Origin of the sequence: Natrinema limicola JCM 13563 (assembly GCF_000337475.1) — an archaeon.
GTDB classification, from domain to species: domain Archaea; phylum Halobacteriota; class Halobacteria; order Halobacteriales; family Natrialbaceae; genus Natrinema; species Natrinema limicola.
Window position 1 is genome coordinate 1 of the sequence record NZ_AOIT01000036.1, and the last position, 55,411, is coordinate 55,411.

Below are 55,411 nucleotides of genomic sequence, written 5' to 3' on the forward strand. Positions count from 1 at the left end.
ACTACGACTAGTAGTTCACTCTTCTCCAGTTTCACAGATAGAGGATAAGATTGAGATTGAATCCGGCCAGACGATTCGACAAATGCACCGGAATATTCCAGAGACAGCACCCAGATAGCAATCCTTAATGATGGTCGGCAGAAACGGTTAGATAGCGGGATGGGATAGCCAGGAGATTCCGGCGGGCTCATAACCCGCAGATCAGTAGTTCAAATCTACTTCCCGCTATTTCTTGACTTTGAGTAAACTTCTACGCGACTTGATCGGTAAGTTTCACAGTCATCGGATCAGTCGTATGGATCCAGTTGATGCAGCAGTCTCTACTTAGATCTTGACAGCATGGTCGGTGAACGCTCACTCCTCGCCGGTGAGTTGATACTCTGATTGCCGTCTTTTAGGTAGGCCCATGACTTCGCGGTCAGTTCACGCGCTGAACCATGTCCGGTTTCTCGAGGCTCCAGTTGAGTGCAGTGTCTCGAGTTGCTACGGATAATTTCATTATCGTCTTCGGCCCAACTGAGAGCGCATAAAACAGACTTCGGAGGCTGACGTTTTGCCGGCAGATAATCTCGAGGTGCGTTTTCAGGCGAGCGGCCAGTGACGGATCGCTTGCCCTTCGGACTGAAGATTCAAATACCACGCTCGACAGCTCACTACTGGCAGAAAGGGCGGAAGCCAACAACTGATATTTGACGAAGAGTAATATTACGGCTTCAGTTGTGGAACGCCCGTCACGCCTATTTGTTTGTATCACCCGGTAGCCGTAATCAGTACGACTGGTTATTGGGTCGATAGAAATATACACGGGCGAAAACCCCAATTTGGACGCGAACGGGAGCACGTTTCTACGGCCCTTCGGCCTGGGTATCTCCAGTTCACGAACCTCGCTTACGCGAGATCCGTTACTGAGCCTTCTCACTCGGCCACCATGGTGGTCAAGTTATGGGCCGTGTTGGTCTCCTTGGAGGCGTTCACCTTGTTTCCGTGTTACCGGAGCCTTGGTTATACCTCTAACGCGACTTTTCTTGCCCTGTATGGACATTCGAGTCGAGTCGTCCGGTGAATCCTCGTGGCTTCGCCCGGCATTTCATGGTATGGCGCCCCATGGCATAAGTCTTTGTAAGTACAAGATGGCTACTATGTTCAGACGAATCCATACGTTCGGTCTCACATCTCGTAGTATCCGACGAGAGGATAACTGACTCCGATCCACCAGTGCGCTGCTGCGGTTGGACGTCCACGACCGCGAGAACGTCTGCTTATAGCGCTATCGCACGGAAGATAACCCAGAGAAAGTGACGTGATTCCATGCAGAATACACGAGGTCGCTGCTGACCGGGATGAGTTTCAGTTGTTCGACCTCAACTGATCGTCCCTGATGCTTGAACATCAGTCGGTCGAAGCCACCTATAACGCCATTATATGTGTTTATAGTACATTAATTCCTAATATTTATACGACTGTCGAACGACCAGTAGCATGTATGTACGACATCAAGGGTGGTTCCGATACTGCATCGACATACGAGTGTCTGATTTGTGGTGAGATTATCACCTCCGATACCCGAGCCGAGAAATGCGCTCGTTGTGGGAGTACGAACACCTTCCAAAATCGGGCTCTATCGCTCGAATAACCGCTATCCCCTCAAACGTAAGGGATGTCATCCAATACATCCCCAACGACAGTCGAAAGTACGGTTTCTCAGCCAGACGACGATCGGAAGCCACGTCAGCAGTTGCAACGGCTCGACGATACCTCGAGCACGCTGCAACGCACCTCGATATCGATTCGAACAGTATTGAACGCCTCAAACACCCGGCAGCCATCCACGAGGTAACGGTCCCGGCTGAACGCGATGATAGCACGGTCGGCGTATTCACTGACTATCGCGCGTGCCACGACAGCGTTTGTGGTCCATACAAGGGAGGGTTACGCTATCATCCGAGAATCACTCACAAGGAGTGTATCGACCTCTCGATATGGATAACGTTGAAGTGTGCGGTGAGAGATTCGCCGTTCGACGGCGCAAAAGGCGGTATCGTCGCCGACCCGAAAGAGCTGAGCCCGTCCAAAAAAGAGCGTCTTACCAGGCTATTCACGGACGAAATCCCGGACACGATCGGGCTGAACAAAGACAACCCTGAACCATTGGTGTTGTTTACCGAAGCTCTCCTACGTCGAGTAGTTCCAAGATATCAATCGGCGGTCGTGGTCGCTCGAGGAAGGACAGGACGAACTCGACAAAGAAATGCTGTCCACATGGAATGACGTTCGGTGCAAGGTCGAAACGAGAGATGTGACGTGACGAGGTGCGGCATACATCGTAGCACTCTCGCAGTTGGTTGACGCCCAGCTGATCGGGGTCTCTGGCCGTAATTACAGAGATGCAAAGAAAATCGCTGATCCGGCAGGGGGAGGATGAATCGGACACGCCATTATATAGTCTACTGTCGATTACATGGACAGCTAGCTAGCGGTCGGGTTACAGGATCTCCGATCGACGACGAAAACGAATCGTATCAGCAGCGGCGTAATAGTGCGTGATAGTACGATACCGTACGAACACGCCCGGTAACTCTCTTTTGAATGGCGGGTCGTTTCGGACAGGAAGCCTGATACGGTCTGCGACCACTGTGTACCGGCGCACCCGAATGACGGGTCGCGGGTGCGCCGGTACAGACTGGAAGGTGTCGGTATGAATGGACGCGAACAGTCACTCGGGAGTACGGATCGGAGAAACAGTAGCTCGAGTGGGAGAAACAGTAGCCCGAGTATTTATTGGGGCGGCTGGATTGGTCACGATACCCTACGAGGCAACGCGCTACCGGATCTCCGACCTCGTAGGTGACGATACCATCCAGAGAACCATGTCATACCAACAGCCGCCGCAACAGCAAATAGAACAGCCAACTCAACAGCGAACCCGACGCCAGCGGACTCCACACCAGACCAGGCGGCAGCATCACCAGCAGCAACCGCAGCAACAGACTGGACAACAGTACCAACAGCAGCCCCAGTCGTTCGATCAGGCCGTTCCGCAGCAGGTCTCACAGGCAATCCACCAACTCGAGGAACTCGAATCGGACGCCGAGTGGGCACACGGACAGGCGATGAAAGCCGGTGATCGGTTCACATCCGGGATGCTGGCTGACCTCACCCAGATTATTCACCTGCAGAAGACCCTTCTCCTGCGGCAATCCGACTTCGCACAGACGTTCGGCCAGTGTACTCAGCAAGCACTCCAGCAGAGTACCCAGCAACTCCAGCAGTCCGAGGCTCCGGGTGTCCAACAGGTGATCCAGCAAGCCCAGCAGGTCACTCAGACGATCCAACAGGCGAGCCAGCAGGTCACACAGCAGGACCGGTCACAGCAGATTGGCCAACCGCCGTCACCACAAGGCGGTGGCCAGCCCTTCTAAGAACTGGGTACCCGACACGCCCTTGCAATCCTTGCGAGGGAATTTCATCTCTATCTCTTGACGGTCGTCTCGAGCGCCGCCGTGTCGAAAGCGCCACCGGATCCACCAACCGGAGAGACGGTACCTACCGGAGTTTCCAGAGTAACGAGCGCAGTTTGTACCCGAGCGAACCGTTCTGATAGCCAGTCCACCCGCTCATTCCACCCAACAGCGTCGCTGCATCGTACCCCTCGTCGACGAGTAGACTCGTTGCTCGTTTGGCAACCATACCCATCTTACACACGACGACGACGTCTCGCTCGCGTGGGATTTCTCCGAGTCGATCGCGAAGTGCTGACTCGTCGCCTTGGCGCAACTCCTGATAGACCGGGACGTTATGACTGCCCTCGATCGCGTTCGTCTGATAGTCCGTCCGTGGACGAATATCGAGGATAAACGGTTCGTCTCCCGACTCGAGGCGGGTTGCCAGTTCGGCTGGACGGATGCGACTCATCATTGCTATATTGTGCTGGAAATACAAAACCGTGGTGGTTCAGGCGTCGGTCGGTACGGCGCTGGTAGCTGCTGCGTCGGTTTCGAAATAGCGGAGTGCTCGCGAGAGGCGTGCCGCTTGGTTGCTGAGCTGTTCAGCACTCGTCGAAACCTCGGTCAGGGCCGTAGTCTGTTCTTCGGCTGCAGCGGCGACGCTTTCAGTACCTGTGCTCGTCGATTCGGAGATCGCTGCGACGTCGTCGACCATCGCGACGACCTCCTGGGTCGAGGCCGCCTGCGCTTCGCTGGCTGCCGAAATCTCTTGTATCCCAACGTTGGTCTCCTCGGCGAGGTCGGTGATCGAAGCGAGCGCGGCGACGGCTTCCTGGACCTGCTCGCTGGCGTCTTTGATACCGGCGTTCGTGCGCTCGACTTCGGCAGTGGACGCCTCGGTCCGATCGCGGATCGCCTCGAGGCGGGCCTCGGCCTTCTCGGCTGCCTCTGCGGCGTCTTCGGAGAGCGTTTTGACTTCCGTCGCGACGGCTGAGAACCCGTCGTCGCCGCTGGCACTCGTCGCGCGGGAGACCTCGATGTTCGCGTTCAGCGCTAGCATGTTGGTCTGGTGTGCGATCTCAGAGATCGTGTTGATCAGCTCGTCGATCTGTTGAACCTCGTCCTCGAGACGGTGCATCTCGGCGACGGCGTCGGCGGCCTCGGCTTCGATCTCGTCCATGGCACTGATCGCCGCCTGAGCTGCTTCTTTCCCCTCCTGCCCGGTGTCAACGGTTCGTTCGGCGATCTCGGCGACCTCGTTCGAGGAGACGGCGATCTCCTCGGTCGTCGTCGACAGCGAGTCGAGTTCTGTCGTGACCGAACGGAGGTACTCGTGTTGTTGGTCGGCACCGTCGGCGATTTCCTGGATCGACGTAGAGACCTGCTCGGAGGCCGAGTGGACTTCTTCGGCACTGGACGTCACTGATTCGGATGCGGCGGCAACGTCCTGTGCGAACGCCATGAGGTCCTCGGTGGTCGACTCGAGTTTGGCGAGCATGTCGTTGAACTCGCGTGCGATCTCGGCCATCGCTTCGTTCTCGCTGTCGGGGTCCAGCCGCTGTGTCAGATCGCCGGCCGCACACGCCTGCATGACGGTTGCGTACTCGTCGGCTTGCTGCTCTAAGTGCTGGTTGAGCTGGTCCGTTTCTTCGCGAAGCGTGACTGCCTCCTGGCGCGCTTGTTCGACCTCTTTGATTTTCGTCTGGAGGGACTCGTTTTTATCCTGAAGGTCGTTGACCGTCAGCAGTCCCACGTTGACCACGAACAGGACGAACACAGCGCCAAACAGGAAGACGAACCCTGTCAGCAGCTGGAAGCGGAGTTCCTGACCGCTGAACGCGATCCACAGGGCGGCGACATAGCCCAGCAGGAAAAATACCATCAGCGCGAGGAGCCCCCGCCACCGTCGTCGGTAGCTTTCTTCGTTTAGTCGCAGGAACAGCCGCCGGGCATACAGAATCGAGCCGAACATCACGAGTGTCCCAGCGGCGATCAGCCCGAGTACGATCATCGATACTGCGGCCATCAGCACCCACCTGTGACTGTGCTGTTCGCGTGGCTGAACTGCCGGTTCCAGGTCGCCGAATCCGAGGTTCTACGTGGTTTTCGCGTCATCGGTCTCTGAAGTGGTTCGCTTCGAAAGAACGAATGCGTCTCATCGTTGGCTTCGATCGCTGTCCTGTCTGGAAACCGGAACTGCGTGTCTCGCAGGCTGTCCGTTTCGAAGCCATCGCTTTCTTTCGAATATAGTGACATTCGTCCGGCGAAACTATTTAATGGTAACGCAACCTTCTTGTGTCTCTCGACTCTGGCACGAAATTCACTGAACCGGTACGTAGCCGACAGTATACTTTCGGCTGTTATCCGCCGTATTTCCGATACCAGACTCGAGCCCCAACGGGCGACTCACCAGCGTCGAGATCCAGTCGACGCACGACCAACTCCCGGATCGCAGTCGTGACGACGAGTTCGATCGTGTCGCCCGCATCGGTCTGCACCTCGAAGACGCAGTGTCCGTCCCGATCGCTAATCCGTTCGATCGTTCCGATGGACCACCGCTCGATGTCGTGAGCCGGTTTCCTGGCGTGGATTCGGTCGTGGGTCACGTCCGAAGGGAAGCCAGTCAGGCAATTGAAGATAGCGCCTCCGCAGGTGTCGTTCGAGTCGCTGCCACGGAAATCTCGTTCGCCGCAAGCGCCCGGCTATTCAGAGGCGAGGTCGTCCCCGAGTGAATCCTCGTATTTGTCTTGTGCCTCGTCGGGGAGATACTGACGCTCCCACTCGACGACCTCGGGAAAGCCCGAAAACTCGTGGAGGCTCCCGACGGGCTGGGAATTGAACGCGTCGTCAATGTCTCGCATCGCCGCCACGGGGTCGTCCGCGAAGGCACTAAGATCCGCGTAGACGTTCGCGATCGTCGACAGCGTCGACGTAATGGGGAACAACACGATGTCGAAGCCCCACTCCTCGAGCGACGCGAGGTCGACGTACGGCGAGGAGCCGAGATCGCCGACGAAATTATACACGATCGGCCCGTCGACTTCTCGGCCGATACGCTCGAGTTCCGCCTCGTCGGTCGGTCCTTCAACGAACGCGACGTCGGCACCGGCCGCGAGGAAATCGTTGGCGCGGCCGATCGCCTCGTCGAGCGAGCCGTCACCTGTGCCGCGGGCGTCGGTGCGGGCGATGAGGACGAAGTCCTCGGCGCGATCGTCCCGAACGTCGGCCGCGGCTTCGATCTTGCCGACTGCGTCCTCCCGTGGGATGACCTGTCGCCCTTTCGTGTGGCCACAGCGTTTCGGGAACGTCTGGTCTTCGATGTGGATCGCGCCGACGCCGGCTTTGATGTACTCGCGAACCGTCCGGATGACGGTCGTGGCGTTGCCGTAGCCGTTGTCGGAATCGGCGATCAGCGGCACATCGATTCGCTCCTGGATGTTGCCAGCGTTTTCGATCATCTCCGGCATCGTGATGAAGCCGGCGTCGGGATAGCCGGTCTTCGACAGCGACGTTCCATAGCCGGTCATGTAGATGGCGTCAAAGCCGATGGAATCAGCGACGGCGGCGGTAAGCGGGTCGTGGACGCCGGGACAGACCAGGAGGTCGTCGCGCTCGAGAGACGTGCGGAGCGTGGCACCGGAGTCGGTCATGGCCGATCACACGGTAGTCGTGGCGAAGTCGGTGTCGATGCCGGTCGTCTCGCGTTGGTGTGATTATACATTCTCGGAGCGGTGGTCGAGGACGGTCTCGGTTGTGACAACATCGCCGTATTTCGCGTCGATGTCGAAGCGGTTCGCTCGGTGCGGTCCCTCGGCGCGGTCACCGACCGCGTCGGCGGCGACGATGGTTCGGTAGCCGTGCTGGAGGCTATCGACAGCCGTTGCACGGATACAGCCACTCGTTGTGACGCCGGCGAGCACAAGCGTATCCACACCATGGTATAGCGTAGCATTCTACAGTCCACGGTGGGAGAAGAAGGGCTCCCCCAACAGCTGTTGGTCAGTATATCATGTACACGGACGACCATCGCTGTCGCGTGAGCCGTCCCGTGTCGGCGATTCGACTGCTGCTCGAGTGAGGTCCACCATACATGTAAACCGGCTCGCATCCAATGACGCTTATGTGTGACGTGGCCCGCGTCTCGAACGAGCTCTTTCGAAACGAGGGGGACGATTCCGACTCGCTTCGGCGCTGTCGCACGCTCGTCAACGCCATCGACGACGGGATTTTCCAACTGAACGCCGAGGGTCGATTCGTCGCCATCAACGACGCCGTCGTGTCGCTGACGGGCTCTCCGCGCGCGGACCTCCTCGGCGAGCACGTCTCGACCGTCATCGAGGGACCGGACGCAAAGCGCCTCGAGGAGGCGATCCGGACACGTCTCGAGCACGACACCGATCCCGATACGGCGTTCAATCTGGTCGTTGAGAGCGCTGCTGGCGACCGCGTCCTCTGTGAGCTTCGGTTCAGCCTGCTCATAGACGACGGCGACCTCGAGGGGACGGTCGGCGTCGTTCAGGCGGTCGAAGACCACGACCGGACGAACGAACAACTGCCGTCGACTTGGAAGACGTACGACTCGATCGCGTCCGTTATCAACGAAGCCAATGTCGGCGTGTTCGTCCTCGACAACGACTTCGATATCGTGTGGGCAGATGAAACGGTCGAGGAGTACTTCGGCCTCGTGCGAGCCGAGATTATCGGTCAGGACAAGGCGACGCTGATTCAAGAGACGATCCGAGACCGTCTTGCCGATTCTGAGTCGTTCGCAGAGACAGTGCTAGCCACCTACGAGGATAATACCTACGTCGAACAGTTCGAGTGTCGAGTGACGACCGGTACGGATCGTGAGGGTCGCTGGCTCGAACACCGCAGCAAACCGATCGAGTCCGGACCATATGCCGGTGGGCGTATCGAACTGTACTACGATATTACCGACCGGAAAGAAGCACAGCGAGCCAGAGAGGAGAGCGAACAGCGATTTCAATCGCTCGTTGACGCCGTCGATGAGTACGCGATCTTCATGCTCGATCCTGATGGATACGTCAGGAGCTGGAACAAAGGGGCCGAGCGGATCAAAGGCTACAGCGCATCGGAGATCATCGGTGAGCACTTTTCGACGTTCTACACCGCGGACGATCGGGAAGATGGCGTCCCGGAACGCAATTTGGCGCGCGCACATGAGATGGGGACGTTCGAAGACGAAAGCTGGCGCGTCCGATCGGACGGGTCGCGGTTCTGGGCAAACGTGACGATAACGGCTATTTACGACGAAGGCGAGTTGCAGGGCTACGCGAAGATCACCCGTGATATGACCGACCGCCGAGAACAGGAGCAGCGACTGCGCCGTGAGTACGAACTCAGCGAGCGCATTCTCGAGACGAGCCCCGTCGGAATCGCAGTCGTCAATCCGGATGGATCGGCTGCCAGAGCGAACGAACGGATGGGAGAACTGCTCGATCTCCCGGACGACAGGCCAGCCTATACCACCGCTCAACGAGACATGTACGACGAGAACGGCGACCTCCTCCCGATCGACCACCGGCCCGTTTCCCGCGTCTTCGAAACGGGAGACGCCGTGATCGATCGGGAGATCCGTCTGGATCGACCGGACGGACCACAGTGGCTCTCGATCAACGCCAGACCGATCACCAACGAGCACGGCGAGATCGAGCAAGTCGTCGAGACGGCAACCGACATTACCGATCTCAAAGAGCTGGCTCGACGGCGCAAACGGGAACTCGAGGAACGAGAGAAAAAACTGGCCGCTGTCAGACTCGCGACGGACTTACTCGAGACCGACGAGCAACCGACAACTGACTTGCTACAGGAGTTCGTGACCAACCTCTCGCAGTTCTTCCACTATCCGGAACGAACCGCCGCGCGCGTCTCGGTCGGCGACGACGAAGTGACCACGGACACATACGAACCGCTCGAGCGGCGGATCACCGCGTCCAGCAGCACTGTCAACGGCACACCGATCACGATCGATGTCGTCCTCCACGACGATCCCAGTCTCACGGCCGACGGGACGGCCAACTTCTCCGACGAGGAACGCGAACTGCTCGAGACGCTCGCGACGCTGCTAAAGTTGCACTTCGACCGCCGCGAGTACATCGACGAGTTGCAGGCATCGAACGAGCGCTTAGAGCAGTTCGCCTACGCCGCCTCGCACGATTTGCAGGAACCACTTCGAATGATCTCTAGCTACGTACAACTCATCGAGAGCCGCTATGCCGATGTCCTCGATGAGGACGGCAAGGAGTTTCTCGCGTACGCCATCGACGGGGCCGATCGCATGCGCGAGATGATCGATGGCCTGCTCGAGTACTCACGCGTCGAAACCCGCGGCGATCCCTTCAAACCGGTCGACCTCGACGTGGTGCTGTCGGATGTCCGCGCGGATCTGCAGTTTTCGATCGAAGAACACGACGCCGAGATCACGGCCGAGTCGTTGCCGACCGTGATGGGCGACGCCAGCCAGCTCCGGCAGGTGTTCCAAAACCTGCTCGAGAACGCCCTCGAGTACAGCGGTGACGAACCACCACGGGTCCAGATCGACGCCGAGCGGACGGGAGACGAGTGGACGATCGCGGTCAGCGATTCGGGGATCGGCATCGATGTCGACGACAACGAGCGGGTCTTCGAGGTGTTCCAGCGACTCCACACACGTGAGGAATACACCGGAACTGGGATCGGACTCGCGCTCTGTCGGCGGATCGTCGAGCGCCACGACGGTGAGATCTGGGTCAACTCCGAGCCCGGTGAGGGCGCGACGTTTTCGTTTACGTTGCCAGCCACGGATTCGTGACCACCCCACCCGTACTCGTCGTCGAGGCACGTGACGTGTTCGGCGTGGTCGGCGGCCTCGCGTTTCGATTGGAAGGTATCCGTGAGGGGACCGGCCCGGTGGATGACGGTGACGAACCCGTTTTGGATCTCCTCGATCTCGATTGGGATCGGTTGGGGGACGTCGGCTGTGAGCCGCCGAAAGAGACATCCTCGGTGTTAAATGAAGTAAACTGTCGCGGTGAACATCGCTGTCTGCAGTGGGAAGAACACCCACAGTCAAAAACTACGCCCGGTGTAACTGCCGGACGCTGGTCAGGACCGGCGTGACCTGACCGACGACGCTCACAGTCAAACGACACGAAAGACAGATAAAAGACCCCACGCTGTAAATAGACAAATATGGACGTTCCGTACGACCTCACCTCGTACGTTCGGGTGTTGAAAATGGCGACGACGCCCACTAGCGAGGAGTTCCTTCAGGTATCGAAAATCGCCGGTGCAGGCATCTTGCTGGTCGGTCTCGTCGGGTTCCTCATCGGCGCAGTCATGGTACTGCTGACCAGCGGTGGTGGCATCTAATGGGCATCTTCGCTGTCAAAACGACGGCGAGCCAAGAGCGCACCGTCGCGGACATGATTATCAACCGCGAGGAGCCCGAAATCCACGCCGCGCTCGCGCCCGACTCGTTGACCTCCTACGTGATGGTCGAAGCCGACGGCGACGCGGTTCTCAATCGCGTCCTCGAGGATATCCCTCACGCCCGGAGCATCGTCCCCGGCGAATCGGACATCTCCGAGGTTGAACACTTCCTCTCGCCCAAACCGGACGTCGAAGGGATCGCCGAGGGCGACATCGTCGAACTCATCGCTGGCCCGTTCAAAGGCGAGAAGGCACAGGTCCAGCGCATCGACGAAGGCAAAGATCAGGTGACGGTCGAACTGTACGAGGCGACGGTTCCGATTCCGGTGACGGTGCGTGGCGACCAGATTCGCGTCCTCGATTCCGACGAGCGATAGCGAGTCGGTTCGCTCGCCCGAGCGGAGCGAGGGGCGAGGACGTTTTGTACTATATTTTGCGAGGAGCGGTGACCGAACGGAGTGAGGGAACCCGACGACGTAAAATATAGCCGTGTGACGGTGCGTGGCGACCAGATTCGCGTCCTCGATTCCGACGAGCGCTAGACGAGAGCACTGCTTTCGTTGTGTCGGCGACACGTCCTGCCTCGAGCGCGACTCGCTCGCTGTGCTCCACGGAGACACAACAGGACAGCGCTGCGACTCGACAATTAGCGTTTCAGTTCCGTCGCGATCGCTTGCATATCCACGACTGCGTCGATCTCCTCGAGTAACGCCTCGCGTTTACGGACCGCTTCGGAACTGGCACCGTAGGTGCGGACGTATTCGGCGCGGCTGTGTTCGGTAAACACGTGGCGGATCGCGAGATAGCCGTCCGGCACGATGGTACCACAGACCTGACACTCGCAACGCTGATGGGTGGTCGCCTGATGGACGACGGCAGACTCGGCATCGTCGAACACTGCGCCACAGCCGTCGATTCCGCATTCCCAGGCCATTCGATACTCTCACTCGCACGGCCGTCCTAATGATCCTTTCGCAGCGAAAGCCATCGGCCAGAAGGAACGTACTCGAGACGGATCCAGCCGCCAACGTCGACATCGGTCGAGACACTGCGGACGGCAGTCTGTCGCCTTCCGCCACCGCTAAATCAGAATTCATAACTCGATTGTACCAGAAGTAACCGTCGTGACCGACGGAGTGACGTTCCGAGTAGACTGTCACGTGAAGGTGCTCAACGACCGCGTGGTCGAGCGAGCCAAACGGGCTGGCCTCGACGCACTCGTCTATGCACCGCACTTCACCCGCCTCCCGGAGATTCGCGAGCGCGCTGCGGCCTACTCCGACGATGAGCTGCTGGTCGTTCCCGCCCGTGAGGTGTTTACCGGCACCTGGCGCAACCGCAAACACATCCTCGCAGTCGGTCTCGAGGATCCGATTCCGGATTTCATCCCGCTCGAAACGGCGATGGCCGAATTCGAGCGCCAAGACGCTGCAGTGCTCGTCCCACACCCGACGTTCGCAAACGTCAGCCTCGAACAGTCCGATCTCGGAACGTACGCGGAGACGATCGACGCCCTCGAGATTTTCAATCCGAAACACTTCCCGGTACATAATCGCCGCGCACGGAACCTCGGAGAGGCGTTTTCGTGTCCGCCGATTACCTCCTCGTATGCCCACCTCTCGCGAACCGTTGGCGTCGCCCACACCGCTTTCGACACGCCAATCGAGAGCGAAGGCGACCTCGTGGCAGCGCTGGCGGATGGAGTCGCACGCCGCGTCGTCTACGAAAACGGCCTCAATCGGTGGGCGACGACGGCGACGGAACTCGGCCATCTGGTCTACGAGAACACGTGGAAAAAGGTCGATCGGCTGTTTCTGTCGGGTACCGAACCGACCCATCCAGAGCACATCGCCTACGACGGGCGATTCGACGACGTAGCCGTCTACTGAATCCTCGAAAGCGTCTCTGCGACGCGATCCCAGTGACTCCCGCGCCAGAAGTACTGTCCACAGTCGCGACAGACCCAGACGTCGCCCTCGATCGAATCGGGGACATACTCGGGCATCGACGCCGTCGGATCGACCCGCTCGAGCGGGCCGTTACACCGTCCACAGAACGCGGGTTCGTCGGCCAGCGAGAGGTCGACACCCGCTGCAGCGAGTTCCCCGAGTTGATCCTCGACATCGCGGGACTCGAGAAGGATCGAATCCGTCGCCCGGTTCGCGAGCGTCACGTCCCGCGTGATGAGCGTCCGTCCTTCGTTTTGGGCGACGGCGAGGAGGTCGTCGTCGGCCTCGAGATCTCGATCGGCGGCGTAGACGGTGTCGTGGTTGCACATCCGCAGGTAGGAGACGATCCCACCGCACATGACGTCGACGAGCGAGCGCATGGCGTCAGTGGAGGAACTCGCGGAGCTCCGTGAGGTCCCAGGTGTTGATCACGTCGGTCGGTTCGGCCCAGCCGCGGCGTGCGGTGTGGACGCCCCAGCGCATGTACTCGAGGGTCGCGGGCTGGTGGGAGTCGGTGTCGATCGCGATTTTCGCGCCTTCCTCGAGGGCGGCCTGCACGGCGCTTCCCCAGAGATCCAGTCGACGAGGGTCGCTGTTGACCTCGAGTGCAGTGCCGTGCTCGGCGGCGGCCCGCCCGACCGCTGTGACGTCGTAGTCGAGCCCCGAGCGCTGATTGAGCAGGCGGCCACTGGGATGGCCCACAATATCGATCGCCGGGTTCTCGACGGCGTGGACGAGCCGCTCCGTGGCCGTCTCTGCGTCCTGATCGAGCGCACTGTGCGTCGAGGCGACGATCACGTCCAGCGTGTCGATCACCTCGTCGGAGAGGTCGATCTCGCCGTCAGCGTCGACGTTCGCTTCGATCCCTGCGAAGACTTCGATCTCGGCCTCGTCGCCGACCGCGCGAATTTCCTCGACTTGCTCGAGAATCTCGGCATCCGAGAGGCCCATACCGCCGACGATGCCGGGGCCCTCGGCGTGGTCGGCAATCCCGAAGTAGTCGTAGCCCAACTCGGCGGCGGCCTCGACCATGGCCGCGATCGTGGTGTTGCCGTCTGACCACTCGGTGTGGGTGTGGAAATCGCCACGGATGTCCTCACGAGTGATGAGCTCCGGTAGCTCACCGTTTTCGGCGGCGGCGATCTCACCGCGGTTTTCCCGCAATTCTGGCGGAATCCATGGCAACCCGAGCGCGTCGTACATGCTTTCTTCCGTCTCGCCGGCGACGCGTTCGCCGACGCGCTGCCCGCTGTCGGGGTCGTCGATCTCATTGACATCGAACGCGCCGTACTCGTTCAACTTCATCCCGCGATCGATCGCGTAGTTGCGCAGGCTGACGTTGTGATCCTTGCTCCCCGTAAAATACTGCAGCGCAGAACCGAACTCCTCGGGGACGACGACGCGAAGATCCACTCGAATCTCGCCGACGCGGACGCTTGCCTTCTCTGGACCTGACTCGATCTCATCGTCGACCGACTCCCACGCGACGAACTGGTCGATGACGTCCTCGCGCGCGTCAGTTGCCACGAGTGCATCGACGTCGCCGATCGTCGCACGCCACCGGCGGATCGAGCCGGCTACTTCACACCGCTCGACGGCGTCGATCGACTCGAGGAAGGCGAGCACGTCGTCGGCAAGCGGTCGTGCCTCGCCGAGCAACTGGCGCTGGCCGACGGTGCGGGCGAATTCCAGATTGTCGAGGATGTTCTGTTCGGTTTTCGGGCCGAAGCCTTTGACCTCCTGAACCTCGCCGGCCTCGGCGGCTGCCTCGAGGTCGTCTAACGTTTCGATCCCGAGTTCGCGATAGAGTTTGCCAGCCGTCTTGGGACCGACGCCCTCGATCCGGGTGATGTCGGCCATGTCGATCGGCAACTCGGCACGAAGCTCCTCGAGTTCCTCGATCGACCCGGTTTCGACGTACTCGACGATCTTCGAGGCGATCGCGTCGCCGACGCCTTCGATGCTCTCGACGGCCTCGCGATCGCCGGCGTCGACGCGGTCGGCGATCGGTGACGGATAGGCGCGGACGTTTTCCGCTGCCCGGCGATACGCGCGTGGTTTGTATTCGACGCCGTCAGCCTCGAGCAAGTCGGCGAACTCCTCGAAGCGGGCGGCGAGTTCGGCGTTGGTCGTCATCGACCCCTCCGTGCGCTGGCATCGTCGTCTTGACCGAGTGCCTTCTTCAAGAACGACATCCAGCGCTTTCGATCCTGCGCGTGCTGGAGCTTCTGCTCACGTTCGAGATCGGTCGGCCCCAGACTCTCGAGGGCGTTCAGCGCTCGATCGATGCCGATGATGCTCTTGGCGAGTTCCTCGCCTTTCTCGCGGGTGATGTCGCCCTCCTCGATCTGCTCTAAGCGCTCGAGGCGCTCACGACGCAGGTTCTTTTTTGCCTGCTCGACGCGTTCGCGCTCGCCTGGGGGAACCGTCTCACGGCGCTTGATCTCGAAGACGAACGTCCGGAGGTCGATTTCTTCCCCCTGAACCGTGATCGTCTCCGGGATGTCCGCGCCGACAGTTGCGCCCTCGCGCTCGACACGCTCGAGCAGTTGCTTTCGCTCGTACTCTTGCACGACCGAATGTGGGCGACGGGGAGGCAAAAATGTACAGCCCACGGCGCATATGGTGTTCAGATACGCTGATTCCATGTGAAGCCGAACGATTTGACCTCATCGACGGCTATTTCGACTTCGATGGTGCTGAAAGAACGTGAGAAAGCGACAGTTTGACGTTTTGTCATGCTGAATACGTCGCGTCCCTCGTCGAGCAAGCACCCGGTACGGACGGTCCAAAAAACGAAACGATCTGTCCGCCACACATACTGACCGGGTTGATTACTGTGAAATAATCCGGGCAAACCCCAAATCCCTTAGCTACTCCGCACATACCACCGATCAATGGCCAAATGCGACGTGTGTGGGAAAGACGAAAACATGCCGTATAACTGTCGGCACTGTGGTGGCACCTATTGTGCCGATCACCGGCTCCCCGAGAATCACAACTGTACGGGGCTCGAAAACTGGAACGACCCACAGGGCGTCTTCGACAGCGGTTTCGACGACGACGTCAGCTCGAGTGGGAACACATCACGCGCCTCGAGTCTGACTGACAAACTCCCGATCGATACCGGGCCTGGCGGACCGCTGGCGTACTTCCGGGGGAACGCGACCTACACGTTCCTCGCGTTGATGTGGCTGACGTTTCTCGCACAGTGGCTCGTGCTGTTGGTCGCCGGCTCGGCGCTCCACCAGTCGCTGTTCACGCTGACGTCGTGGAACGTCGAGTACGTCTGGACGTGGGTCACCTCCGTCTTCGCCCATAGCCCGGGTAACTTCATGCACATCGTCGGGAACAGCATCGTGCTGTTCTTCTTCGGGCCGCTCGTCGAGCGCTACATCGGCTCGCGTGACTTCGCGATCCTGTTTCTCGTCAGCGGCGCGCTCGCCGGACTGGGTCAAGTCCTGATTTCGGCTGCACAGGGCGCTCCGACGGCCGTCCTCGGGGCCAGCGGCGCGGCGCTCGCTATCATGGGCGTGCTGACGGTCTTGAACCCCGATCTCAAGGTGTACCTCTACTTTATCCTCCCAGTACCGATCTGGCTGCTGACCGCCGGCTACGCCCTCTTCAGCGTGTTCTTCCTTTCGGTCGGCGGCGGCGGGCCGATCGCTCACGGGGCCCACCTCATCGGCCTCGTGATCGGCCTCGCCTACGGCCAGTACGTCAAGCGAAATCGCAATCTCCGGGCTCCGAGTCGCCTCGAGTTCGGCGGTGGCGGTCCCGGCGGGCCGGGCGGCCCAGGTGGCCCCGGACGCGGCCGGTTCTGACTGTTCCCGAGTTCCACGCTCGCACCGCGACAGCCCGCAACTGATTTTCGCACGGCCACTCTCACCGCAAACGAATGAGTCAGCCCCGGCCAGACCTCGCGCCCGATCCCAGCCTTTCGCGTGCGGAGATGGAAACTCTCCAGCGCGAGATCGCCGATATCGCCGTCTTCGAGGACGACTTCGCGTTCGATCCCAACGCACTCTCGAGCCCACTCGCGGCGGCTGCCAGTGGAGACGAACAGCCGACCGTCGTCGGCGTCGACCAGTCGTTTCTTACGAACGCCGACGGCGAACAGGATCGCGCCCTGAGCGCCGTCGTCGCCACCCGCGGCGGCGAGGTAATCGAGCGCGTCCACGCCGTCACCGGCCTCGATATTCCCTACATTCCCGGTTTGCTCTCATTTCGCGAAGGGGGGCCGATCCTCGCGGCGCTCGAGGAGTTGTCCGTCGATCCTGATCTCATCCTCTTCGATGGCAGCGGTCGCATCCACTTCCGACAGGCTGGCATTGCGACCCACATGGGCGTCGTCAGGGATGTTCCGAGTATCGGCGTCGCAAAAAGCCTGCTCTGTGGCCGCCCGCGCAAGGATACTGACGGCCTCCCGGCTGGCTCTCGAGTCGCCATCGAAGCGAACGGCCGCGTCGACGCCCCTGATGGAACGCTCATCGGCTACGCCGTCCAGACCCGCCAGTACGACTCGCCGAACCGCCATATCAACCCGCTGTACGTCAGCTCCGGCCACCGCGTCGGCCCCGAGACGGCTGCCAACGTCGTCCTCGAGCTAGCCACGTCGTACAAACTCCCCGAGCCAGTGAGACTCGCGGACAAGTATGCTGACGAAGCCAAACGGGAATTCAACCAGTAGGCAGACCCGCGTTCCACCGACGACAGCTCCCTGACCAACCGCTGCGGCGGGTGGGACTGAAAGGGGCTGATCGGGGGCTTTCGGGGTAGTTGCTGTCGCCGAACAGGCAGTCGACCCATACTGACCGTATCCGAATCCGGAACTAACGAGGAGCGCGACAAACCGTCGATACTTAGGTATCGTCTCTCGAACCGGTCACGTATGGCTACCGCTGAGGACGTCGAGGAGACAGCCGATGACGGGCCGGATGGTACCGTCGTCGAGGACGACCGCGAGCACGCGACGGGCGAGACCGACCGCTACACGCGCAAGAAATCGGTGCTGATCACCGGCTGTTCGTCCGGCATCGGCCGCGCAACCGCCCGAGCCTTCCTCGCCAAGGACTGGCAGGTCTTCGCGACGGCACGGGACGTCGACGATATCGAGGACCTCGCGGAGGCGGGCTGTGAAACCATCGCGCTGGACGTCACCGACCCCGAGCAGGTCGCGACGGCCGTCGAGGAGACCGTCGACATCGCCGGCTCGATCGATTGTGTCGTTAACAACGCTGGCTACGCCCAGATGGGGCCGCTCGAGGACGTCGCCACGGTCGACCTCCACCGACAGTTCGACGTCAACGTCTATGGCCCCCATCGGCTCACGCGGGCCGCCCTGCCACATATGCGTGCCCAGGGCGAGGGCCGGATCATCAACGTCTCGAGTGTCATCGGGCGGATCTCACTGCCCGGTGCGGGTGCCTACGCCGGCTCGAAACACGCCCTCGAGGCGATGAGCGACGCCTTACGCGGCGAAGCTGAAGAATTCGGGATCGACGTCGTCGTGGTCGAACCCGGCCCGGTCGAGACGAACTTCTCCGACCGCGTCGACGACGAACTCCCCGAAGACGAGCGAACGCCGGCCTACGAATCGCTGTACGAACTCTACGACGAGGCACAGCTGATCGGCGGGGGAAGCGGCGGTCCGTTCAGGGCTGACCCCGACGACGTCGCCGCGGCGATCCTCGAGGCCGCGACCACCCCCGAGCCGCCGGCCCGGTACCCGGTCGGCCCGATCGCCCAGTACGGCCTCTACGCGCGCCACCTGCCCGACAGGCTGCGCGATGCGGTCTACGGGCTCCTGCGGAAACTCGCATAAGCTCCGTTCTCACTGGAGTCGGCGACACGCTACTCGTCTCGGCCGTATCGCTTCGCCGCCGACTCGAAGCCCAGTTCTGACTGCTCGCGGCTGTGGCGCTCCTCGAGAGTTGCGATCGCCTCGGAATCCGGCGCGGCGTCGTCGGTGATCCGTGCCCACGAATCGTGGACCTTGGCGTGACACCACCGGCAGAGATACACCGTGATCTCGTGAGAGAGGGTGTCGCCGTCGCGTGCGTAGGAGAGGTGGTGTTCCTCGAGCAGCGGACGCTCGTCGTCGTGGGCCAGCCGTTTCTCTTCGAGGCCACAGCGGACGCATTCGCGGTCGCGATTGCGCGAGCGGAAGTGCGGACAGTCGGCCCACGACCACTCGGATTCGGGGTCGACGACAGGACATGCGTACTCCGCCTCCGCGCGCTCGCGGGCGAACGCGGGGTCATGTTCGTAGTGGTCGAAGGCGTAGCGACACGTCCCCTCGCCGGTGAGGTGGTCGCAGACGCCGGCGAACTCGTAGGGATCGTCGACGCCGACCGAGGTACCCTGCGGCGTTTTCTCCATCGCCGGGATGAGTAGGGCTCGAGGGGTGTTGAATCGCCCGGCACACGCGCTCGTGGCGTCGTTCCACACGGTGGGCGTTGTCGATGGGATTTTGCCAGCGGACTGCGTCGACATCGATCATGCTACCGATCGACGACACTGAGACGCTCCTCTCGGCCGAGGACGTGGTCGACGCCATCGACGCGATCGGGGATCGCGACCGACTCGAGGTCGCATACACGGTGTATGACCATCCGGCAGAGGGCGTCACCGTCCCTGAGCTTGCAGCCGAGCTCGGGGCGACGGAAGCCGAAATTCAAGACCGAATCGATGCACTCGTCGACGGCGGCGTCGTCGCCGAACGAATGGCGTGTCTGGTCGACTGTTCGATCGACGGCCCCCAGTACGAACTGACGCAGTTCGGTCGCCTGCTCTTCGAAGAGGGTGTCCTGTCGCTGTTCGATGCTGCCTCTGCGGTTAGCGAGTTATAGGCGAGTCGCTGTCGGTCCCACGGAGCGGTCGGGACTTTTTTCTCGTCGCCATGCAGACTCGAGGCCGTGCGACTCGTCCATGAATCAAGCGGCGACGGGCCGGCCGTTGACGATCCGTCAGCCAATGGGACCAACGGCACCGTTCTGGCAACGACGGTCGACCTCGCGGACTCGCTTGTCAGCCAGACCCGCGGACTGATGTTTCGTCGCTCCGTGCCCAACGACTACGCGCTCGTCTTTCGGTTCGACTCGGCGAGGGTTCGTGACCTCCACATGCTGTTCGTCTTTTTCCCGATCGACGCCGTCTGGGTCGTCGACGGCGTCGTCCAGCGCGTCGAGCGACTCCGGCCGTGGCTCGGATTCGCCCGCGATCGCGCGGATCTAATCGTCGAACTGCCAGCAGGTGCTGCAGCCGACATCGAACCCGGCGATCGGCTGGCCCTCGAGGGCAAAGACGGGCACTGACGGCTCACAGGTGCGGACGTGCCGGCGCTGCGCGACCGGCGGATTTAAGTCGGCAAGATCCGTTAGCCTGCAGTACAATGGCACGCCATACGCCATCTGACGAGGATAGAGGAAGTCGGGGCAACCCGGCTGGGCGTGAAATTCTCCGACGAACGTAATCGCAGTCCTTCAAACTCACCACTCTTGCCTGTAAGTCATTCACCCGAACAGACGATCGCATCGGACCGTACAGTGCGCCTTCTCGACACGACGCTTCGCGACGGCGAGCAAGCCCCGGGCGTCTCGCTGTCGCCGGACGAAAAAGTCGACATCGCTCGAGCCCTCGAGCGAGCCGGCGTCTCGACCATCGAGGCCGGCAGCGCCTGTACCGGCGCGGGTGAACGACAGGCCATCTCGCGGGTGACCGACCTCGACCTCGACGCCCGGATCACCAGCTTCTGTCGCGGACTCAAAGGCGACATCGACCTCGCCCTCGAATGTGACGTCGACGGCGTCCACATCGTCGTTCCCGCAAGCGACCGCCACGTCGAGGACAAGGTCGGTACCTCTCGCGAAGACAACCTCGAGAAAACCGCCGAACTCGTCGATTACGCGAAAGACAACGATCTCTGGGTCGAAGTCATCGGCGAAGACGGCTCGCGGGCCGACCTCGACTACCTCGAGGACCTCGCGGAAGCGTCGCTCGAGGCGGGCGCGGATCGCTTCTGCTTTGCTGATACCGTCGGCCACACCGGACCGGAACACACCTACGAAGCCGTTGCCCGGCTCGCCGAGCTTGGGCCAGTCAGTGCTCACACCCACGACGACCTCGGACTGGGCGTGGCCAACGCGCTCGCGGCGATCTCGGCGGGTGCCGATCTCGTCCACTGTACGGTCAACGGGCTCGGCGAACGCGCCGGCAACGTCGCCTTAGAGGAGGTCGCAATCGCCTTAGCGCACGTCTACGACGTCGAGACCGCCGACCTCGAGGAGCTATACGATCTCGCACAGGTCGTCTCGCGAGCGACCGGCGTCCAGTTGCCGCCGAACAAGGCCGTCATCGGCGAGAACGCCTTTACCCACGAAAGCGGCATCCATACCGACGGGACGCTCAAAGACGACAAGATGTACGAGCCCTACCCGCCCGAAACGGTCGGGCGCGAACGCCGACTCGCACTGGGCAAACACACCGGCCGCGCGGGCGTCAAAGCCACGCTTGAGGAACACGACGTCGACGCCGACGACGGCGAGATCGCCGAGATCGCTACTCGCGTCACCGAACTCGGCGACCGCGGTCGCCGCGTAACCGACGCCGATCTGCTGGCCATCGCCGAGGACGTCACCGGCGAGGACCGCGACCGCGTCGTCGACCTCCTCGATCTCACTGCCACCAGCGGCGGGGCTGTCCCGACCGCCAGCATCCGACTCGAGGTCGACGGCGAGGAACGCGTCGCCAGCGGGACCGGTTCCGGGCCCGTCGACGCCGCCGTCTCGGCCGTCCGCGAGGCGCTGGGCTCGATGGCCGACGCCGAACTCGAGTCTTACCACGTCGACGCAGTCACCGGTGGCACCGACGCCGTCGTTACCGTCGAAGTGACGATGGTCCGCAACGACCGCTCTGTGACCGTCGCTCGCAGCGAGGCAGACATCACGCGCGCGAGCGTCACAGCGATGGTCGACGCGCTCGATCGGTTGCTCGCGGCCGATCAGCAACCGCTCGCACCGGCTGACGACTGACATCACCGGTCGCCGAGCGGAATACTTCGTGTGCTACGATTCGAGACGACGGCATACCTGGCGTCTGCCGAACGGCTCCGCGCTCATTCCTGTCGGAAAGGGTCACTGACGACGTTCCACGGATCGAGCAAGTACACGCTCGCGAGGAACAGCGCGAGTACGACGACGAACAGGCGAGCAGCCCCACTCACCGACGACGGAATCCCGAGGTCGAGCGTCGTGGCCATCACGACCGCAACCGCGATCCAGAGGCCCGCGACGATCAGTCGTTTTTGACTGTCCATAGTCGTCCGTTCGCCTCGAGTCGCTTGAATACGGGTGGTTTCGGACAGATCAGTCCGACGTGTCGACTCGAGAGCAGCGATCCGATAACAGGACCCAACAGCGCCAAGTCGGAGACGCATCTTACGACGAGTCGATCGGGCCGAGGCCGACGGTTTCCTCTTCGAGGACGTTCTGGCGCTTACTGACCATGCCGACATCTTCATAGGAGGTCGGCCCGGGGACCTGGTTGGCGTTCGGTCCCGGTTCCTGTCCGAGGTAGGTGACGTTCGGGTTCGTTCCGATATCCGCGAGGAGTTCGAACTCGTTGCCCGAGGGCGGGATGTACTCCTCGAGTCGCTGTTGGGCGACATCCTCCCGATCGTTCACCACGATGTCTGGGCTATCCTCGCCCGACCCCGCAGGCGGTGTCTGGAACTGGTCGACCGTGAGTCCGAGTTCGCGAAGGACCTCCTCACTCTGGAGGGCGAGTCCGTGGTCCTCGAGGATCGAGACGACCTCGAGGATCGTCGCTTCCTGATCCACAAGCGTATCGCCCGGTGGTGCCTCCTGGTCGTACTCGACGTTCGTGAGCTGGACCGCCGTCGCAAGCATGATCGACTGCTCGTCGAGGCCATCAACGGCTCCGGTGATCGCATCCAGATCGGTGCCGACGCCCTCGAGCATCGACGGGAGGTTGTCGGGCGAGGGAAGCATCGTACTCAGGCGGATGAGGACTCGCGCTCGGGCCGGGTTCTCTTGGTATCGCGACGGGTCGCTGTTCGGGTTGTTCTTGTCACCGAACTGGATAACGCTTGGCGGGCAGGCCACTTCGCAGGCCACGGTGCCGATGTTGCTTTCGCCGAAGTTGCCGTCCTGACGCGCTGGATCGAAGACGCACTTCGACATGACGCCGCGGGGAGCCCGACTGCTGACGCGCCGATCGCGATAGTCATAGACCATGTCCGGACTGAGCTCCTCTTCATCGACGGTCGGTTCCTCCCACTGGAAGTAGTTGACGCCGTACGGACAGGCGACCTGACAGTACCGACAGCCGATACAGACGTCGTAATCGGTCAGCACCATCCCACCCTTCTCGCGAGTGTGGCGGGCCGTCGTCGGACACACCTTCTCACAGGGTGCGTCGGTACAGTGTTGACACGGGCGAACGAGGAAGTTGAAGTCGCGATGGCTCTCGAAGTTGTCGGGATCGGGCGACTCGACGTCGCCGTCTTCGAACGCGAGGACGTACATCCAGTTGGACCCCAGATCCCAGTTGTGCTCTGCGTTGCAGGCAGTCACACAGGAGAGACAGCCATCGCAGTACTCGAGGTCGATCGTCATCCCCCACTGCGTCGCGTCCTCGTCGGGATTGACCTCACTGGGGTCTTCGACTGCCTCCTGTTCGGGCTCTTGTTGATCGACCGCTCCCCAGCCGAGGCTGGCGAAGCCGACGCCAGCACCCGCCTTCTTGAGCATCTCACGACGGGACTCCGTGCCGGCACCGAGTTTCGAGAGCAGCGAGTCGCCTTGCCCTTCGTCCGCGTCGTCCGGACTAGCGATCGGCCGCTCGTCTTCGCCGAACTCCTCCATCACGTCGTCGTGATACCGCTCGTGGAACTCCTCTTCTGAGAGCTCCCCCTTCGTGACCCGCATCGCATCTTTCCCCATCTGCATCCCGAGTTCGGTGTCGTACTCGGTGTCGTCGAGGAGGTCCTCGAGTTCGTCCTGCCACGACTCGCCGAGCGGATGGAACGGTTCGTCGGTTCCATCAGGCCCCTCTCCTGGTGCCGGCTCGTCGGAACTCATCGCTCCCTCCCTGCCGAAGCTGTCGGGTTGTATGGCGTCCCAGCCGGTCGCTGTCGGTTCCACCTTGCAGCCACTGCTCGGACAGATACCAGCGTCGAATACATGGGTTCCTCGTGACAGCGAACCTACGTCAAGAGTTAACATAGTGGCCAGCCTTGCATACGACGGGATACCGCCGGGTTCCTGCGGTTGGCGCAGTCACGTCCCCACAGCCCATACTCGAGGAGTTACGACTGTAACCGAAGAGACAGACTCGCGTCGCTCGTCGGTTGTGGTCGCTGTAAAACGCCGAGCGGGAGATTTGAACCACGGTCGTTCCGCGTTGCCCCACTCCCTGATTCAAATCTCCGTATTCCGTTCCAGCGACACGGACGGATCGCTTCGCTCGCCGTTTTGTGTCGCTGAGAAGCGCCGAGAGGGAGATTTGAACTCCCGAGTCCGTGAGGACAGCAGATTTCGAATCTGCCGCCTTGGCCGGGCTAGGCTATCTCGGCTCACTCACTTCTACTCGAGAGACGTTTTTACCCGTTTCGATTTTCTTGCCCTCTGTGAGTGCGTGCCGTCCAACAGGCGATGTCGGTCCCAGCCGACCTGTCAGACAGCAACACAGCCCGTGTGTCGGCCGGGGAACAACTCGCTCATCCCGTGTTCTTCATGCCGGCCGCGATTCCCTTGACCGTCAGCCGGAGCGTCCGTTCTTCGATGTCCGTCCGGTCGGTTTGGCCGAGCAAGTAGACCTGCAGCATGTTCAGCGGATCGACGTACGGGTTTCGCCGCTCTAAGTTCTCGCCGAGCCAGTCGCGAGTATGGAGCTGGTCTCGTTGGCCGATCTCGGTGATCAGGTCGGCCGCCCGCTCGTACTCGTCGCTTACGCGTGGGAAGAACCGTTCGCGCAGGTCCGGCTCAGCCAGGTCGGCGTAGCGGTCGGCGATCTCGAGTTCAGTACGAGACAGCGAGAGCGCAGCGTTGTCGAGCGTCGTCCGGAAGAACGGCCACTTCTCGTACATCGTCTGTAAGGTATTCATCGACCCGCCGTTCTCGAGATACGCCTCGACACCGGTCGCGAGAGCGTACCAGCCCGGCAGGATACACCGCGACTGGGTCCACGAGAACACCCACGGGATCGCCCGCAAGTCTTCGACGGTTCGCTCGCCGGATCGGGAGGCTGGCCGCGACCCGAGATCGAGGTCTTCGATAACGGTGATCGGCGTCGCCTGCTCGAAGTACTGGACGAAGCCGTCGCTCTCTAAGAGGTCGCGGTACTCCCGACGCGCGGCGTCGGCCATCGTCTCCATGGCCGCAACCCACTCCTCGTGGACCTCCTCTTCGGGCTGATCCAGCGCCTGCTTGCGCGCCCGGAGCTGGGCGTTGAGCATCTGCCCGATATTTCGTTCGGCGATGCGCGGATTGGCGTATTTCTCGGCGATGGCTTCACCCTGTTCAGTGAACTTGACCTGCCCCGTGACCGTCGAGTTCGGCAGCGCCAGCAGCGCTTCGTTCATCGGCCCGCCGCCACGCGAGATCGAGCCACCGCGGCCGTGGAACAGCCGCATCGTCACGTCGTGGTCGTCACAGATCTCTCCGAGTCGGCGTTGGTTCTTATACAGCGACCAGTTCGCCGCCAGAAAGCCGTTTTCCTTGTTCGAGTCGGAGTACCCCAGCATGATCTCCTGGGTCCGCCCGCGGGCTTCCAGCACCTGCGCGTAGGCTTCGTTTTCGAACAGTGTGCCCATGATCCGCCGGGCCCCCGAGAGGGCGTACTCGGTCTCGAGCAACGGGACGATGTCGATCCCCGCGTGTTCGGGCAGGGAAATAACGCCGGCCTGATCGGCCAAGAACAACACCTCGAGGACGTGGCTCGGCTCCTCGGTCATCGAGATGCAGTAGGTGTCGATGGCGTGGACGCCGTACTCGGTCTGCCAGTCGGCGAGGCTGTCGAAGAGTTCGAGGACGCGCGCCGAGTCGTCCGAGAGATCGGCGGTCTCGCTCAGATCGATCACCGGCTCGTCCTGTAAGACGGCGTCGGTCAGCAACTCGACGCGTTCGTCCTCCGAGAGAGTGCGGTAGTCGATGCCCTCATGCTCGAGGGCCTCAGCGATGGCGTCGGTGTGTTTCTGCTGGTGGTCACGCAGGTCGAGACTCGCAAGCGAGAAGCCAAAGGTGGCGACCTGCCGCCGGATCGGATCGACGTGTGCGTCGACGATGCTGTCGGCGTCGTTGGCGCGTAGGCTCTCGGCGATGACCTCGAGATCGGCACCGAGTTCGTCGGCGTCGTCGTAGCCACCCGGCCGCACGTCGCCGACGCGGCGGAGCCGCTCACGCATGAGTTTGAGTTTCTGCCGGTAGGGCTCGTCGGGGTAGCGCTGCTCGGCCGTGCGAGCGCTGCCGGGCAGGCGCCCACGGTCGCGCTCGAGTGAGGCCTGAAACGCGGAGCTGGCGTCGATCCGGCTGCCGTCCTGACTCAAGACACCGGAGAGGCGCTTGAGTTGGTCGCGGTAGCGATCGAGGATCACCGAGCGCTGGCGCTCGAGCGTGTTCGCCGTGACCTCGGGGGTGACGTAGGGGTTGCCGTCGCGGTCGCTGCCCGCCCACGAGCGGAACTCGAAGAGCTTCGGAATCTCGAGGTCGCCGGGCACTTCCGCGTCGATTGTCTCGTCGAGTTCGTCGTAGACGTTGCCCACGACGTCGAACAGCGTGTTCTCTAAGTACCACTGGACGTTGCGCGCCTCGTCTTCGGGCTCGGGCTGGCGGTTGCGCACCTGTGGCGTCTGCCAGAGACTCGTCACCTCGGCATCGATGTCTTGCCAGAGGTGGCGCTCCTCCTTGTCGGTCAACAGTCGCTCGTCGAGCGTCTCGAGCGACGTCGAAATCTCCCGCAGTTTCGACTTGACGGTCTTTCGCCGAGCCTCGGTCGGATGCGCGGTGAAGGTCGGCTCGATCAAAACGTCGTCGAGAATCCGTCGGACGGTCTCGACGTCTTCTTCGCCGAGTTCTTCGGCTGCGGCCTCGAGGCTGTCCTCGAGCGTGCCTTCTTGGGAGTCCGTGCGGATGGTCCGGACCCGCTCGCGTTCTTCGGCGAGGTTGATCAACTCGAAGTAGGTCGCGAACGCACGAGCGACGGTCCGCTGTCGGTGTGGCGACAGTCCCTCGAGTTCCGTGACGAGCGGTTCACGTGACTCGAGGTCACCGGAGCGGTAATCGATCGCGGCCCGCCGACACGACTCGACCGTCTCGAAGGCCCCTCGAGAAGTCTGGCCCTCGAGGACGTCGCCGAGTAATGCACCGAGTTCGCGGACGTCCTGTCTGACGCCCCTGTTATGGAGTTGCATACCGTGTGGATGTGCATGCCACATTAAAAACCCCTCGCAGCGAGACCGCGCTCACGTACATCGTTTTTCCTGATAGTTACTGGCGGTACAACGACCCACCCTGGCAGGGTGACGACGTGCCCAGTCCTCGAGCGATTCGGTATCCGGACCACAACCTACAAAAGGTTATTTACAGCAGATGTAAATCATTCTGAGGAGCGGTGTGGGACATCCCTCCCTGCAACATTCAATTCAAAACGAGTGATAAGTCCGCACTCGGATTATCTCAGTCGTGAATCGCTCGCACGGAAGTCGGCGGCGTTCGGACCGCGACGCTACTGATCCGTATACTGCGCACAGACCCGCCGAATCCCCTCCTCGAAGTCGATCTGAGGCTCCCAGCCGGCCTCCTCACGGATCTTCGAGGCGTCGGCACAGGTATCGTGGACGTACACCGACTCGGGAATCGGGTTCTCGACGTACTCCGGCTCGATATCGGTGCCAAGTTCGTCGTTTAGCATCTCGACGACAGTGTTGAAATCGTAGGCCTCGCCAGTTCCCAGGTTGTAGATGCCATCGAGGTCGTTCGTTGCGGCCAACTCGAGCCCGCGGACGATGTCGGAGACGTGCGTGAAATCGCGCGTCTGGGTGCCGTCGCCGTACAGCACCGGCGGCTCCCCGTTGGCGATGTCGTCGGCGAACTGCGCGATCACGTTGGCGTACTCGCCTTTGTGTTCTTCAGCACCGCCGTAGCCCTGATACACTGAGAAAAATCGCATCCCGGCCATCGACATGTCGTAGTGGTTCGAGAAGTACTCGCCGTAGCGCTCCCGGGCGAGCTTCGACGCCTCGTAGCCGGTGTTGACGCTGACGGCCATGTCCTCCGGCGACGGCTCGGTTCGGCTGCCGTAGATCGACGACGTCGAGGCGTAGACGACGGTTTCACATCCGTCCTGTCGGGCCTGCTCGACGACGTTGACGAAGCCTTCGACGTTGACTCTGGCACCTGTCGTCGGGTCATCCTCGTGCATCGCGTACGATGACAGCGCCGCAAGGTGGAACACGACATCGACATCCGTTGGCAGGTCATCGTCCAAGACGCTCGCGTCAACGAACTCGACGTCGTCTGTGAGGTTTTCCGGCGTCCCCAGATAACAGTCGTCGACGACGGTGACGTCGTTGTCCTCGGCGAGGTGGTTCGCCAAATTCGATCCGATAAAGCCCGCTCCACCGGTAACGAGGACGGCGTGTCCCTCGAGTGTCATACCGAAACGACCACGCCGGCATCGCATAGATGTTTGGAAGTCCGGCAGCGACAGGCGGGGTCGGCCCACAGGTTCTTGGCGATACGTCCCGGATGACGCGCCAATGCGCTACTACGAGGACATCGAGATCGGCGACACCGAGGAATTCGGCGAGTATCACGTGACGAAAGCCGAGATCGTCGAATTCGCCGAGCAATACGATCCCCAGCCGTTTCACACGGACGAGGCGGCCGCCGAGGACTCGGCGTTCGGCCAGCTGGTCGCGTCGGGCTGGCACACCGCGTCGATCTGTATGCGGCTGCTCGTCGACGGTCCGATGCAGGATCGAGCCGGCATGGGTGCCCGCGGCGTCGACGAACTCCGGTGGCACCAGCCCGTGACACCGGGCGATACGCTCTCGGTTCGAACCGAAGTCCTCGAGAAGCGCGTCTCCGAGAGCGACCCCACTCGTGGGTACGTCGATACCAAACTCGAGGGGATCAACCAAAACGGCGAGGTCGTCATCTCCTGGATCGGCCTCGAGATGGTCGCGCGCCGAAATTCGGGAGCCGAGTAGAGAAGTCGGTCGCGGAGCGGTGAGTGAACGTTAGCGTGCCGCTGCTTGCAACAGAGCTGCCGCCGGTGATGCGGTCTGCTGTTACTGTGTCCCGGCGCACCCACATGGCAGGTCGTGGGTGCGCCGGCGCTGACTGACAGGGGTTCGTATGACTACTGTTCCGGAGTCATCGCCGGCGCGCTCTGTTCGTGCTCGAGCGTCTCAAGGTAGTCCTCGGCGTCGAGGGCCGCCATACTGCCGGTTCCGGCAGCGGTGATCGCCTGGCGGTAGCGCGAGTCGGCCACGTCGCCAGCGGCGAAGACGCCGTCGACTGCCGTGTGGGTCGTCGCGCGACCCTCGTCGTCCGATTCGGTCTGGATGTATCCATCCGAATCGAGTTCGACGCCGGTGCCCTCGAGGAACTCGGTGTTCGGCGTGTGGCCGATCCCGTAGAAGACGCCGCCGACGTCGACGGTTTCTCGGTCGACGTCGACCCCGTTGTCGGCTTTTTCTTTGGGGTGGCCGTCGGGATGAGAGATCAGCGTCGCGCCAGTGAGGCCCTCCTCTTTGGAGCCGTGGAGCGCCTCGAGTTCCGTGTTCCAGCGGAACTCGATGTCCTCGTGGTCGCGGGCGCGATCGGCCATGATCTCGGAGGCGCGCAGTTCGTCGCGGCGGTGGACGATCGTCACGCTCTCGGCGAACTTCGCGAGGAAGAGCGCCTCTTCCATCGCGCTGTCGCCGCCGCCGATCACGAGGACGTCGTCGCCGCGGTGGAACGCGCCGTCACAGGTGGCACACGTCGAGAGGCCATAGCCCATGAGTTCGTCCTCGTTTTCCGCGCCGACCCAGCGGGCGCTCGCACCGCTGGCGACGATCAGCGCGCGCGTGCGGAGGGCGTCACCGTTCGAGAGTTCGAGTTCGAACGGGCGCTCCTCGAGCGTCGCGCGCTCGACGGTGCCGTGGGTGAACTCGGCACCGAAGCGTTTGGCCTGCTCTTTGCCGTTCTGGATCAGTTCCATGCCGCCGATCCCGTCGGGAAAGCCCAGGTAGTTCTCGACGTCGGTCGTCAGCGTCAGCTGGCCGCCCGGCTCGGGGCCTTCGAGGACCAGCGGCTCGAGGTCGGCTCGCGCGGCGTAGACGGCCGCCGAAAGGCCGGACACGCCGGAGCCGACGACGATCACGTCGTGGACGGTGTCAGTCATGGCCTCGCTCATTCGGTATAGCCTTCGATCATGCTGCGGAGTCGCTCAGCCGGCAAGACGCCGGTTTGCTGTTCGACCTGCTCGCCGTCCGCGAAGAGGACGAGTGTCGGGACACCGCGGACGCCGAACGAGCCGGCGAGTTGCTGGTGTTGGTCGACGTCGACCTTCGCGATTACGGCATCTGTCTCGCTTGCTAGTCCTTCGAGGACGGGCTCGAGCATCTTACAGGGCCCACACCAGTCGGCGTAGAAATCGACGAGCACGACGTCGTAGCTTGTAGTGACCTCCTCGAAGTGGTCTTCGCTTTCGACGTGGAGTGGTTCGTCGAGTGACTGTCCGGAGCCGCTAGGTGCATCAGTTGCCATCACGACTTTCTATGATCCGGTTACGTTTAAAGGTTTTGTATATATTGCGCAATACCGCCATATCGAGGGAGCGTTAATACAGTACTACCGTGTCATAGCGGCCGGAAACGACCGGTACAGCTGCTACTGGACGGTTTCAGATGACGAGGGTCAGGTCAATTGTGTATGGGATGGCAACAAGCGAGCGGAGCGGTCGGCGGATCGAAATCGGGTCAGTTACCGTTTGTCGATGGCGGAACAGACATCCGTGCGAAGTAGCTCCCTCGCGTGCCGACATCGGTTTCGAATCGGAACCCCTGTTGCTCGGCACGTTCTCGAAGCGTCTCGCGCGTGACGAAGTGGGGATCGGGAAGTGACTCCCCGACGACGAGCCGGCCGCCGGGTTTCAGCACCCGCTCGAGTTCGGCGAGTGCCCGCTCTTCGTCGGGAATTTCGCCGAGGACGAGAACCAGATAGGCGGCGTCGAAGCTATCGTCCGGATACGGAAGTGCCCGGCCGTCGCCGTGGACCGGCGCAACGTTGTCGTCGCCGCGCTCGCGCAGTCGCGCCCGGAGGTCCGCGACCATCGGCCGCTGGACGTCGACGGCGTGGACCATCCCAGCCGGCCTGACCGCCGCTGCGACCGTGCCTGTGTAGTAGCCGGTCCCGGCCCCGAGCTCGAGGATTCGCTCGCCGGGCCGTGGCTCGAGGACCTCACACAGCCTCGAGCGAGAGATGAGCGGCCGGGGGAGATCGATCCAGACGCGCTGGGAGTACGGACACGGCGACGGGTTTTGCCGCCAACGGAGCGCGTACGCGACGCCAGCGAGAGCGGCAAGGACGCCCGCGAGGGCGAGCGATCGGATCGTTCGACGCGTGACCATCGCGCGGCCGTTTGTCACGCCCGAACAAAGGCTTGATGTCTGGGGGCCGTCCCCAGTAGCGGCAGTATTGAATAAAGCCCGAAATATAATGGGTCCGTTCGGATTCGGCGTCGTGAGTGCAATGCGCGTGTTCTCGAGCGCGCGTATTAGTATCGACAGCTACGCCGTATCACGCATTGCGCCGCGCCGTTTCGCGCCCTCGCTCGTCGGTGATGCGATCGACCGCCAGAGTGAGACCACGAACAGCGCCCAGGCGACGGCGATCAGCGCGAACCCCGCGAGCGTCGTGCTCGCTGTGAGTCCGCCGAGGACGGGAACCGGCGTCAGCCAGAGTGCGAGCATGCCGAGGTTCACGCTTCCCACCTGAATCCAGGACGGCTGCGGGTGCTCGGCAGCGACTGCCGTCACCGCTTCGACGACGCCGCGGTCCGCAACGGGTCGCGCGGACGCTGCCGCCACGACGGGGAGAAACGCCATCGCGAGCTGAAGCATCCAGCCGAAGATAAGACCGTTGATGGCCGCAATCTCGATCGCGCCGGCGGGGACGGCATCCGGAAACAGCAAGACGAACGGTGCCCAGGGCACGGGGAAGGCGAGCCACAGGTACGCTCCGAGAACGAGCGCGATGCGCCGGGTGTAGCTGCGGTCACTGCTGCGGTACGTGCCGACGACGTTCGCCAGCAGTGCGCCCGTCCCGACGACGTAGCTACCGAGTCCGAGGATCGTCACCTCGTGGCGTCCGAGCCACGGGCCCGCGACGAGGCCGACGACACCGATCGTCAGCCCCCAGAACGTGACCGAGACGAGTCGGGGATACCGAAGCTCCGCCTCGAGCAGTGCCGGCAGGAGTGTCAACAAGGCCCCGGCGACGATAAGCGCCAGAAAGCCCCAGACGTTCGCGTGAACGTGGGCCTCGAGCGAGCCGAAGTAGCCGCCGGGCCCGTGGATTCCGAGTAACATCCCGAACGCCGCGAGAATCCCGACGACGAGAAACCACGGTGCGAGTCGGTAGTAGCGACTGATTCTGCGATCAGGAGCCCGCCCAGTCGTCCGAAAGACGGTCGAGAGCAGGAGTCCGAGCGCACCGAGGACGATCGTCCCACCGGTGACTGCGACGACCGTCGCGCCGGTCGCCATCCCGAGGAGGAGCAACGGATAGCCGGCGTTCAACGCGAGCCACTGCAGCCACCGGCGGCCGTCGGCCGGCCGTCGCGCCGACGCGTCGGTCGCGGTCACCAGCGACGGCAACACGCCGAAGACGGCCTGGGTCAGCCCGCCGATCGTCACGAGGTGGATCAGCACCCACCGAAGGCGGGGCAGCGATTCGATGAGGCCGGACTCGACGGCGAGGGTCCCCATGACGGCAGCCAAGCCGACCGTCAGGTACAGTCCGGCCATGACGATGAACGGATTCGTGCGCGTTTGCATCTGTTTCTCTATGCGGTCGTAGCCATGCAATGCAGGTATCGGTTGAGCCGAACACACGAGGAGTACCCGAACAAATCAGGCGAGACCGAACATATTAGGGGTCAAAGGAACGGTACTGTCCCACGGAGTCACTCACGTGCCTCGAGCCAAACTCTCCATCTCGATCCCCGACGCGACGTGGATCAACGACGTGTCCCAATCCCATCCCCAGATGACGTTCGAGGTCGTCTCGGCACTGGCCGGCGAACGGACGGGAATCGCCCTCATCGAGTTACAGACGGCGGATCCGCTCCCGGTGATCACCGATATGGCCGATCGAGCGGACGTCGTCGACTTCGATCTCCTCTGGAAGGGGGAGTCGAGTGCGTTGCTCCACGTCGAAACGGCCAGTCCCTCGATCCTCCAGCCGGTCTTACAGTCCGGAATCCCCATCGAGATGCCGTTTACCGTCAGAAACGGCGAGGCGACGTGGACGGTAACCGCAGCGTCGTCCCGGTTTTCTGAATTCGGTCAATTGCTCGACGAGCTCGGCATCGAGTACACTCTCGAGTACGTTCACGAGATCGGCCACACCCGTGCCGACGACATCTTGACCGACCGACAACGCGAAGTACTCCTGGCGGCGCTCGAGCGCGGCTACTACGCGACGCCGCGTGAAGCGACGCTCACCGACGTCGCGAGCGACCTCGACATCTCGAAAGCGACGTGTAGCGAAATCCTTCACCGTGCGGAGGGGAGCGTTATCAGGTGGTTCGCCGACGAACACACCGGCGACGCTCGAGCGCAGCTGGCGGCAGACACTGACACGAGGTGAGCGTGGGACCCGAGGCCGGGGCGACCGATACACTCGAGGACACGTCGTCGACGCCGTCGTGTATTCCGTGTCGATGCGTATGTGGGTCGCGTGCCGGTACGAGACTGCGAGGGGAGTGCTCAGCCCTGCATTATCAACCCCAGCGGCGCCACGACGTACCGCGTCGCCGTTGGCGGGCACTCGCTGACCGTCACGCACGCCGACGGATGGCCGGTCGAACCGGTTACGGTCGATTCCCTCGACATCAGTATGGGCGAACGCTACGACGTACTTGTCGAGACAGACTCACCTGGCGAGTGGGCCATCGTTGCGACCCCCGTCGTCGGGGACGAGCAACCCGCGGAAGCGATACTGCGGTCCGATGGCACGACTGACACCGATTCGATCGACCGTCCGCAATTCGACGGGCAGCGACTGCGGTACAGCGATCTCGAGGCGCTCGAGCCACTCGATCTCGGCGACACGCCGGATCGAACGATCGACGTCACCCTCTCGGGCGGGATGATGCAAGCGCCCGGCGCGTGGACCATCGATGGGCAGGCGTATCCGGACGCTGATCCGATCGCGATCAGTGAGGGGGAACACGTCCGAGTGCGGATGCTGAACCGCAGCCCAGCGATCCACCCGATGCACCTTCACGGCCACTTCTTTCAGGTCGGCGACGCCGTCAAGGACACCGTCCTCGTGCCGCCCCACGGTGGAGCGGTTACGTTCGAGTTCCTGGCTGACAACCCTGGCGACTGGCTGTTTCACTGCCACAACGTCTATCACCTGGAGCGTGGAATGGCACGCGTTTTCGAATACGAGTGAGATGCATCCACCCCTTGACGTTCCCTCGTCGACCGTTCCGCTCACTGCGAGTGGGCGACTGTCCTCGGGGATGCACTGCTCGAGCGGAAAAACGCGGTCCGCTCGACGACACGGCTCAGATGGACCCACTGACAGGGGTCCGTCTCACTCGTTTTGAACCCGCTCGATCGCCTCGTCGAACCGCGTTTTCGGCTGGGCACCGACGAGCGTTTCGAACGACCCGGAGTCACGATCGATGATGGCGAACGTCGGCGTCCCCGAAATCCCGTTCGAACGCGCTTGCTCGGCGTCCGCATCGACCTGGGTTTCGAGCGTCGATCGACGCTCGTCGAGACAGGTCTCGAGCGCATCGACATCGACGCCGTCGACCGAACGGGTGTACTCGAGGAGGTTCTCGCTCGAGGCCCATCCCGAATTCTTCTCGCCTTGTTCCTCGAAGATCGCCGTGTGCCAGTTCCAGTACGCCGACGGCTCGGCGTCGCGGACCTGGTCCCACACGCACTTGCCGGCGACCGCGGCGGTCATCGAGTCCTCGCCGAAGTACGGCAGCGAGATGAACACGATGCGAACGTCGCCGGACTCGACGTATTCGGGCACGAGCTCGGGAAGCGTCTCCCGTTCGAACTGCTCACAGAACGGACACTGGAAGTCCGTCCAGTAGTAGATCTGGATTGGGGCGTCGGACGAGCCCATGATCGGCTTCCCGGTGAGGTCGATGCCGAACGCCGACGTCTCGTCGCTCGAGTGAAACGACGAAACCTGCTCCTGCGTCGCGGTGTCACCGGAACGCGTGAGAAAGTAAGTGCCGCCACCGAGGACACCAACGAGACCGGTCACGAGAGCGCGGCGGGACGGCTGATCGAGCGACATGGTTTGTACTCGCGTCGATTCTCATCGTCGAACCGTAATGGAACCGGCGATTTGCTGAGCCAGCAAATCAGGTGTCATCCGCGGCCGCGATCAGAGCCACGGCGACGGCGGACGGGTGATGATGGTGGCCCTCGAGTCGGCGCTAACGGGTTACGAGTCGACGATCTCGAGCGTCCAATCACCGTCTGCCTCGACGTTGAGCCAGACGGGGCCGCCGGCCTTGTACGACCGCGAGTTCGAGAACTCACCGGTGCGATGGACGAGGACCTCACGACTGCCGTCCGCACCGGAGCCGTCGACGATGAACGTCCCGTCGCCGTCGTGTGTCGCGACGACCCTGACGTCGCGATCCGTCCACAGTGGGCCGACGAACGCTGAGCCCGTGCCGGACGCCTCGATGGGGAGGTTCTCGAGGTCGTCCGCGTGGACTGCGGGCTGGAAGAGGTCGATCGACCACGCGCCGTCGGCGTCGACCTCGAGCCTGTAGGTGTCGTCGTCGACGGCCATGATCGATTCGCCGGTCGCGTTCCCGGACGTGGTCAGCAGGTTCTCGTTCCGTCCGAGACCGCTGGGTTTCGTCACGTCGACGGCGATCTCTTCGCCGTCGTGGGAGACGGTTGCGACGACGACGCCGTCGTCGAGGTCGAACGTCGGCGACTCGCCCGAGCCGGTTCCCTCGAACGTGTGAGACTGGCCCGCCTCGAGAACGGTCCCGCTCGGCCGCGTTCCGACTGGCGGTTCGTCGCCGTCGAGGTCCAGCGTCCCGTCGACGAGATCGGAGGGTGTGACGACGTCGAGGTCGCGGTGTTCGATGTGATCGAGCAACAGTCCGAAGTCGTCGAGCGACATCCTGTTCTCGTTGACGCCCACGTCTTCCGCGTCGACGATCCGCGGAATCCGCAACACGGTGAGCAGGTCGTACTGGTCGGAGATATTGAGATGACGTCGAACGCCGGTGTGAAGCGCGGGCCCCCAGATGAACGGGATCATGTGCATCTCGGTCGGTGGTACGCTGGTCGTCCCGGCGCTGTAGAGGAACGTCGACTCGTGGACGTCCCTGGCGACGTCGTAGGTCGTCGCGTCCATTCGCCCGTCGGGAACGAACAGGTGGCGCGCCCCGTCCTCGAAGCCGTCGCTCGCGAGTTCGTCGCGAGCGGTCTCGAGGACCGATCGCTGCCGGTCTGCGGGCTGGTCCGGCAGGGGTGTCGACACCGCTGGGAGCGAACAGACGTCCCAGCCGCGGTCGCTGAGCTCTCGGAGTTCGTCTAGTCCCATGCGACCGCTGTCGCCGATCTTTTCGGGGGTAACCGGAACCGCCGCGTTCCAGTCGCGCTCCGCGAGCAGCTCGGCGGCGATTTCGTAGTGCGAGTCGTGGCCGCCGTGGAACGCGAGGACCACCGCGCCGTTGCTTGCCGATTCGGTTCGCCGAAGGTCGTCGACCAGCAGTTTGCTCGGCCCACCCTCGGACCCGTCCGCGATGATATTGATGCCGGTGACGTTCGAGAGGGCCGGCTCTGCACCGGGTTTTTGCTGATAGCCACAGTCCATTCGGAACCAGCCGTCGTACCCATCCGGCACCACGCGAATGCTCGAGAGGCGCTCGCGCCGCGTCGGCGCGAGGAACTCGACGATGATGCGATCGGCGGACGCCGGCTTGACCGCCATCGAGACGTCCCAGCCCTCGAGATCGAGTCCGTCCGGGAAGCGGAGCTCCATGCCGGCCGTTCCCGCGTCGCTCTCGACGACCGCCGCCTGTGATCCGAGTCGCGCCTCGTCGGGGGCGGCCGAGAGTTCGCCGGTTCGGGCGGTCCACTCCTCGAGCGTCTCGAAGTCGGAGAGGATCTCACCTGTCTCGATGGCTGGCCAGTTCGTGGGACCGGTGGCCATGTCGCCCTTGACGGCACCAGTTTCGTCCCCGCCGGCGACGCCGTCCGGAAGTACGTCCGCACAGCCCGCGAGCGTCGTCGATACAGCGCCAGCACCGAGTGAGGCCAGTAGTCGTCGGCGAGACGAGCCGTCGTCCGAATCGCGTTCGGATACCATTACCCAGGCGGTGCCGCGTCGGGGCCGTCATTATTGTCTGAATAACCGGGCACAGAATTTGCTGAGTCAGCAAATCGGAGTGGGACATTTCAATCACCCCTGCATCGGTTTATCTAGATGTTCACGCACGACTCGATCAGGAGGTACCTGACGAACCTCTCCGAAGCGCTCTCGTACCCGTTCGAGACGTGGCGGGGGACGATCGGGCTGGTGTTCGTGACACTCGCGACCTACGTGCTACTGATCTTGAGTACGATGCCCGAGTTCTCGCTCCAGATGCTCGGCGACGGGCTCTACTGGTTCGAGTACGTCGTCGTCTCGCTTACGGAGACGGTCTACCGGACCGACGGCTGGACCGGGCTCGGGGTTATCGTCCTCTATGCCCTGCTCTCGGGCGTCGCAGTCGTCAACGCCGTCGCGCAACTGCGGGTCGTCGGCATCTCGAGTCTCACCGATCTCTCCGGCGTGGTGCCGGGACTCCTCGCGTCGGGCTGTGCGAGTTGCGGCGCTGGGCTTCTCGGCTTTCTCGGATTTGCCGGCGGGTTGGCAGCGCTCCCGTACGACGGCGCACTGCTTCGCGTCGGCGGCCTCGTGCTGTTGCTGTTCTTCCTGGGCCGAGCGGGCCATCCCGAACGCTGTGCGTTCACGACGGAGGCGACGCAATGACGGGACGCCGGTTCGGCCGACAGATCCGCTCGGATCGACGAGCGATCGCCTGGGGGATCGCAGCCGGGATCGGCGTCTTCGCGCTGTTCGGACTCGTCACCGGCCTCATCCCGAACCCGCTGTACGTCCGGATGGTCCCGCGGACGCCAGTCGATTACCTGTTTCTGACGCTGACCGCGCTACTGGCGGGCGTCTACACCGCACAGCGGGTGGCGACCGACGTTCCCCAGGCCGGACTCGAGGGCGAAGACGGGAGCACGAGCAGCGAGGATCGGTGGGCGATGGGCGGGCTGGTCGGTGGCTTTCTGGCCGTCGGCTGTCCGATCTGTAACGTCTTCCTGCTCGCGCTCTTTAGTTCGTCCGCGCTCATGACCTACTTCGATCCGCTTCGGCCGCTGCTCGGCGTCGTCTCCGTGGCGCTGCTGGCGGGGCTGATCTACACCCGCCACAAACGCACGTGTCCGACCTGCGCCACGTGATCGCCGGCGCTCACTTGGACTCCTTCCAGTCGCCGGCTTCGGTCTCGCGAAACTCCTCTTTCGCCTCGCGCTCGCGTGGCCAGAACGCGAGCACGAGAACGCCGGCGTAGAACGTTCCGACGAGTCCTGCGACGACAGCGCCAGGGACGGACGCGATGGCCGCGGCATCGAGACGGCTCTCGCCCGGCGCGAAGGCGGTGACGCGAAAGAGCCACGCGAGACAGAGCACGGTCAACAGTGCGAAGTAGATGCGACGCAGCCGGTTCGCAAGCGCCTCGAGTAGCGTGCTCTTCAGCGTCGGTCACCGGTAGTCGTCGCCGAGTTCGGTTCGCCAGTCGCCGTGTTCGCCGCGTTGGGACGGGTCCAGCGTCGTCGCGAGGAAGTTCTGCTGGAGGAGTCGCACGCGAGCCCAGTAGACGTCGTAGTCACGATACCGCCGCGCTTCGATCAGGAGGAACATGCCGACGGCCAGCACGCCAACGAGGACGATATAGTGAGGGTTGTCGGGACTCGAGAACGCCCACGTGAGGATCGCAGCCATCACCGTGACACTCCACGTCGTCGTCTGATCGAGCCGCGACCGCCAGGTCGTCTCCCGGGAGATTTCACCGCGATAGGCGTGGCCGAGAACCGTGTTCAACTCCGAGAGATCCTGACCGACCTCTCGTCCCGGTTCGGCCTGCGTGGACTCGTCGTCGGTGGTATCAGTCATCAGTCTCTCACTCGTTCAACGGCCGACGAGAAATAACGCCGGTCGGGGACGCGGCCACACACAGATATCGAGCGAACCTAGCACGGGCAACCCGAACGATGACCACGGTTTGGCCACTTCAATATTGTATGGAGTGTACAAAACACTCAAGTGCTGGTGACCCGTTGTTTCGGTAATGACTGAAACAGCGCCTTCGGATCCGATCGGCGATGGAAGCGGCCCCCAGAAACCCGTCCAGCTGGACAGTGCTGCCGACTACGACGAGTTGCTCGAGACACACGATCTCGTGTTGCTCGAGTTCGTCACGTCCGGCTGTGGAATCTGTGCGTCGATGGAACCGGTACTCAGCGCGGTCGCTCGCAGCGCGCCCGGTGCCGTCGCGACGGTGAATGCCGGCCTCGTCCCGGACGTCGCCGACGAATACGATATTCGCAGCGTGCCGACGCTCGTCGTCCTGCGAGACGGCGAGGAGGTCGCGCGTCTCGACGACGGCTTCCAGAGTGCGGAGACGGTCGTCGACCTGCTCGAGACGCACGCGGCGGAATAACGGAGTTTTGTCGAATGCAGGCAAGTAGTAGTTTATCCATAGCACAATATCGGCTGTGTCGCTGACTCGAGTCCACACCGATGATTCGACCAGCACACCTCGATTCACGGCCGGTCAGAGCGCTCGTCAGCCGCCCGAAACGAGCGTGTGATTCCCCGGGCCGAGCTTAGCTCGTGGCTGTGAGCCGTTCGACGGGTGTCTTTTCCGCCGAGACGTCTTTTTCGACGACGAGGTCCTCGAGGACGAGGACGTCCAGCCCCATCCCGTAGAAGTCCTTGATCGCCTGCGTCGGCGTCCGGACGATCGGCTCTGCGTGGTCGTTGAACGAGGTGTTGAGGACGACCGGTACGCCAGTAATGTCGGCGAACTCCGAGATGAGTCGGTGATAGCGCGGGTGCTGGTCCTCGCGGACGGTCTGTGGCCGCGTCGAGTCGTCAGCGGGGTGCAAGACGGCCTCGAGATCGTCGGTTTTCGCCGAGCGGACGTCGTCGGCGTCGATCATGAACGGTGTCGGCCCGCCATCGACGAGGTATTCCTCGGCGGCCGACTCGAGCAGCGACGGCGCGAACGGGCGCCACTCCTCGCGGTGTTTGACGAACCGGTTGACCCGGTCGCGGGACGCGGCAGTCCGGGGATCGGCGAGGATGCTCCTGGCACCGAGCGCCCGGGGCCCCATCTCCATCCGGCCCTGGAACCAGCCGACGAGGTCGCCGTCTGCGAGCCGTTCGGCGACGTACCGCTCGAGGTCGTCCGGTTCCGCGTACTCGATTTTGTTCGTCTCGAGGGTCGACCGAATCTCGTCGGTTGCGTACTCGGGGCCGAGGTAGACGTCGGTCTGGCGGTCGATATCCGCCGGCCGCTGTCGTGACCAGCCAGCACCGAGTGCGAGGCCGGCGTCGTGAGCGACGGGCTGGACGAAGACGTCGTCGACGACCGGTGATTCCCGGACGCGTTGGTTTAATTTGCAGTTGAGCGCGACCCCGCCGGCGAGTGCGACGTTAGTGGTGTCGAAGCGCTCGACCGTCGACTCCGCGATGTCGACGACGGTCTCCTCGAGCAGTTTCTGAGCCGTGTACGCGAGGTCTTTCTCCCACTGGTCGAACGACTCGGGCGACTCCTTTCGCGGTCGGCCGAAGGCGTTCTCGAGTGTCTCGACGCCGTGACCGGTCCCCATCGCTTCGTCAGGTCGGTGACGTCGTAGTCGACGCCCGTGTCGATCAGGCTCCGGAGGGCGGATTCGATCTCAGGGTTGTCGTCTCCGTACGGCGCAAGTCCCATTACCTTCCCTTCGCCGTTGAACATGCGATAGCCGAGGAACTCCGTCACGGCCGCGAAGAAGAGGCCGAGACTGTTGGGGTGTTCGTACGTGCGCACGCGCTGCAGCCCGGTGCTGTCGGCGTACCAGACGACCGTCGCGTCGTACTCGCCCTTTGCGTCGACCGTCAGGACGATCCCCTCGTCGAAGCCCGAGGGGTGGAACGCACTCGCGGCGTGACAGCGGTGATGTGGGATCGTTTCGATCGGCGGCAGCGGTGTTCCGAACGACTCGAGACGGGATTCGATCTGTCGCGTCGGCACGAATCGGCTTCGAATCTGGGTGACGAGCGTTCGTTCCAGTGCGGAGAGTTTTCGGCCGAGTCCGGGCGCTCGAATCGCGTCGGTCAGGTAGTGGGAGGTGATCTCGCTGCGGAGTGTCGGATCGTAAGGAAGGAGGATGCGCTCGAGATCCGTGACCTCCAGCTCGCGATAGTCGAGGCAGGCTTGAATCGCACGGTCGGGGAAGGTCTCAGTGGCGTGTTTGTCCCGCGTGTATCGTTCCTCTTCGACGCCGAACACGGGCGTCCCGTCTTCGAAGAGGACAGCGCTCGGATCGTGTTGGCCGTACAGTCCGATCGCGGGTTTACATGCAAGGAGGAATCCGTCATGGTTCCGTGATTGTGACGCTATCCTACATCGACACCGAGTGGCTTCAAGACAGCCGCGGCGATTTGCTGAACCAGCAAACCGTGGCCTATTTGGCATAGAACGTCCGGGTGTGTCCTGTGCAGCACGGTGGCTCCCCGAACTCGTCGGAGATATTCCGGATCCTCGCGGACGAATACGCACGGAAGATACTCGTCGCGGCCGATCAAGGTCCGATGACCGCGAAGGCCCTAAGCGAGGAGTGTGATGCCTCTCTCACGACCGTCTATCGACGCGTCTCGACGCTTCAGGACCTCGAGCTCCTCGAAGAACGAAACACAGTCGACTCGAACGGAGCCCATCGAAGCGAGTTCGAAACGGCACTCGAGGGACTTCACGTCGATCTCACCGACGGCGAACTGTCGCTGACGCTCGAGACGCGCGACGAACTCGCTGACAATTTCACGTCGCTCTGGGACGATCTCCGAGGTGACGACTGATGGAAGCCTCGTTCGTCATCGCCAAACTGATTACGCTCGTGTTGAGCCTCGTCGTCGCGTATCTGGCGTATCACGGCTACCGGCGAAACGGCCAAACGCCGATGCTATACGTCGCCGCAGGCTTCGTGTTTATCGGTGCCGGGGCGATCTGTGAGGGGTTGATCTACCTCGTGTTTCGGACGACGATCGTGTCTGCCGCCCTCGTGCAGGCGGCCATCGTCTCGAGTGGAATGGTGCTCATCCTCGTCTCACTGACGAAGTGAGCTAGAAGAACAGCGCCGGCACGGAGTTCCGGAAGATATTGAGCGAGATGACGAACAGGAGTCCGACGACGAACCAGTTGAACCGCTGCTCGTCGATCTCGAGTCGCCGGAGATACGTCCCAACTAGCAGGCCAACGATGGTGACGACCGCGATCACCGAGCCGAGCCAGAGGCGATAGGTCGTCAGGAGGTCGGTAAACAGGGCCATCTGGACGATCCGGACGGTGAAGATCGTTCCAAGCACCATCGAGAGGCCGCCGATGTATCGTTCGGTGTCTCGCTCGAAGGTATGGAAGTACGCCGGCAGCAGCGGGCCGAGATTCGCGATCGCGAGCAGGAAGCCCTCGAGGAAGCCAGCACTGCCGAGCGCGATCGGGTGGTGGGCCTCCTCGACGGTGACGAAGTTCTGGACGACCTGAAAGACGACGTAGCCGAGGATGACGAGGCCGATCACGAAGGGAACGATCGGACCGGCGCTGAACGCCGCAAGCGCTGCAACCCCGATGACGCTTCCAACGACGGCAAGCGCCAGTAGCGGCCACTCCTCGCGGACGAACGTTCGCCCCGTATCGGTTTCACCGATCTGGAACATATTGAGCATCCATGGCGGAATCGCGAGGACGACGACGGCGAACGTCGGGTCGATGACCGACGCAAAGATCGGCGTCGTGATCAGCGAGTAGCCAAAGCCGATCATCCCTTTGACGACGCCAGCGACGATCGCGACCGCGACGAACAGGGCAAGCAATTCGACCGAGAGATCGGACTGAACGCCTTTTCCAATGTGCTCGAGCCCCGGGAAGAAGACGATCGACGCGACGATGACGGCGAGCGTCGCGGCGACCATCATCACCTCGCGGTACCGAAACTCGGAGACGTTCGTGAGGAACTGTTCGACGTCGCTGGTAGGTTCTGGTGTGCTCATAGCGCGGGTGGCGAAGACGATGCAGTCGCCTTGCAACTCGATACACGCGGCACCCGTATCCCCCTAACCGAGTCGGCGAGATCTACGGCGTTTCGAGTCGGCGAAGGCACACCGAAATGGCCGCTCACAGCCGATCAAACGCAGTTACGCGCGGTTCAGCGGAAACAGGACGTCATAGCTCGAGGATATATTTTCCGCTAGCAGTCGAAACAGGTAGAAAAGACGAGAAGACGGTTCGAGAAAGACCTGCAAGTGGCCCCACGCCAGCACCGCAGTATCGAACCCGGATACGAGTCTCGGTGCGACGCGTCGTCGCCGCCCAATATGGTACTCGATCGGAACCCTGACCGGAAGACTAGCTTTCGATCGGGGTCGCGTCGGCCTGGGCCTGCTCGTATTTATCCTCGAACTCCTGGATGAGCTGGCCCATCTTGGCGTACCAGTCGTTTAACATCCGCTGCATGCTGTCGGCGAGCTTCGACGGATCGGTCGGGAAGTACACGTGGTAGTACCCGCCCTGATCGTAGTTGACCTGATCTTTCTGGATGAATCCCGTCTGGAGCAGCCGCTGGACGGCCCGGTAGGCGGTCGAGCGCTCGCGGTCGACGGCGTCGGCGATTTCATCGACGGTCATCGGCTCATCGGCAGCGACGAGCGCCCGGAAGCACTCCTTATCGAGTTGCTTGAGGCCGTGGAAGCACTCGAGGAGCCCTTCACACTGCATGTCTTGCTGAAGTTGTTCGGACATCGAATCCGGCATTGGAATCACTCCTAGATACAGACCGCGCGGTTAAAAGACTTGTGTAGAAATCGTACAATCCTGCGACTGCCTAGTCAGCAGTCGACGGCGACACGTCCGTGCCCTCACGGAGCATGGTGATGCTGCTGTAGACGACAGCGCCGCTGACCAGCAGCGCTGCCCCGAGGATGATCACCAGGCTCACCACGTCGAGCACCGGCATCTCGAGGACGCCGCCAATCTCTCGCACTGCGACGGCGATCGCGCCGAGCAACAGCATAACCCCGAAGTAGACCTTGATGTCGTCTTCGTTGACGAGGTTGGTCGCGGCTGCGCCGACGCGGGCACCGAGTGCGCTGCCAGCCAGCAGCGGGACGACGATGCCGAGTTCGACGGCACCGGACTGGGCGTAGAGGAAGCTCCCGATCCCGCCCGAGAAGACGATCTCGAACAGGTCGGTCCCGACTGCGACCGGGACGGGCACGCCGATCAGGTAGAACAGCGCGGGCATACGGATGAAGCCGCCACCGACGCCGAGGAAGCCCGACAGCACCCCCGTCGCGAACGCCACAGCCAGCACCATCCACAGCGACACTTTGAACCCACCGCGGATCGAGATCATCGGTGGCACGTTGTACGACTGGATCTTCTGGGCGATCTCGGGGATATCTTCGTCCTCGAGATCGGCGTCCTCGTCGACGTCGTGGTCGATGCCGCCACCGCTGCCTTTCATCGCTTCGTAGGTGACGAAGACACCGATCCCACCCAGCAACAGCACGTACGCGACGCTAACCACGGAGCCGGCCAGCCCGATGTGCTGGAGGTACTCGAGGCCGATCTTCCCGACCTCGATGCCGGCAGTGGTGCCAGCGATCATCAGGATACCGAGCTTGTAGTCGACCTGCCCGAGGTCACGGTGTTTCAGCGTCGCGATCACGGAGGTCCCGAAGACGAACGCAAGACCGGACCCGACCGCAACGTTCGCGTCGTAGCCCATCACCAGCAGTGCGGGCGTCACGAGGAACGATCCGCCCATCCCGAAGAATCCGAACAGGATCCCGATGAGCAGACCGAACCCGACGAACAGTACGATCAGTGCCAGGCTCATTCCAAGTATTTCCATTGTTAGTTGTTCTTAATGCGATTGACCACTGGTTCTCCGAGTAGCTGTTCCGCTGCGCCGTAGCCGATATACAGGATAATGGCCTCAAGGAGCACAGCCCCGATGAGCATGCCAGCGTCTACCGATGCGGTCAGGCTTCCCCCACCGATCATCGCGTCTCACCACCCATTATATGCAGTTGTGTACGGATCATGGCTTTCTCTACAACTGTCTCTAATCGGATGGCAGTATTAACAGTTTTGGATATGCGGCACAATATTACTGCAACTGATCACACGGCTATCCAACCGAAATATATGCGTAAGTTATAGCAATATGGCCGTCCGAAACTCCTCGCTGAACGACCGTAATTAAACGCCTCAATCGATCGCGCGCGGATTTTATCGCGCTAGAGAAATACAGTACCCAAAGACAATCAGTAGGGATCACCCGCTGCTATCGAACCGAATCGTGCCGACTGATGTTCACTGGTTCTGAACTATACAAACAATCTTATATAGCGATCGCATCCGTTCGGGACATGCGAGCACTCTACACGACCGATCTCTCGGCAGCCAGCGAAGCGGCGATCGAAAACGAAACCTGCCACGAGTGTCTCGAGCGAATCGGCATCGAGACGATCCATCTCGTCACTGTCGTCCCCTCGAACATCCATGCAGGGATGCCAGGCATGGACCTCGAAGGCCGTCGCCAGCGCGCACTCAATCGGTATCAGTCGGTGATGGAAAACGCCGGGTTCGCCGTCGAAACCCACGTCGTCCGTGGGACGCCCCATCGTCGCATCAACGGGATTGCCGGCGCTGTCGGAGCCGATCTGACGATCGCCGGCTCGCGTGGCAAGAGCCCGCTCGAGAACCGCGTCATCGGATCGACGACGCGGAACCTCGCGCGGACGTCCGTGGTACCACTACTCATTACGCGTATCGAGCGCGAGACTGACGAGCCCGACCTCCGCCATGAGCACCTCTTTCGGCGTATGCTCTATGCGACCGACTTCTCCAAAAACGCCGAACGAGCGTTCGAGGCGTTCTCATCGCTGCGGTATGCGGCCGAGTCGGCGACGCTGGTCCACGTCGAATCACCGAAAGATACCGGCGTGACAGCGGACGAAGCCGACGAGCCGGCTGCACGACTGGACGAACTCGCAGCCCAACTCGAGGAGTGGGACATCGAGACGGAGATCGACGTTCGGCAGGGCGATCCGGCCGACGAGATCATCGCGGCCGAAGACGAGTTCGACGCGACGACGATCCTGCTTGGCTCGCGTGGCCGGAGCCGGCTTCGGCGGCTGTTGCTCGGGAGCGTCTCTGAGTCAGTCATCGCGCGTGCGGCGGGGAACGTTTACCTCGTGCCGCCGCCGCGGTCGGCGTAAGCACGGATCGTTGCCGGTCACATCGTTGGGACCACGACGACCACGCCGTAGCCGAGCACGAGCGCGAGGGCGAACGACGCGATCCACGCGCCGATCGTCAGCAGGATCTTCCGCGGGCTGATCGCATCCCTGCCACCGACCGCCGCGCCGCTGCCGATGATCGCGCTGACGACGATCTCGTTGAACGAGACTGGGACGCCAAGCAGGATCGCGACCTGCGCGATGAGAAACGATGGGACGAGCGCCGCGATCGAGCGACGCGGCCCCAGCGACGAGTAGTCCTGTGCGAGCGACTTGATCATGCGCGGCGCACCAGTCCACGAGCCGACGAGGATGCCGGCCCCGCCACCGACGAGGATGGCCATCGTCGAGACCCCCTCGAGGTCATCGAGCAAGGGCAACAACGGCCCGACTGCGAGCCCGACCTGGCTGCCGCCGGCCGAGAACGCGACGAGCGAGCCGAGTGTCAACAGCACCCGCCTGAGCCCGCCGGCCATGTCCCGTCGGACGTCCCAGTAGACGAGCCCTGCAATCGCGAGCGCTACCGCCAGCGAGACGCCGATCGCGGCACCGACGCTCTCGAGGCCGACGAACTCCTGAACGGTGCTGGAAACCGTTCCGGTCGAGCCAGCGGGGCCGAGAAACGAAAATTCGACGTTCGCGAGGACGCCACCGACGAGGCCCGCGAGCACGGCGATACTGAATCGCTCCGGCACGTCGGCCCGTGGGAGGATACTCGCGATCCCGTACGCGATGAAGCCGCCGATGAACGGCGTCAGCACCCAGACGATACCGATCTGTTGGTACTTCGACCAGACTGGTGTCCCGCCGAGTGCGAGCCCGACGCCGATCACGGAGCCAGTCACGGTAAACGCCGTCGCGATCGGATAGCCAGTTCGAATACCGATCGCCATGAGGCCGGCACCGATCAGTAAGACGGCGATAACCCCGCCGGCTGGGAGACTCACACCGCCGATAAGGCCGCGACCGATCGCCTCCGAGACGTTTGCGCCTTGTGTGACAGCGCCGGCAAAGCCGAAGATTCCGACGACGAACGCGGCCCGCATCGTCGAGATGGTGTTGGCACCGACGGCGGGTGCAAACGGCGTCGCGCCGCTCGAGCCAGCGCCGATGACCCACGCCATAAACAGACTCGCGAACCCGGCAGTGACGAACAGCAAAACGAGAGTGAGGTCCATTAGCGGATCGAAAAGAGCGGCTTAGTCCGCACCTGCAGTCACGGAGTCAGCACTGGCGGTCTGGCTTCGCCACCGACCCTGCAGGTACGCACCGAGGAACATCCCGGCGAGCGCCCAGAGGATGGTGACGTTGCCGATGCCGAGGCTGGCGTAGGCGGCACCCGGACAGATGCCCGAGAGCCCCCAGCCAACGCCGAAGATCGACCCGCCAATCAGGACGTTGCGATCGAACGGTTTCAGGCGTCGTTCGAACTGGTCGCCGGTCAGCGGTGCCCGACCGAGCAGTCGCGGAGCGAGGAAGAACGTCACCCCGGTAACGATCGCAGCACCGAACATCACGAACACCAGCCCGAAGTCGTCGAACTGGAGGAAGTTCAGCACCACTTCGGGACGGGCCATGTGGCTGAATCCGAGTCCGAAGCCGAAGATCAGGCCGCCGACAAGGATCAGCGGCATGAAGAGGGGATGGCGGTCCGACATTACGGACTCACCCCCAGTGCGGCGACGATCTGTGCAGTCAGGATTGCGACGATCATGAACGTGATTACACCTGTAATTGACGTTTTCGATGCGGAACCGACGCCACAGACGCCGTGTCCGGACGTACAGCCCTTCCCGATGCGTGTCCCGATACCGACGAAGATGCCACCGACGAGCAGCCGCCACGGCTGGACGTCAGTCGACCAGAGCGTCAGACCGCCAACCTCGTACAGTTGGCCGGTCGTCCCGGGCTGGTAGAGCGAAGTCGTAATCATCCCGGATTGGACCGTCGCCGAGAACGCCAACGCACCCAAGATGATGCCGAGCGTAAACACGAGCCGCCAGTCACGGGACGAGACGTACCGCTGGAAGCGGGACTGTCCGGAGACGTACGACAGCGTCGACTCGAGGAACGTACTCGCACCGGCGGGGATGCCGGTCCCGAGATAGATGACGACCGTGCCGAGACCGACGAAGAGCCCGCCGATGGCGTACCGACTGATCCCGTTCGGGAACAGTTCAGCAGCCAACTGGAGAGGGACTGGATCTGCTACCATATAAATTATTAGTCACCCGCGAGCGATTCCTGGCTGGCAGCACAGTTGTTCGGGCCGAGCTCGAGTTCGAATGCTTCGTCGTCGTCGGCCTCCTGCTGGCCGAGATTGGTGGGAATGATATCCTCGTAGTTGGCCGGTCGTGGTGGCATATCCGAGAGGATGAGCTCGACGAACTCATCTTTGTCCATCGTGAGCGCGTCCATCTCCGCTTTGAGCTGGCCGATCGGCGCGGTGTAGGTGCCGTCGTCGGCGGGCTCGGCGGCGTCGCTGAAGTGTGCGCCACCGATGAGCGTGTCGTCGGGCAGCGAGAGGACACGCTCCTGCAGACTCTCGTAGAGCTGGGCCGCGGCCTCTGGTGCGCCGTCGTCACCTTCCTCGAGGTCAGGACGGGCGACGCTTTCGATGAACAGGCCGTCGCCGGTCGCCAGCAGCGAGTCGTCGATCAGGTACGAGGTCATGCCAGAGGTGTGGCCGGGCGTGGAGACCGTCTCGATCGTGGCGTCGCCGACCTGGAATTCGTCGCCATCCTCGGCCAGCGTCATCTCGTCGGCGTAGGTGACGCCACGGTCGACGGATGCCTCGGGAATGACGCCCTCGACGCCGACGGCATCGAGTGCGCGCACACCCGAGATGTGATCGGCGTGGATGTGCGTGTCGATCGCGTACTGCAGGTCGACGCCAAGTTCGTCAGCGTCGGTGAGATAGCGATCCGTGAACGCGCGCAACGGATCGATGACTGCGGCCTCGTCGCCGTCGACGACGAGGTAGCCCAGACAGCCCGAGGACGGTCGCTGATACTGGTAGAGCGTCCCCGCGCCGTCGTACTCCGAGACTTCGACGCGCTCGTAGATCCGCGCCCAGCCGTTCATCCCGTCCTCGAGCTGGTTCGCATCGTAGCCACGGTCTTTCAACGTGCCCGCGACGAACTCGCTCGAGCCACCCTTGGCACAGAGGACCGTCACTTCGCGGTCGTCGGGGATCTTGGCGAGCACGTCCTCGTCGATCTCGTCCTCGAGGAACTCGAAGTAGGGGATGTTGATCGACTCGACGCTGTCGCCGTCGATGTGCCACTCCTCGTACTCCGAGNATCTCGTCCTCGAGGAACTCGAAGTAGGGGATGTTGATCGACTCGACGCTGTCGCCGTCGATGTGCCACTCCTCGTACTCCGAGTGGGCACGCACGTCGAGGAGCGTCACCTCCTCACCTGCGTCGATACGACTTTTCAATGTCTCCGGAGTCACCGCCGCAACATCGGCATCCGGAGTCGGGAAATCGTCGGCGTTCATATCGTGTACTCACAGGTATCGGTCGATAGCATATAAGAGTTTGCATAGTAGTTCCCTGTTTGTACAATATTGGATGGTTTTCGACTGGAGGCTGCTGGCCGACGCCGGTTAGAGGGATACTACAGGAGATATTTGTGTCGTTTCAGGCCAGCAGTTGTTTGCAACCGGTGCAAGAACCGGCAATCTTTTAACCCTCGGCCCAATATTGTGGAGTAACTCCAATACAAATCACGGAGTACCCGACCATGAGTGAAGCATTCGATATCACGGAGACGCTCGACGTCAAAGGTGCATCGTGTCCAATGCCGGTCGTCAAAACGAAGTCCGCCATCGACGACCTCGCTGAGGGCGAGGTCCTCGAGGTAGTCGCAACGGACTCGGGCAGTATGAGCGACCTCAAAGGCTGGGCAGCCGGGACGGACGGCGTCGAACTCTTAGAGCAGGTCGAGGACGGCGACGTCTACAAACACTACGTCGAGAAGACGGCATAGCATGAGTACGGATACACCCTCGGCGGGAGCTGACAGCGAGCCGATGAGCGAGGAAGCCCTCCAGGAGCGGATCGAAGAACTCGAGGAGCAAGTCGCTTCCCTCGAGACCGAGGTCGGCGACGGCCAGAAGAAGATGACGATCGTCGCGACCCAGGGGACGTTCGACATGGCGTACCCGCCGCTGATCCTCGCGAGCACTGCGGCCGCATTCGGCTGGGACGTGGTCGTCTTCCACACGTTCTGGGGACTCGACATCCTCCACAAGGAGAAGTCCTCGGACCTCAAGCTCAGTGCGGTCGGCAACCCCAATATGCCGATGCCAAACGCCCTCGCTGCCCTCCCCGGCATGGACCGGATGGCAACGCGGATGATGGAAAAGCGGATCGACGAGAACGGCACCGCAACTATCGAGGAACTGATCGAACTGTCCCTCGATCAGGGCGTCGACCTGCAGGCCTGTCAGATGACCATCGAGCTGATGGAGTACGACGAGGACGACTTCTACGACGGCGTCACCACCGGCGTCGGCGCAGCGACCGCCCTCCAGCACATGGCCGAATCGGACATCCAGCTGTTGGTCTAGCCCGCCAAAACAACTCCCGATCACTGTGTTTACTCGCTCTCAATGACCCTCCACACGACTCATCGTTCGTCGCCGGTCGTACCGCGCATCATCGAACTGATCGCCGAAGCGGACGGTGTCGACCCAACCTCGATGACACCACCGTTAGCCGATGTCGTCGATCCCGACGCGTTGAACGAACTGATCGAACACGGCACGGACGACGCCGACCGGACGTTCGAAGTGCGATTTTCCTACCGCGGCTACGAGGTCGTCGTCACCGACGACGGTGACGTCTCCCTCGAGTGAGCTGGCGCGACGATTCCGTCACCAGTCTTCGTCCAGCGCCTCGAGCAGCCGATCGACCTCTGTTGTCGTGTTAACCGCGTGAACGGACGCCCGGATCGCGTCCGGAGACGGCAGTTCACGAACGATGATGCCCTCCGCAGCCAGCCGTTCGACTGTCGCCGTCGGATCCGCAACGTCGATCGTCACCAGCCCTGACTCCGGCGTCGACGGGCTATAGAGCCGATCGTCGGGAACGCCGTCGGCGAGCCGACTCGCGAGGCGACGCACCCGGTCTTCGATGCTGTCGATCCCGACCTCGGAGATCACGCCGATCGCCTCTTTGAGCGCGACGTGAGGTGCCGGGTTCGCCGAGCCGACCTCGAGCCGTCGCGCACCGGCCGCGTACTCGTAGGGGTCGGCGTTTGCGTCTTCGACGCTTCGATAGCCAACAGCACGGGGCTCGAGGCCCGCAGCGACGGCTCGGTCGACGTAGAGGAAGCCCCCACCCCAGAGTCCGAGCAGCCACTTGTGGCCGGCAGCGGCGACGGCGTCGGCCCCCCACTCGCCGACGTCCATCGGCAGCTGTCCGGGCACCTGGACCGCATCGACGAGCGCGAGCGCGCCGGCGTCGTGGGCGATGTCGACCAGCTCCGCAACCGGGAGTTGCGTCCCGTGGGTCCACGTAAGCGCGCTGAAACAGGCGAGTCTGGCGTCCGCGACGGCCTCGGCGAACTGCTCGAGGTCGATCCGCCCAGCCTCGGTTTCGACGACGCGAACCTCGACGCCCTCCCGCTCGAGGCGCTGCCACGGGAGGATGCCCGCGGGATGCTCGAGGTCGGTGCGGACGACGACGTCGCCGGGCTGCCAGTCGATCGCGTTGGCGAACGCGTTGATCCCGCCGGTCGTGCTCTCCGTGAGCGCGATCTCGTCGGGCTCGGCACCGATAAACGACGCGACCGTCTCTCGCGTGCGGTCGAACGCCTCGAAGGCGGTCTCGTACGGATCGTCCGCGATCGGCGACTCGTACTCGTGTGTTCGGACGAACTCGTCGGCAGCGTTGACGACGTATTTCGGGCTCGGGCCGTGTGCGCCGTAGTTGAGGTAGACGCCGTCCTGGAGGGCAGGGATGTCGGTTCGGAGCTCAGTTGGAGTCATCGTTACGTTCTCAGACATCGGTCGTCCCCCGTCGTGATCGTCCGTCAGTCGGACAGAGAGCTACGACATCGTTCGACGCCGGTTCGTTCGATTCCATTGCGGACGGCTACGCAGTCAGTGGACAATAATCTTGGGCCACTTGTGAAATACTGGGGACGACGGCTGACGGCGTGAGTAAAACGGATCGGTCCCGGGCCGACGCCAATCAGGGTGCGTTACACGTATCGACGCCCAGCAGCTGGTAGAACAGACAGAACCGGGTCAGCCCGGTCCCGAAGAAGACGAGTCCGACCAGCGTCGCGATCACACCCATGATCGTCCCGGCAGGGAGGATATGCGCAATCGACGCAACGCCGATGGCGACGAGAATCGCACCACCGACGAGCCGTACGAGCCGGTCCACCGAACCGATATTAGTCTCCATGGTCACGGATATGAACAGTTTAGAGTTAAGCGTTTCCCGGATTCCAGCGCGGGCAGAACGTAGCCGGGACGAACTCGGCGCAGCTTCGAACCGAAAACCGGGAGAACCGTCGTTACTCGAGTTTGCCTGAGAGGACCTTTGCCGCGGTCAAGACCGGATCCCAGACGGGGCTAAACGGCGGGGCGTACGCCAGATCCGCGTTCTGGAGTTCGGTGACGGTCATCCCGGCGTGAAGCGCCGTCGCGACCGTATCGATCCGTTTTGCGCCCTCACGGCCGACGACGCTGCCGCCGAGTAGCCTGCCGCTCTCGCGGTCGGCAAGCAGCGTGACGGAGAGTTCCTCACTCTCCGGGTAGTAGTGGGCGCGTGTTGCCGCCGAAATCGTGACCGAGACCGGATCGAAGCCGGCCTCTTCGGCTTGCTCCTCGTCAGTCAGTCCCGTCCGGGCGGCCCCGAGTTCGAACGCCTTGACGATGGCTGTACCCGCGATCTCGCCGGTCGGCGTGGGATCGCCGGTGATCGTCTGGCCGATCGCCCGGCCCGCACGGTTCGCGGTCAGGGCAAGCGGGACGTGGTCCGGCTCGCCGGTCACGACGTGGCGCGCCTCAGCACAGTCTCCCGCCGCGTAGACGTTCTCGTAGTTCGTCCGGCCGTACTCGTCAGTCGCGACGGCCCCGGTCGGCCCCAGCTCGATGCCGGCTGCCTCGGCGAGTTCGACGTTCGGTGCGACGCCGACACCGACGATCACGACGTCGGCGGGGACGGTCTCCTCCTCGAGTGCGACGCTTTCGACGCGCTCGTCACCGTCAAAGCCCGACACCGCCGTCTCGAGGTGGAGGTTGACACCTTGCTCGCGCAGATGGTCTTCGACGATTTCGGCGACGGGTTCGCCGAACGGCTGAAGGACGTGGGGCAGCATCTCGTAGAGATCGACGTCGATGCCGTGTTCCGACAGCGCCTCGGCCATCTCGATCCCGACGTAGCCGCCGCCGACGATCGCGGCCGTCTCGAGGTCGCGCTCGGTGACGTAGTCCTCGATGGCGTCGGCTTCGTCCATGTTGTGGATGGTGAAGACGCCCTCGAGGTCGAGCCCCTCGAAGGGCGGTTTGATCGCGTTCGCGCCGGTCGCGACGAGGAGATCGTCGTAGGACTGTTCGTAGGTTTCCTCGTCGCTTTCGACCGTCACCGTCTGTGCGTCGGGGTCGATGTCGACGACTTCCGCTCCTGTCCGCAGGTCGACGTCCCGTTCGTCGCGGAACTCGTCGGCCGTGATCGTGACGAGGTCGTCTAGGTCGTCGACGTCTCCTTTGACGTAGTAGGGCATCCCACAGGCGGCATACGAGACCCAGTCACCTTTCTCGAAGACGATTACCTCCAGCTCCGGGTTCTCGCGTTTCGCCTTGCTCGCAGCGCTCATTCCTGCTGCGTCACCGCCGATGACGACGAACGTGTCTGCCATACGTAACGCGTGGGCTGGCAGCGCCTAAACCATTTCTGGACATTCCCAATCGTGTACACTGCAACGTGACTGTCGCCGACGAGTTAGCTCGAGATCGGGTGCTCGGCCGACTCCATGAGTTCCTCGACGTTTGCCGACTCGGCAGTGAGCAGCTTCGGATAGGTGCCGAGTAAGACGAGCAGGTCTCCCTCGTGGTCGAACGACGTCAGCTTGAGCTCGATCTCGATCGTCTCGCCCTCGAGGTCGGTTGTCCCGACGAACAGGTCGACGGTGCGGCCGTCGCCGAGGATCTCGAGGCCGAACGACTCCTCGTGCGTGAGACCAGAGAGCTCACCGTGATCGGTGGGGAGTTGCCCCCGGAATCGCTCGAGGAGTTCCGTGTTCGAGAGTTCGCCAAGCGGATTGAGTGATTGCCCCGCGACTTGCATGCCAGGGATCGAGACGCCGGCGAAGGCAGCCCCCTCACGCGTCTGGCCAGCGTAGTCGACGGCTTTCGTATAGGTCGATTGCCAGATCGTTGCTCGAACCTCGCGTTCGACGCCGCCGGGGAGTTCGACCGTCCGCTCGATCGTCTCGTCGCTGACGTCGCGCTCCTGGTAGCCGGCCGTCGCCACCGCTTCGTCGGTTGGGGCGACACGGCCGGCATCGAACTCGAGTGGCCCGTTGCCGAGTACGACGTCAAGACAGCCAGCCGTCAGCGCGAGCGACCCCGTCGCGCCCGCGGCGAGTACCGATCGTCGAGAGAAGGTCATTATCCGTGTGATTCGCTACGACTGGCATATCCCTTGTGGTGTATTCTATCATATAGATGAATAGTTGAACCTCGTCCCCAATCAAGAGTCGTCGGCGGAAA

General features: G+C 62.5%; 55 protein-coding genes, 2 tRNA genes and 5 pseudogenes. 27 read left to right on the top strand and 35 right to left on the bottom strand.

What is annotated here, in order from left to right:
- The first annotated feature begins 153 nt into the window (after window positions 1-153).
- The 4 genes and pseudogenes from C476_RS10040 (at window position 154) to C476_RS10045 (ending at window position 3,419) form a co-directional block, all read left to right on the top strand.
- Window positions 154-228, top strand: a tRNA-Met gene (locus C476_RS10040).
- 1,255 nt (window positions 229-1,483) lie between these two features.
- Window positions 1,484-1,633, top strand: coding sequence for a rubrerythrin-like domain-containing protein (locus C476_RS18365; RefSeq protein WP_008012476.1), 150 nt, complete (start codon window positions 1,484-1,486; stop codon window positions 1,631-1,633).
- Between the two features lie 38 nt (window positions 1,634-1,671).
- Window positions 1,672-2,148, top strand: a pseudogene (locus C476_RS19370) (Glu/Leu/Phe/Val dehydrogenase dimerization domain-containing protein); the annotation flags it as partial.
- A gap of 719 nt (window positions 2,149-2,867) precedes the next feature.
- Window positions 2,868-3,419: a hypothetical protein gene (locus C476_RS10045; RefSeq protein WP_049911712.1), complete on the top strand. Its 552-nt coding sequence runs from the start codon at window positions 2,868-2,870 to the stop codon at window positions 3,417-3,419.
- A gap of 124 nt (window positions 3,420-3,543) precedes the next feature.
- Here the strand turns inward: C476_RS10045 and C476_RS10050 are convergent, their stop codons facing one another.
- The 5 genes and pseudogenes from C476_RS10050 to C476_RS10070 all read right to left on the bottom strand — a co-directional run.
- Window positions 3,544-3,912: a rhodanese-like domain-containing protein gene (locus C476_RS10050; protein WP_049911713.1), complete on the bottom strand. Its 369-nt coding sequence runs from the start codon at window positions 3,910-3,912 to the stop codon at window positions 3,544-3,546.
- Between the two features lie 39 nt (window positions 3,913-3,951).
- Window positions 3,952-5,469, bottom strand: coding sequence for a methyl-accepting chemotaxis protein (locus tag C476_RS10055; protein ID WP_008012480.1), 1,518 nt, complete (start codon window positions 5,467-5,469; stop codon window positions 3,952-3,954).
- A gap of 334 nt (window positions 5,470-5,803) precedes the next feature.
- Window positions 5,804-6,049 carry a DUF7861 family protein gene (locus tag C476_RS10060; protein WP_008012482.1) on the bottom strand — a complete coding sequence of 82 codons (246 nt, stop codon included), beginning with the start codon at window positions 6,047-6,049 and terminating at the stop codon, window positions 5,804-5,806.
- Window positions 6,050-6,145: 96 nt separating this feature from the next.
- A complete protein-coding gene (locus C476_RS10065) occupies window positions 6,146-7,093 on the bottom strand; it encodes an isocitrate lyase/PEP mutase family protein (protein WP_008012484.1) in 948 nt (315 codons plus the stop codon).
- 63 nt (window positions 7,094-7,156) lie between these two features.
- Window positions 7,157-7,375, bottom strand: a pseudogene (locus tag C476_RS10070) (isochorismatase family protein); the annotation flags it as partial.
- A 179-nt stretch (window positions 7,376-7,554) separates the two neighbouring features.
- Between C476_RS10070 and C476_RS10075 the strand changes: the two are divergent.
- From C476_RS10075 to C476_RS10090, 4 genes are all read left to right on the top strand, one after another.
- Window positions 7,555-10,254 (top strand): PAS domain-containing sensor histidine kinase, encoded by a 2,700-nt coding sequence (locus C476_RS10075; RefSeq protein ID WP_008012486.1) that lies wholly within the window; start codon window positions 7,555-7,557, stop codon window positions 10,252-10,254.
- On the top strand, window positions 10,251-10,562 hold the full coding sequence (locus C476_RS10080) for a hypothetical protein (protein WP_008012487.1): 312 nt from the start codon (window positions 10,251-10,253) through the stop codon (window positions 10,560-10,562). Before C476_RS10075 ends, C476_RS10080 begins: the two co-directional genes overlap by 4 nt.
- 72 nt (window positions 10,563-10,634) lie before the next feature.
- Window positions 10,635-10,814 carry a protein translocase SEC61 complex subunit gamma gene (locus tag C476_RS10085; protein WP_008012488.1) on the top strand — a complete coding sequence of 60 codons (180 nt, stop codon included), beginning with the start codon at window positions 10,635-10,637 and terminating at the stop codon, window positions 10,812-10,814.
- A complete protein-coding gene (locus C476_RS10090; RefSeq protein WP_008012489.1) occupies window positions 10,814-11,251 on the top strand; it encodes a transcription elongation factor Spt5 in 438 nt (145 codons plus the stop codon). The genes C476_RS10085 and C476_RS10090 overlap by 1 nt, the downstream gene beginning before the upstream one ends.
- Window positions 11,252-11,520: 269 nt before the next feature.
- Here the strand turns inward: C476_RS10090 and C476_RS10095 are convergent, their stop codons facing one another.
- Window positions 11,521-11,808 (bottom strand): DUF7565 family protein, encoded by a 288-nt coding sequence (locus C476_RS10095; RefSeq protein ID WP_008012491.1) that lies wholly within the window; start codon window positions 11,806-11,808, stop codon window positions 11,521-11,523.
- Between the two features lie 202 nt (window positions 11,809-12,010).
- Between C476_RS10095 and C476_RS10100 the strand changes: the two genes are divergently transcribed.
- Window positions 12,011-12,763: a PHP-associated domain-containing protein gene (locus C476_RS10100; protein ID WP_049911729.1), complete on the top strand. Its 753-nt coding sequence runs from the start codon at window positions 12,011-12,013 to the stop codon at window positions 12,761-12,763.
- Here the strand turns inward: C476_RS10100 and C476_RS10105 are convergent.
- From C476_RS10105 to C476_RS10115, 3 genes are read right to left on the bottom strand one after another with little or no spacing between them, the layout of a single operon-like run.
- Window positions 12,757-13,203 (bottom strand): Mut7-C RNAse domain-containing protein, encoded by a 447-nt coding sequence (locus tag C476_RS10105; protein ID WP_008012495.1) that lies wholly within the window; start codon window positions 13,201-13,203, stop codon window positions 12,757-12,759. The two genes, C476_RS10100 and C476_RS10105, sit on opposite strands and share 7 nt — an antisense overlap.
- Window positions 13,204-13,207: 4 nt before the next feature.
- Window positions 13,208-14,959: a DNA polymerase/3'-5' exonuclease PolX gene (polX, locus tag C476_RS10110; RefSeq protein WP_008012497.1), complete on the bottom strand. Its 1,752-nt coding sequence runs from the start codon at window positions 14,957-14,959 to the stop codon at window positions 13,208-13,210.
- Window positions 14,956-15,396: a DUF5788 family protein gene (locus C476_RS10115; RefSeq protein ID WP_008012498.1), complete on the bottom strand. Its 441-nt coding sequence runs from the start codon at window positions 15,394-15,396 to the stop codon at window positions 14,956-14,958. The genes polX and C476_RS10115 overlap by 4 nt, the downstream gene beginning before the upstream one ends.
- 324 nt (window positions 15,397-15,720) lie before the next feature.
- Between C476_RS10115 and C476_RS10120 the strand changes: the two genes are divergently transcribed.
- The 3 genes from C476_RS10120 (at window position 15,721) to C476_RS10130 (ending at window position 18,647) form a co-directional block, all read left to right on the top strand.
- Entirely contained in the window at window positions 15,721-16,647 is a 927-nt protein-coding gene (locus C476_RS10120) for a rhomboid family intramembrane serine protease (RefSeq protein ID WP_008012500.1), read from the top strand.
- A 74-nt stretch (window positions 16,648-16,721) separates the two neighbouring features.
- On the top strand, window positions 16,722-17,513 hold the full coding sequence (locus C476_RS10125; RefSeq protein WP_049911714.1) for an endonuclease V: 792 nt from the start codon (window positions 16,722-16,724) through the stop codon (window positions 17,511-17,513).
- A 201-nt stretch (window positions 17,514-17,714) separates the two neighbouring features.
- Window positions 17,715-18,647 (top strand): SDR family oxidoreductase, encoded by a 933-nt coding sequence (locus tag C476_RS10130; RefSeq protein WP_008012503.1) that lies wholly within the window; start codon window positions 17,715-17,717, stop codon window positions 18,645-18,647.
- A gap of 29 nt (window positions 18,648-18,676) precedes the next feature.
- Here C476_RS10130 and C476_RS10135 read toward each other — a convergent pair whose 3' ends face one another.
- The gene (locus C476_RS10135) at window positions 18,677-19,204 is read right to left on the bottom strand and encodes a DUF7097 family protein (RefSeq protein WP_049911730.1); all 528 of its coding nucleotides are present in this window, start codon (window positions 19,202-19,204) and stop codon (window positions 18,677-18,679) included.
- A gap of 119 nt (window positions 19,205-19,323) precedes the next feature.
- On the opposite strand from C476_RS10135, the gene C476_RS10140 reads away from it, so the two are divergent.
- From C476_RS10140 to C476_RS10150, 3 genes are all read left to right on the top strand, one after another.
- Window positions 19,324-19,674, top strand: coding sequence for a helix-turn-helix domain-containing protein (locus C476_RS10140; protein ID WP_008012508.1), 351 nt, complete (start codon window positions 19,324-19,326; stop codon window positions 19,672-19,674).
- Between the two features lie 66 nt (window positions 19,675-19,740).
- Window positions 19,741-20,139 (top strand): DUF192 domain-containing protein, encoded by a 399-nt coding sequence (locus tag C476_RS10145; protein WP_008012509.1) that lies wholly within the window; start codon window positions 19,741-19,743, stop codon window positions 20,137-20,139.
- Between the two features lie 183 nt (window positions 20,140-20,322).
- Entirely contained in the window at window positions 20,323-21,855 is a 1,533-nt protein-coding gene (locus C476_RS10150; protein ID WP_049911715.1) for a (R)-citramalate synthase, read from the top strand.
- Window positions 21,856-21,938: 83 nt separating this feature from the next.
- Here C476_RS10150 and C476_RS10155 read toward each other — a convergent pair whose 3' ends face one another.
- The 5 genes from C476_RS10155 to C476_RS10175 form a co-directional block, all read right to left on the bottom strand.
- The gene (locus C476_RS10155) at window positions 21,939-22,139 is read right to left on the bottom strand and encodes a hypothetical protein (protein ID WP_049911732.1); all 201 of its coding nucleotides are present in this window, start codon (window positions 22,137-22,139) and stop codon (window positions 21,939-21,941) included.
- A gap of 121 nt (window positions 22,140-22,260) precedes the next feature.
- A complete protein-coding gene (locus C476_RS10160) occupies window positions 22,261-23,925 on the bottom strand; it encodes a 4Fe-4S ferredoxin N-terminal domain-containing protein (RefSeq protein ID WP_008012515.1) in 1,665 nt (554 codons plus the stop codon).
- A gap of 409 nt (window positions 23,926-24,334) precedes the next feature.
- Window positions 24,335-24,419 (bottom strand) — tRNA-Ser (locus C476_RS10165).
- 144 nt (window positions 24,420-24,563) lie between these two features.
- Entirely contained in the window at window positions 24,564-27,254 is a 2,691-nt protein-coding gene (gene ppc, locus C476_RS10170; protein WP_008012518.1) for a phosphoenolpyruvate carboxylase, read from the bottom strand.
- A gap of 314 nt (window positions 27,255-27,568) precedes the next feature.
- The gene (locus tag C476_RS10175) at window positions 27,569-28,498 is read right to left on the bottom strand and encodes an NAD-dependent epimerase/dehydratase family protein (protein WP_008012520.1); all 930 of its coding nucleotides are present in this window, start codon (window positions 28,496-28,498) and stop codon (window positions 27,569-27,571) included.
- Window positions 28,499-28,601: 103 nt separating this feature from the next.
- On the opposite strand from C476_RS10175, the gene C476_RS10180 reads away from it, so the two are divergent.
- On the top strand, window positions 28,602-29,054 hold the full coding sequence (locus C476_RS10180) for a MaoC family dehydratase (protein ID WP_008012521.1): 453 nt from the start codon (window positions 28,602-28,604) through the stop codon (window positions 29,052-29,054).
- 152 nt (window positions 29,055-29,206) lie between these two features.
- On the opposite strand, the gene C476_RS10185 is transcribed toward C476_RS10180, so the two are convergent.
- The 4 genes from C476_RS10185 to C476_RS10200 form a co-directional block, all read right to left on the bottom strand.
- Window positions 29,207-30,247, bottom strand: coding sequence for an NAD(P)/FAD-dependent oxidoreductase (locus tag C476_RS10185; protein WP_008012523.1), 1,041 nt, complete (start codon window positions 30,245-30,247; stop codon window positions 29,207-29,209).
- Window positions 30,244-30,600 carry a thioredoxin gene (gene trxA / locus C476_RS10190; RefSeq protein WP_008012525.1) on the bottom strand — a complete coding sequence of 119 codons (357 nt, stop codon included), beginning with the start codon at window positions 30,598-30,600 and terminating at the stop codon, window positions 30,244-30,246. Before trxA ends, C476_RS10185 begins: the two co-directional genes overlap by 4 nt.
- 212 nt (window positions 30,601-30,812) lie before the next feature.
- A complete protein-coding gene (locus C476_RS10195) occupies window positions 30,813-31,463 on the bottom strand; it encodes a class I SAM-dependent methyltransferase (protein ID WP_008012528.1) in 651 nt (216 codons plus the stop codon).
- Window positions 31,464-31,622: 159 nt separating this feature from the next.
- Window positions 31,623-32,891 (bottom strand): hypothetical protein, encoded by a 1,269-nt coding sequence (locus C476_RS10200; RefSeq protein WP_008012530.1) that lies wholly within the window; start codon window positions 32,889-32,891, stop codon window positions 31,623-31,625.
- Window positions 32,892-33,027: 136 nt separating this feature from the next.
- On the opposite strand from C476_RS10200, the gene C476_RS10205 reads away from it, so the two are divergent.
- Both C476_RS10205 and C476_RS10210 read left to right on the top strand, forming a co-directional pair.
- Window positions 33,028-33,705: a helix-turn-helix domain-containing protein gene (locus C476_RS10205; protein ID WP_049911716.1), complete on the top strand. Its 678-nt coding sequence runs from the start codon at window positions 33,028-33,030 to the stop codon at window positions 33,703-33,705.
- 90 nt (window positions 33,706-33,795) lie between these two features.
- Complete coding sequence (locus tag C476_RS10210; protein ID WP_008012534.1) at window positions 33,796-34,515, top strand: multicopper oxidase family protein; 720 nt, start codon at window positions 33,796-33,798, stop codon at window positions 34,513-34,515.
- 144 nt (window positions 34,516-34,659) lie between these two features.
- Here the strand turns inward: C476_RS10210 and C476_RS10215 are convergent, their stop codons facing one another.
- Both C476_RS10215 and C476_RS10220 read right to left on the bottom strand, forming a co-directional pair.
- Complete coding sequence (locus C476_RS10215; protein ID WP_008012536.1) at window positions 34,660-35,385, bottom strand: DsbA family protein; 726 nt, start codon at window positions 35,383-35,385, stop codon at window positions 34,660-34,662.
- Window positions 35,386-35,535: 150 nt separating this feature from the next.
- Window positions 35,536-37,428, bottom strand: a complete 1,893-nt coding sequence (locus C476_RS10220; RefSeq protein WP_008012537.1) for a polysaccharide deacetylase family protein — start codon at window positions 37,426-37,428, stop codon at window positions 35,536-35,538.
- Window positions 37,429-37,545: 117 nt separating this feature from the next.
- Here C476_RS10220 and C476_RS10225 point away from each other — a divergent pair, with 117 nt between their 5' ends.
- Entirely contained in the window at window positions 37,546-38,094 is a 549-nt protein-coding gene (locus C476_RS10225) for a hypothetical protein (RefSeq protein WP_008012540.1), read from the top strand.
- Window positions 38,091-38,573 carry a hypothetical protein gene (locus C476_RS10230; protein ID WP_008012542.1) on the top strand — a complete coding sequence of 161 codons (483 nt, stop codon included), beginning with the start codon at window positions 38,091-38,093 and terminating at the stop codon, window positions 38,571-38,573. The genes C476_RS10225 and C476_RS10230 overlap by 4 nt, the downstream gene beginning before the upstream one ends.
- 10 nt (window positions 38,574-38,583) lie before the next feature.
- Here C476_RS10230 and C476_RS10235 read toward each other — a convergent pair.
- A pseudogene (locus C476_RS10235) lies at window positions 38,584-39,285 on the bottom strand (DUF2270 domain-containing protein).
- Between the two features lie 175 nt (window positions 39,286-39,460).
- Here C476_RS10235 and C476_RS10240 point away from each other — a divergent pair.
- On the top strand, window positions 39,461-39,832 hold the full coding sequence (locus C476_RS10240; RefSeq protein WP_008012543.1) for a thioredoxin family protein: 372 nt from the start codon (window positions 39,461-39,463) through the stop codon (window positions 39,830-39,832).
- Window positions 39,833-39,998: 166 nt separating this feature from the next.
- Here C476_RS10240 and C476_RS10245 read toward each other — a convergent pair.
- Window positions 39,999-41,779 (bottom strand): annotated as a pseudogene (locus tag C476_RS10245) (carbamoyltransferase family protein).
- A gap of 95 nt (window positions 41,780-41,874) precedes the next feature.
- On the opposite strand from C476_RS10245, the gene C476_RS10250 reads away from it, so the two are divergent.
- Both C476_RS10250 and C476_RS10255 read left to right on the top strand, forming a co-directional pair.
- The gene (locus tag C476_RS10250; protein WP_008012545.1) at window positions 41,875-42,234 is read left to right on the top strand and encodes a winged helix-turn-helix domain-containing protein; all 360 of its coding nucleotides are present in this window, start codon (window positions 41,875-41,877) and stop codon (window positions 42,232-42,234) included.
- A complete protein-coding gene (locus tag C476_RS10255; RefSeq protein ID WP_008012547.1) occupies window positions 42,234-42,497 on the top strand; it encodes a DUF7521 family protein in 264 nt (87 codons plus the stop codon). The genes C476_RS10250 and C476_RS10255 overlap by 1 nt, the downstream gene beginning before the upstream one ends.
- Before the next feature lies 1 nt (window position 42,498).
- On the opposite strand, the gene C476_RS10260 is transcribed toward C476_RS10255, so the two are convergent.
- From C476_RS10260 to C476_RS18955, 4 genes are all read right to left on the bottom strand, one after another.
- The gene (locus C476_RS10260) at window positions 42,499-43,422 is read right to left on the bottom strand and encodes a sulfite exporter TauE/SafE family protein (protein WP_008012549.1); all 924 of its coding nucleotides are present in this window, start codon (window positions 43,420-43,422) and stop codon (window positions 42,499-42,501) included.
- A gap of 355 nt (window positions 43,423-43,777) precedes the next feature.
- The gene (locus C476_RS10265; RefSeq protein ID WP_008012552.1) at window positions 43,778-44,182 is read right to left on the bottom strand and encodes a helix-turn-helix domain-containing protein; all 405 of its coding nucleotides are present in this window, start codon (window positions 44,180-44,182) and stop codon (window positions 43,778-43,780) included.
- Between the two features lie 70 nt (window positions 44,183-44,252).
- On the bottom strand, window positions 44,253-45,284 hold the full coding sequence (locus C476_RS10270) for a sulfite exporter TauE/SafE family protein (RefSeq protein WP_049911719.1): 1,032 nt from the start codon (window positions 45,282-45,284) through the stop codon (window positions 44,253-44,255).
- A 2-nt stretch (window positions 45,285-45,286) separates the two neighbouring features.
- Window positions 45,287-45,436, bottom strand: coding sequence for a DUF7512 family protein (locus C476_RS18955; protein WP_008012556.1), 150 nt, complete (start codon window positions 45,434-45,436; stop codon window positions 45,287-45,289).
- Between the two features lie 368 nt (window positions 45,437-45,804).
- Here C476_RS18955 and C476_RS10275 point away from each other — a divergent pair, with 368 nt between their 5' ends.
- On the top strand, window positions 45,805-46,656 hold the full coding sequence (locus C476_RS10275; RefSeq protein ID WP_008012558.1) for a universal stress protein: 852 nt from the start codon (window positions 45,805-45,807) through the stop codon (window positions 46,654-46,656).
- A gap of 17 nt (window positions 46,657-46,673) precedes the next feature.
- On the opposite strand, the gene C476_RS10280 is transcribed toward C476_RS10275, so the two are convergent.
- The 4 genes and pseudogenes from C476_RS10280 to C476_RS10295 form a co-directional block, all read right to left on the bottom strand.
- Window positions 46,674-47,855, bottom strand: coding sequence for an inorganic phosphate transporter (locus tag C476_RS10280; RefSeq protein WP_008012559.1), 1,182 nt, complete (start codon window positions 47,853-47,855; stop codon window positions 46,674-46,676).
- A 21-nt stretch (window positions 47,856-47,876) separates the two neighbouring features.
- On the bottom strand, window positions 47,877-48,335 hold the full coding sequence (locus C476_RS10285; RefSeq protein ID WP_008012561.1) for a YeeE/YedE family protein: 459 nt from the start codon (window positions 48,333-48,335) through the stop codon (window positions 47,877-47,879).
- Window positions 48,335-48,892: a YeeE/YedE family protein gene (locus C476_RS10290; protein ID WP_008012562.1), complete on the bottom strand. Its 558-nt coding sequence runs from the start codon at window positions 48,890-48,892 to the stop codon at window positions 48,335-48,337. The genes C476_RS10285 and C476_RS10290 overlap by 1 nt, the downstream gene beginning before the upstream one ends.
- Window positions 48,893-48,900: 8 nt before the next feature.
- Window positions 48,901-50,179 (bottom strand): annotated as a pseudogene (locus C476_RS10295) (MBL fold metallo-hydrolase).
- 245 nt (window positions 50,180-50,424) lie between these two features.
- Here C476_RS10295 and C476_RS10300 point away from each other — a divergent pair.
- The 3 genes from C476_RS10300 to C476_RS10310 are packed head-to-tail and all read left to right on the top strand — an operon-like array spanning window position 50,425 to window position 51,541.
- On the top strand, window positions 50,425-50,670 hold the full coding sequence (locus C476_RS10300) for a sulfurtransferase TusA family protein (RefSeq protein WP_008012568.1): 246 nt from the start codon (window positions 50,425-50,427) through the stop codon (window positions 50,668-50,670).
- Between the two features lies 1 nt (window position 50,671).
- Entirely contained in the window at window positions 50,672-51,253 is a 582-nt protein-coding gene (locus C476_RS10305; protein WP_008012570.1) for a DsrE/DsrF/DrsH-like family protein, read from the top strand.
- 42 nt (window positions 51,254-51,295) lie between these two features.
- Window positions 51,296-51,541: a HalOD1 output domain-containing protein gene (locus tag C476_RS10310; RefSeq protein WP_008012572.1), complete on the top strand. Its 246-nt coding sequence runs from the start codon at window positions 51,296-51,298 to the stop codon at window positions 51,539-51,541.
- A gap of 18 nt (window positions 51,542-51,559) precedes the next feature.
- Here the strand turns inward: C476_RS10310 and C476_RS10315 are convergent, their stop codons facing one another.
- From C476_RS10315 to C476_RS10330, 4 genes are all read right to left on the bottom strand, one after another.
- On the bottom strand, window positions 51,560-52,693 hold the full coding sequence (locus C476_RS10315) for an aminotransferase class V-fold PLP-dependent enzyme (protein ID WP_008012573.1): 1,134 nt from the start codon (window positions 52,691-52,693) through the stop codon (window positions 51,560-51,562).
- Between the two features lie 187 nt (window positions 52,694-52,880).
- Complete coding sequence (locus C476_RS10320; RefSeq protein ID WP_049911721.1) at window positions 52,881-53,099, bottom strand: YgaP family membrane protein; 219 nt, start codon at window positions 53,097-53,099, stop codon at window positions 52,881-52,883.
- A 112-nt stretch (window positions 53,100-53,211) separates the two neighbouring features.
- The gene (locus C476_RS10325; protein WP_008012577.1) at window positions 53,212-54,558 is read right to left on the bottom strand and encodes an FAD-dependent oxidoreductase; all 1,347 of its coding nucleotides are present in this window, start codon (window positions 54,556-54,558) and stop codon (window positions 53,212-53,214) included.
- A gap of 83 nt (window positions 54,559-54,641) precedes the next feature.
- Complete coding sequence (locus tag C476_RS10330; RefSeq protein WP_008012579.1) at window positions 54,642-55,310, bottom strand: DUF6517 family protein; 669 nt, start codon at window positions 55,308-55,310, stop codon at window positions 54,642-54,644.
- Window positions 55,311-55,411 lie beyond the last annotated feature (101 nt).

What these genes read in the sequence shown, in the direction of transcription:
- C476_RS18365 (WP_008012476.1), top strand. Translation starts at nt 1,484, where the DNA reads ATGTACGACATCAAGGGTGGTTCCGATACTGCATCGACATACGAGTGT.
- C476_RS10045 (WP_049911712.1), top strand. Translation starts at nt 2,868, where the DNA reads ATGTCATACCAACAGCCGCCGCAACAGCAAATAGAACAGCCAACTCAA.
- C476_RS10050 (WP_049911713.1), bottom strand. Translation starts at nt 3,912, where the DNA reads ATGAGTCGCATCCGTCCAGCCGAACTGGCAACCCGCCTCGAGTCGGGA.
- C476_RS10055 (WP_008012480.1), bottom strand. Translation starts at nt 5,469, where the DNA reads ATGGCCGCAGTATCGATGATCGTACTCGGGCTGATCGCCGCTGGGACA.
- C476_RS10065 (WP_008012484.1), bottom strand. Translation starts at nt 7,093, where the DNA reads ATGACCGACTCCGGTGCCACGCTCCGCACGTCTCTCGAGCGCGACGAC.
- C476_RS10075 (WP_008012486.1), top strand. Translation starts at nt 7,555, where the DNA reads ATGACGCTTATGTGTGACGTGGCCCGCGTCTCGAACGAGCTCTTTCGA.
- C476_RS10085 (WP_008012488.1), top strand. Translation starts at nt 10,635, where the DNA reads ATGGACGTTCCGTACGACCTCACCTCGTACGTTCGGGTGTTGAAAATG.
- C476_RS10090 (WP_008012489.1), top strand. Translation starts at nt 10,814, where the DNA reads ATGGGCATCTTCGCTGTCAAAACGACGGCGAGCCAAGAGCGCACCGTC.
- C476_RS10095 (WP_008012491.1), bottom strand. Translation starts at nt 11,808, where the DNA reads ATGGCCTGGGAATGCGGAATCGACGGCTGTGGCGCAGTGTTCGACGAT.
- C476_RS10105 (WP_008012495.1), bottom strand. Translation starts at nt 13,203, where the DNA reads ATGCGCTCGCTCGTCGACGTCATGTGCGGTGGGATCGTCTCCTACCTG.
- polX (WP_008012497.1), bottom strand. Translation starts at nt 14,959, where the DNA reads ATGACGACCAACGCCGAACTCGCCGCCCGCTTCGAGGAGTTCGCCGAC.
- C476_RS10120 (WP_008012500.1), top strand. Translation starts at nt 15,721, where the DNA reads ATGGCCAAATGCGACGTGTGTGGGAAAGACGAAAACATGCCGTATAAC.
- C476_RS10125 (WP_049911714.1), top strand. Translation starts at nt 16,722, where the DNA reads ATGAGTCAGCCCCGGCCAGACCTCGCGCCCGATCCCAGCCTTTCGCGT.
- C476_RS10130 (WP_008012503.1), top strand. Translation starts at nt 17,715, where the DNA reads ATGGCTACCGCTGAGGACGTCGAGGAGACAGCCGATGACGGGCCGGAT.
- C476_RS10135 (WP_049911730.1), bottom strand. Translation starts at nt 19,204, where the DNA reads ATGGAGAAAACGCCGCAGGGTACCTCGGTCGGCGTCGACGATCCCTAC.
- C476_RS10140 (WP_008012508.1), top strand. Translation starts at nt 19,324, where the DNA reads ATGCTACCGATCGACGACACTGAGACGCTCCTCTCGGCCGAGGACGTG.
- C476_RS10155 (WP_049911732.1), bottom strand. Translation starts at nt 22,139, where the DNA reads ATGGACAGTCAAAAACGACTGATCGTCGCGGGCCTCTGGATCGCGGTT.
- C476_RS10160 (WP_008012515.1), bottom strand. Translation starts at nt 23,925, where the DNA reads ATGAGTTCCGACGAGCCGGCACCAGGAGAGGGGCCTGATGGAACCGAC.
- ppc (WP_008012518.1), bottom strand. Translation starts at nt 27,254, where the DNA reads ATGCAACTCCATAACAGGGGCGTCAGACAGGACGTCCGCGAACTCGGT.
- C476_RS10175 (WP_008012520.1), bottom strand. Translation starts at nt 28,498, where the DNA reads ATGACACTCGAGGGACACGCCGTCCTCGTTACCGGTGGAGCGGGCTTT.
- C476_RS10180 (WP_008012521.1), top strand. Translation starts at nt 28,602, where the DNA reads ATGCGCTACTACGAGGACATCGAGATCGGCGACACCGAGGAATTCGGC.
- C476_RS10185 (WP_008012523.1), bottom strand. Translation starts at nt 30,247, where the DNA reads ATGAGCGAGGCCATGACTGACACCGTCCACGACGTGATCGTCGTCGGC.
- trxA (WP_008012525.1), bottom strand. Translation starts at nt 30,600, where the DNA reads ATGGCAACTGATGCACCTAGCGGCTCCGGACAGTCACTCGACGAACCA.
- C476_RS10195 (WP_008012528.1), bottom strand. Translation starts at nt 31,463, where the DNA reads ATGGTCACGCGTCGAACGATCCGATCGCTCGCCCTCGCGGGCGTCCTT.
- C476_RS10200 (WP_008012530.1), bottom strand. Translation starts at nt 32,891, where the DNA reads ATGCAAACGCGCACGAATCCGTTCATCGTCATGGCCGGACTGTACCTG.
- C476_RS10215 (WP_008012536.1), bottom strand. Translation starts at nt 35,385, where the DNA reads ATGTCGCTCGATCAGCCGTCCCGCCGCGCTCTCGTGACCGGTCTCGTT.
- C476_RS10220 (WP_008012537.1), bottom strand. Translation starts at nt 37,428, where the DNA reads ATGGTATCCGAACGCGATTCGGACGACGGCTCGTCTCGCCGACGACTA.
- C476_RS10225 (WP_008012540.1), top strand. Translation starts at nt 37,546, where the DNA reads ATGTTCACGCACGACTCGATCAGGAGGTACCTGACGAACCTCTCCGAA.
- C476_RS10230 (WP_008012542.1), top strand. Translation starts at nt 38,091, where the DNA reads ATGACGGGACGCCGGTTCGGCCGACAGATCCGCTCGGATCGACGAGCG.
- C476_RS10240 (WP_008012543.1), top strand. Translation starts at nt 39,461, where the DNA reads ATGACTGAAACAGCGCCTTCGGATCCGATCGGCGATGGAAGCGGCCCC.
- C476_RS10255 (WP_008012547.1), top strand. Translation starts at nt 42,234, where the DNA reads ATGGAAGCCTCGTTCGTCATCGCCAAACTGATTACGCTCGTGTTGAGC.
- C476_RS10260 (WP_008012549.1), bottom strand. Translation starts at nt 43,422, where the DNA reads ATGAGCACACCAGAACCTACCAGCGACGTCGAACAGTTCCTCACGAAC.
- C476_RS10265 (WP_008012552.1), bottom strand. Translation starts at nt 44,182, where the DNA reads ATGCCGGATTCGATGTCCGAACAACTTCAGCAAGACATGCAGTGTGAA.
- C476_RS10270 (WP_049911719.1), bottom strand. Translation starts at nt 45,284, where the DNA reads ATGGAAATACTTGGAATGAGCCTGGCACTGATCGTACTGTTCGTCGGG.
- C476_RS18955 (WP_008012556.1), bottom strand. Translation starts at nt 45,436, where the DNA reads ATGATCGGTGGGGGAAGCCTGACCGCATCGGTAGACGCTGGCATGCTC.
- C476_RS10275 (WP_008012558.1), top strand. Translation starts at nt 45,805, where the DNA reads ATGCGAGCACTCTACACGACCGATCTCTCGGCAGCCAGCGAAGCGGCG.
- C476_RS10280 (WP_008012559.1), bottom strand. Translation starts at nt 47,855, where the DNA reads ATGGACCTCACTCTCGTTTTGCTGTTCGTCACTGCCGGGTTCGCGAGT.
- C476_RS10285 (WP_008012561.1), bottom strand. Translation starts at nt 48,335, where the DNA reads ATGTCGGACCGCCATCCCCTCTTCATGCCGCTGATCCTTGTCGGCGGC.
- C476_RS10290 (WP_008012562.1), bottom strand. Translation starts at nt 48,892, where the DNA reads ATGGTAGCAGATCCAGTCCCTCTCCAGTTGGCTGCTGAACTGTTCCCG.
- C476_RS10300 (WP_008012568.1), top strand. Translation starts at nt 50,425, where the DNA reads ATGAGTGAAGCATTCGATATCACGGAGACGCTCGACGTCAAAGGTGCA.
- C476_RS10305 (WP_008012570.1), top strand. Translation starts at nt 50,672, where the DNA reads ATGAGTACGGATACACCCTCGGCGGGAGCTGACAGCGAGCCGATGAGC.
- C476_RS10310 (WP_008012572.1), top strand. Translation starts at nt 51,296, where the DNA reads ATGACCCTCCACACGACTCATCGTTCGTCGCCGGTCGTACCGCGCATC.
- C476_RS10315 (WP_008012573.1), bottom strand. Translation starts at nt 52,693, where the DNA reads ATGTCTGAGAACGTAACGATGACTCCAACTGAGCTCCGAACCGACATC.
- C476_RS10320 (WP_049911721.1), bottom strand. Translation starts at nt 53,099, where the DNA reads ATGGAGACTAATATCGGTTCGGTGGACCGGCTCGTACGGCTCGTCGGT.
- C476_RS10325 (WP_008012577.1), bottom strand. Translation starts at nt 54,558, where the DNA reads ATGGCAGACACGTTCGTCGTCATCGGCGGTGACGCAGCAGGAATGAGC.
- C476_RS10330 (WP_008012579.1), bottom strand. Translation starts at nt 55,310, where the DNA reads ATGACCTTCTCTCGACGATCGGTACTCGCCGCGGGCGCGACGGGGTCG.